Genomic DNA, 57,253 nt, shown 5'->3' on the forward strand with positions numbered 1-57,253 from the left:
GCATAGATCTTTACCTAGGCATCTATGATGACTGCTCTTGAATAATATGGCTGGAAATAACCGATGTCTGTGACGACCAAAATTCATGGAATCAAAAATTGCGATACCTGTCGCAAGGCGATCAAGATTTTTGCCGGGAAAGCTATACCGCACAGTTATCACGATTTTCGCGCTGATGGATTATCCGAACAACAGCTTGATCGTTGGTTACAGGCTGTTGGTTGGGAAAAGTTGCTGAATCGCCGGGGGACAAGCTGGCGCGCCCTTCCGGATGATGTGAAAGAACGCATTGATGCTGATCAGGCAAAGTCTCTGATGCTGGAAAATCCAACCCTGATCAAACGCCCGGTATTCGAGGTCGGAGATGCTGTTGTCGTTGGGTTCTCAAAAATTGAACAAGAAATATTAGGACTTTAGGAAACGCGCATGGCTGACAGATCTGATCCCAAAAAAAGCGGTAAAGTCCCAAGTGGGCCGGAAAAGCAGCAAGCGCGAAAAGAACGCTTTCTGACCAAGAAAGGTTCAGGCGGAGGCCAATCTGCCTCGGGAAAACCCGCTGATCGTTCTTATGCTGATCGTTCTGGAGAGCGCTCTGGGGGACGTTCTGCTGGCACGGCCTCGGATCGCCCGTATAATCGTTCACGTGATCAAAAATCTGGCGGCAGTAAAACAGGATCCTATACCAAGAGAGTTGAAACTCAAGGAGACGAAAAGAGAACGTCTCCTGCTCTGGAGACCAGAGCTGCAGCCTTGAGAACAGAAGAAGAGCGTCCAAAAAGTGGTGCGCGACCCGGGCGAGATTTTCAGCGGGTTGATCTTCCGTTGGGCCGATTGCTGTTCCATATCCATCAAATTCTGGAAAATGCCTCGGCAACCAATAGCCCGATTGACCGGGAGCTGGCATCCCATTTTGCCAACATAAAGGGTCGTTTGACCGACCGGGATCACAGCCGCATCCGCGATATGGTCTGGGGGGTGATTCGGCGCTATCGTCGGTTGCTCTGGTGGCTTGAGATCAAGGGGCAGACAAAACAGCTGCGCAAACTTTTGCTGGCGGATCTGGCGCTGACTTATAACAAGTCTGTGGCTGATATCACGGCACTTTGTCGTGGCGGTGGCGGATATCTTGCCCGTCTGACAGATTCCGAGGCGCGGGTTTTAAGCTCGATGGAAGGAAAAAGTCTGGCAGAGGAAACCATGCCGGAAGGGGCGATGAACGAATGTCCGCCCTGGGCAGAAAGCGGCATGCGTGCCGTCTTCGGAGAGCGATTTGGCGAAGAAGCCGCGGCACTCAATGGGCCAGCCCCGCTTGATCTGCGGGTTAATCCTTTCAAGGGAAACCGTGAGGATCTGCTGCCGCGTCTGGAAAAAGCCGGGTGCAAGGCTGAAGCTATCGACTGGCTGCCAAATGGTATCCGTGTTCTGGATGACCCGAAGAAAGTACATCTTCCCTTCTATGAACGGGGGGAAATCGAGATCCAGGACGCTGGTTCCCAGGTCTTGTCTGTCCTGGTTGCGGTTGAACCCGGCCAGAGAGTGATCGACTTTTGCGCAGGGGCTGGCGGAAAGACGCTCGCGCTTGCCGCTGATATGGATAACAAAGGCCAGCTGATTGCTGCCGATGTTCATAGCAAACGTCTGGCACGTGCGGCGCAACGCCTCAAACGGGCGGGGGTGTTTAATGCCGAGCGTAAAATCCTTGAAAGCGAACGCGATCCCTGGGTCAAGAAAAACAAGGGCAAGTTCGACCGGGTTTTGATTGATGCACCCTGTAGCGGTACCGGTGCTTGGCGGCGATCACCTGATTCAAAATGGCGGCGTGATGAAGAGGACCTGGCAGAGCTGGTGGCTTTGCAGGAGAGTATTCTGACATCTGCAGCCCGTCTGGTGAAACCCGGGGGGCGTCTGGTCTATGCCACCTGTTCGCTGCTTCCTGCCGAGAATGAAGAGCAGGTAGAAAAGTTTCTTCGCTCCCGGCCCGATTTCAAACTTATGCCTGTAGCCGAAATCTGGGAAGAGCGTATGCCCAAGAAAATGCCGGAACACATCGGCGAAATGCTGCGTCTGAGCCCGGCACGCGACGCAACAGACGGTTTTTTTGCGGCAGTGCTGGTGCGAGAGGATGTTGTTCCAGCCGCTGTTTCGGCTCAGGAAGAAGATTAGGCCACAGACTTTATCGTCGACTGTTCAGGGAAGAAGCTTCTGTCCTTTGAGATCCTCCAGGGCTTCTTCTTCTGACACCTCTTCGATTGTCAAATAGGTTCTGACCACCGAGGTGGTGCCGAAGGCCCGTATATAATAGGTTTCTCCCGGATTCAGAGTCAGTGGCAGTATTTTTTTCATGTGAGAGGAGATCTGGATCTCATAGTTTCCAGGGTGTGCATCGCGAAAAAAAGCTTGGTTGAGCACAGCACTTCCCACCGCTTTGCCGTTGACCAGAAATTCAGGTTGTAGAGCGGCAAGAAAGGGAACTTTCGAGCGATAAAAATAAATTCGGGCTTGTTCGGCTGATGCCTGGGGAAGACTGCCGGTGATTGGGCGGGCGTTTTTATCCGCACCACAGGCCACAAGCAATGTAAGGGCGAGAAAGCCCAGGGTTGTCTTTAGAGTTCGATAGAGCATCACTGTTCCAAGCTGGATTGATGCCTCATTGTAAGACGTGGACCCACCAAAGAACAACCAGAGTTTATGCACATCCATTGTTGCTGTCGGATGCTTTTGCTGCAGTGCAAAAATAACTTGTTTTGCTCTCTTTGAAAAGTTAGCGTGAGACAGTAAATTACAGTTATCGGCTTTGTCGCGAAACAAAACACTAATTTGGAAAACAATGATTTTGGGCGGGTACTGGCTTAACAGGGGAATGATATGCAGGGTTATTATCTTGAAGATCTAAGCGCAGGGATGGAAGCATCTTTTGCCAAAACAGTGACAGAAGCTGACATTGTGCTGTTTTCCGGCATCTCCGGTGATACCAACCCGGTACATATCAACGAAGAGTTGGCCCGGACGAGTGTATTTGAAGGTCGCATCGCCCACGGAATGCTGACAGCTTCTTTTCTCTCGGCAGTTTTAGGCACTAAACTGCCCGGACCTGGCAGTATTTATCTTTCGCAGTCTTTGAAGTTCAAGGCGCCGGTACGTATTGGCGATACCGTGACGGCTACAGCGCGGGTAAAAGAGGTTATTGTCGAGAAGAAACGTGTTGTTCTCGAGACATTTTGTCAGGTGGCCGGGAAGACGGTTCTTGAAGGTGAAGCCGTGATCATGGTTTCTTCACGCCCCTGATCAGCGCTGCGTTCAGGGATGGTCCCGATCTGACTGGAACTATCAGGGTATTTATCTGGTTGCTCAACACAGCTATCAAGGCGTTTCTCGGCTATTCTTTTGTAAAAAGGCTACTCGCCTGTTTTCAAGCGCCTGCTGAGCTAGTATTCATAGGCGCTTGAAGCGAGTCCCCGAATTAACGGGGCTCGGGTAGCTATCTCTTCGAAACACGTTGGGCGCAACAAACAGAACAAGCTTGCGACTGGTTTTGTCGAGGAAATGTACGGGATGAGCAGGGCCAGATCTGAACATGGCAGTTTTTCATAATTTCTCCAATTTACCCGCTGAAGCCAGGGGCGCTGTTGTTGCGATTGGCAACTTTGACGGGGTGCACCTTGGTCATCAGGCTGTTATCGGACAGGCGGCGGAGATCGCAAAGAAGCTTGGCTTGCCACTGGCCGTGCTGACTTTTGAGCCACACCCTCGATCCCTGTTCCAGCCTAACCAACCCTGTTTCCGGCTGACGCCGATGATTGCCAAAGCACATGCTTTGCATAAAGCGGGTGTCGATCATGTTTTTGTTCAGGATTTCACCAGGGAATTCTCGCAACAGTCGGCCGAGGTTTTTGTGCTGGACACACTGGTCCGGGATCTGGGTGCCAAGCAACTGGTGATCGGATGGGATTTCTGCTTTGGCAAAAATCGTCAGGGTAATGCCCAGCTGCTTGAGAAGATGGGGGCCGAGCATGGCTTTTCTGTCCATGCCGCAAAAGCTGTGACAGACCACAGTGACGTGGCCCTTTCCTCATCGCGAGTTCGTGATTATCTGCAGCAGGGAAAGCCTGTTGCCGCGGCAAAAATCCTTGGGCGTTATTGGGAAATTGATGGCCCGGTGCTACACGGGTTTCAGCGAGGCAGGACCATCGGTTTCCCGACGGCCAATCTGTCGATGGATAACTATCTTGTTCCGGCTCTGGGTGTTTACGCCGTACGCATTGCCAAGGCCGGGGTAGAAGGTTTGGGGCGAACCCACTGGTATCACGGTGTTGCCAATATTGGCACACGCCCGACCCTGGATGGAGATTCAGTTAATCTTGAAGTCTTTATCTTTGACTTTGATGAAGATATTTATGGTATGGACCTGCGGGTGCAAATCGTGGATTATCTTCGCCCCGAGAAGAAATTTGACGGGCTGACAGCCCTGAAAGAACAGATCGACAAAGACAGCAAACAGGCCAGAGAGCTTTTGATGTCCTTAAGAGATCACCCTCTAGAGTTTGTTGTTCCGACAGCAAGCATAGAATAAGCCAATAATCACCAAAAATTGCCAAAAATAGTAGGCCAAAACGTAGACGGAAGAGTGGCTCCATGAGCACGGATTATAAAGATACAGTTTTTCTCCCCAAGACCGATTTCCCCATGCGCGCAGGACTGCCGGCTAAAGAGCCGGAAATTCTGAAGCACTGGATTGATATTGGTCTGTTTGAAAAGCTGCGTGCGACGAGCAAGGATCGTGAAAAATTCATACTTCACGATGGTCCTCCCTATGCGAACGGCCACCTGCACATGGGGCATGCCCTGAACAAAGTACTGAAAGACGTGATCAACCGCTCGCAGCAGATGATGGGCAAGAATGCTCATTACGTCCCGGGATGGGATTGTCACGGTCTGCCGATCGAGTGGAAAATTGAAGAGGGTTATCGCGCGCGCGGACAGGACAAGGACGAGGTGCCTGTGATCGAGTTCCGCAAGGAGTGCCGCGAGTTTGCAGACAAATGGATTGCGACCCAGATCGAGGAATTCAAGCGTCTCGGGATTGAGGCTGACTGGGACAGACCATACAAGACGATGGATTTTGCCTCGGAAGCTCTGATTGTAAAAGAAATGGGCAAGTTCCTGATGAACAAGGGGCTATACATGGGCACCAAGGCGGTGCTCTGGTCTGTTGTGGAGAAAACGGCCCTGGCTGATGCCGAGGTCGAATACCATGAACACAAATCCCCGACCATCTGGGTTCGTTTCCCGATTGCCAGCAGCAAAGATCCCTTACTTGATGGTGCTTCGGTTGTCATCTGGACAACGACGCCCTGGACCATTCCTGCCAACCGGGCTGTTGCCTGTGGGGCCGAGTTTGAGTATGTGGTCTATGAGGTCGAGGAACTTGGCGAAGGCAGTTTGGCCCGGGTTGGCGAACGCCTGGTCCTCAATCGGGAACTGTCCGAGCAGGTACGGCTTGATGCCCGGATCGAAAAGTGGCGGGAAGCGGGTGTCGTATCCGATTTGACTGAAGTGCGTGTCCAGCATCCGTTGCGTGGTCTCGAAGGTGCGGATGGCGGATACGACTATGACGTGCCTCTGCTGCAGGCAGATTTTGTGACTAATGAAGCCGGTACCGGCTTTGTGCATGTTGCCCCAAGCCATGGTGCCGACGATAACGAACTGGGGCGCAAACACGGCCTTGAAGTGCCGATGATGCTGGACGAAGCCGGGATCTATTACGATCACGTTCCCTTCTTTTCTGGTGCTTGTGTCTATACCCAGGAAGGCAAGCCGGGCGATGCTAATGGCAAGGCGATCAAGGCCCTGATCGAAACCGGCGGGTTGCTGGCCAAAGGCTCCATGCGCCACAGCTATCCGCATTCCTGGCGCTCCAAAGCGCCATTGATTTTCCGGAGTACGCCGCAATGGTTTATCTCTATGGAGACAAACGGCCTTCGGGAAAAAGCACTCAAGGCAATTGATGATACCCGCTTTGTCCCGGAGCAGGGCAGCAACAGACTCTATAAAATGGTTGAGGGTCGCCCGGATTGGTGTGTCTCGCGTCAGCGCGTCTGGGGTGTGCCTTTGCCGATTTTCATGGAAAAGAAAACCGGCGAACCTTTGCGGGATCAGAAAGTTCTCGACCGGATTGTCGAGGCTTTCCACGCAGAAGGTGGGGATGCCTGGTTTAACAGTTCCCCGGCACGGTTCCTGGGCAATGAATATAATCCGGATGATTTTGAACAGATCATGGATGTGATCGAGGTCTGGTTTGATTCCGGCTCTACCCACAGTTTTGTGCTCGAGGCCCGTCCCGAGCTGAAATGGCCCGCGGATCTCTATCTTGAAGGATCAGACCAGCATCGTGGCTGGTTCCACACTTCCCTTCTGGAATCTGCAGGAACAAGAAACCGTGCCCCTTATGATGCGGTTCTGACCCACGGTTTTGTGCTGGATGACAAGGGCCGAAAGATGTCCAAGTCTCTGGGTAATATTATTGCTCCGGCAGAAATCATCGCCAAATATGGTGCGGATATTCTGCGTCTCTGGGTGGTGGCTTCCGATTATTCCCAGGACTTGCGGGTTGGGGATGAAATCCTCAAGTATCAGGCCGATGCCTACCGTCGTCTGCGCAACACCCTGCGCTTTTTGTTGGGGAGCCTGGACGGCTTCACCGATGAGGAGCGCTTGCCAGTCGAGCAGATGCCCGAACTTGAAAAGTGGGTTCTGCATCGCTTGACCGAGCTTGATGTGATTGTGCGCAAAAGCTGTGATGACTATGACTATCACGCCATGTTCCAGGCCCTGCACAATTTCTGCGCTGTAGATCTGTCGGCTTTCTATCTCGATCTGCGCAAGGATGCGCTTTATTGCGATGCACCTGACAGCACTGTTCGCCGTGCGGCCCGTACGGTTATTGATATTCTCTTTGACAGTCTGACGGCCTGGCTGGCACCAATCCTCTGTTTCACAACCGAGGAAGCCTGGCTGGCCCGGGGCAAGAAGGGGGCTGAAGAGTCCGTACATCTTCGCACCTTTGCCGAAATTCCGGCGAGTTGGAAGAACGAAGAACTGGCAAGCCGTTGGGATAAAATCCGTGAAGTGCGCCGGGTTGTTACCGGAGCAATTGAAGTTCTGCGGGCAGAAAAGAAAATCGGATCCAGCCTTCAGGCGCGCCCTGCGGTTTATATTGCCCGTAACGAGCTGATGGAGGCCATTGGTGATCTTGATATGGCTGACATCTGTATCACGTCCCAGATCGAGCTGGTTCGTGCAGATGCACCAGAGGAAGCCTACAGGCTTCAGGATGTTGAAGGTGTGGGGGTTGTTGTAGATATTGCAGAAGGTGACAAGTGTCAGCGTTGCTGGAAGGTTCTGCCTGACGTGGGAAGCCATCCGCATGCCGAAGATACCTGCAGCCGCTGTGCAGATGTTCTGGTGAAGTCATAAAAATGAGCCGGGTGTCAACAAATGGTTCCGCGATGTTGCTCAGGGCTCTGTTCCTGGCGACCCTGATTGTCGGGCTGGACCAGGCAAGCAAATGGTTCATCCTGATCGAAGTGATGAACCCGCCCCGGGTTATCGAGGTTACGGGCTTTTTTGATCTGGTTCTTGCCTATAATACGGGGGTGAGTTTTGGTCTCTTTGGCAGCGATTCCCCCTGGCGCCCCTTCATTCTTGCAGGAGCCGCCGTGGCAATCGTTATCGGGATGTTTGTCTGGTTGCACAGGGAACCCTCCCGCCGACTGGCACTGTCGGTCGGTCTGATTTGTGGAGGAGCGATTGGTAATGTGATTGACCGTATTCTCCATATTGGTGTGGTGGATTTTCTCAGTTTCACCCTCTCATGGCTTCCCTGGCAGATCTTCAATCCCTGGCCCGCATTTAATCTGGCAGACAGTACGATTTTCATCGGAGTGGTGATTTTACTCTGTGATGGCTTGTTCTTGACGCAATCTAAGGGTAATAAATAGGGACCTTGTAAAGGGACGCAGGTTGAACGGATGAAAAGTTTGAAGATTTTGGGAGTCCTCGGGATCTCCCTCGCAGTTGCCGGATGCGGTGATACCCTGAAAGAACAGATCGGTTTGGGTAAACGCTCCCCCGACGAGTTCAAAGTTGTATCGCGTGCTCCTTTGAGCTTGCCACCTGATTATAATCTTGCTCCGCCTCGCCCGGGTGCCTTGCGTCCGCAGGAAGGCTCTCCTCAAGGTAAAGCACGGCGGGCTGTATTCAATCTGGACGGCAGTGCCGGGCCGGCTGAAGACTTTGCTCTGTCCCAGGGCAACCGCAGTGAAGGTGAGATGTCTTTACTGAAATCGGCTGGTGCTGATGAGGCACCAAGTGATATCCGCCTGCTGGTTGATCGTGAAACCCGCCAGTTGAACTCAGAGAGCGAACAGGTGGTTGATACACTGATCTTCTGGAAAGACCAGCCAACTCCAAACTCTGTCGTTGATCCGGTCAAGGAAGCCAAACGTCTGCAGGAGAATGCAGCTCTTGGAACCAGAGGGCAGGGTGAGACCCCAACGATTGTTCGCAATCGCGAAGCGCCTCTTGAAGGTGTTCTGGACGGTATCTTCTAGAGATACAGGATCGCCTGAATCTAAAAGCTCCGGTTTGCCGGAGCTTTTTTGCGTTGGAACTGTTTTACAGGTTATGAAATTCGATACTGATTTCGCTCCTGTTCAGAACGGCGCAGAGCGTGAATAATGCCGGTTTCCGGTAGATATATTTTTCTACGGCCCTTGTGTCGGGATTGAACCGGATCTACTTATTTTCCTAGCATCAGGGGAAGTTCTCCCCTGGGATAAAGGGCGAACCGATCTGCTCATGAATAGTGTTATATTTTCCAAATTGAAGTGCCTTTCCACTGCGATTACCGGACTTTGTTTTCTTGTCGCGGTCAGTCCTGTTCAGGCTGAAATCTTCAAACCAGAGACCTTCACCCTCGATAACGGGTTACAGGTGGTGGTGATCTCTAACCATCGTGCACCGATCGTGACGCAGATGCTGTGGTACAAGGTTGGTGCTGCGGATGAAGTGGCGGGGGAATCCGGGAATGCTCATTTCCTTGAACATCTGATGTTCAAGGGAACCGAACGTTTTAAGAACGGCGATTTTTCATCCCTCGTGGCAAAAAATGGTGGTGAGGAAAATGCCTTCACTTCCTGGGACTACACCGCCTACCATCAGACCGTTGCCAAGGATCGTCTGGCACTGGTGATGGAGCTTGAAGCGGACAGGATGACAGGGCTGGTACTGACCGATGATATCGTCCTGCCTGAACGCGAAGTGGTGCGGGAAGAACGCCGGAGCCGGGTTGATAACAACCCTTCTGCCCAACTTGGAGAAGTTATGCAGGCGAGCCAGTACCTCAATCATCCCTACCGGATACCGATCATTGGGTGGGATCATGAAATCGAGGAGCTCAATACCGAAACCGCCTTGAGATTCTATCACAAATGGTACGCTCCGAATAATGCTGTGCTGGTTGTCGCGGGAGATACCACGGCTGAGGAAGTCCGTCCTCTGGCGGAGAAATTCTATGGTGTGATTCCGGCGCGGGATGTTCCTGAACGAAACCGGATATCCGAACCACCCCAGAATGCGGCCCGACGGGTGGAACTGGAAAGCAAGCTGGTTAGCAGTCCCACGCTTTCAATCCGCTATCTTGCACCGAGTTACCGCACGGCGGAAGGTAACGTTCCTTACGCCTTACAGATCCTAGACGAAATTATTGGCAGTGGGGCGACCAGCAAGCTCTACAAGACCTTGGCTGTCGAAGAGGGAACAGCGGCCTCTGTTGGGACTTCCTATAATCCAGGAGCTTATGATCTGGGCAGCTTTATTTTTTATATTTCTCCCCGCCCCGACATCCCTCTTGAACAGGCAGAAGAACGTCTGCATGAGGAGATCCAGAAGATCATGGAAACTGGTGTGACGGAGGAAGAGGTCCGTAAAGCGCAGAGCCGGATGGCGGATGCTGCGGTGTTTGCCCGCGATCCTCTTTCGGCTGCTCCCAATATATTCGGGCGCGCCCTGACAACAGGACGTACGGTTGCTGATGTCGAGAACTGGCCTGCGCGGATTGCAGAAGTAACGGCTGAGGATGTCAATCGAGCTATGAAGCAGATTGTTATTACCAACCAATCCGTGACCGGCGTGCTGTTACCAGAAGGGCTGACCGAGGAAATTACAGAATGAGTGTTTTGTTAAAGAGAAACAGCTCTTTTGCGGGAAAAATTATCAAGTCAGGCTGTGCGTATTTTTATCTGTTCCTGCTTTCATCTCTCCTGATAACAATTCGCCCGGAATTGTCATTGGCAGTAGAGGTCAAACAGGTGGTGTCTCCGGGTGGGATCAAGGCCTGGCTGGTTGAAAACCACAGAAACCCGATTGTTGCGATCAATTTTTCTTTTGGTGGCGGATCTTCGGTTGATCCCTATGGTAAAGAAGGCCTGGCCAACTTTGTTGCGGCGACAATTGACGAAGGTTCCGGCGATCTCGATTCCCAAGCCTTCCAGGGGAAACTAAATGACCTCTCTATCTCGCTTCGTTTTGATGCGGGTCGCGACCAGCTGAATGGCAGCCTTTTTACATTGAAAAAAAATCAGGCTACGGCAATCGGTCTTTTACGTTCATCTTTGACTGAGCCTCGGTTTGATCCAGAACCAGTAGAAAGAATTCGCTCGCAAATCAAGCTGACGTTGGAACGCCGTCAGGAAGACCCCAGTTACAAGACACAGGACAGGCTCAGACAGCTGTTCTATCCAGGACATGTTTTTGGACGGCCAAATGATGGCACACCTGAAAGCCTCTCGTCGGTTACGGTAGAGGACATGCGTCATTATATGAGTAATTTTATCGGACAGGATAATCTTACTGTTGCGGCTGTTGGGGATATTTCTGCCGAGGAACTCGGGGTCATACTTGATCAAGCTTTTTCCGGAGTTTCCGAAAAATCCAGATCCAGCGAGATTGTCGATGTTTCCCCTGCCGTGACGGGGGGAACCATCGTGATTGAAGAAGATATCCCTCAAAGCGAAGTTTTGTTGGCCCAGGGTGGTATTGCTCGTGATGATCCTGATTACTATGCAGCGGTGATCGTGAACCATATCCTGGGAGGTGGTAGTTTTTCATCGCGCCTTTATCAGGAGGTTCGGGAAAAGAGAGGCTTGGCCTATTCCGTCGGTAGTTTTCTCTCTGCACAAGAGCAGGCACCTTTACTTATTGCAACAGTTGCAACCCAAAATGACCGGGTTGCGGAATCGATTCAGATTATTCGGGATCAGTGGCGCTTGATGGCAAATAAGGGACCGAGCCAGCAGGAGCTATCGGATGCCGTGACCTATCTGACAGGATCATTCCCGCTGAACTTTACCAGTACGGAACAGGTTTCGGATATTCTTCTGGCGATGCAGCTTAACAAATTGGGCATCGATTATCTGGACAAGCGTAATAGCTATCTGGAGGCTGTAACGCTGGAGGATGCCCGGCGGGTTGCCCGCAGAATGTATGATGCGGATAACCTGACTGTTATTGTCGCGGGGGCTCCTGTGGGTTTGAAAGAGGAAAATCCGGTGCCAAGACGCTGATCAAGCTGGTTTCATGGAAACCAAGGGGTGTTTGTGCTTTTGGTCCAAACACCAGTTTGTTACGGTTCAGTTTCAGCGCGTCGGCTGTTGCCGATAGCAAATAACCTGTGGATGCGATGTCTTATACTCACGATATTAATTTTTGCCTTGAGGAATTCCTCGGTGAAGGTGGTCTTAAACGCCAGATATTTGAAGAGCAGCTTGCCAGCTGCACACAGAGTCTGGTGCGCTTGAAAGAGGACAAGGAAAGCGGGCGTCTGCCGTTTCTTTCCATCCCCGAAGAGCGTGAAGATCTTGCGGCTTGTCAGTCGCTGGTTTCCTCCTACCGGGATAACTGTAGCGATGTAATTGTTCTGGGGACGGGTGGCTCTTCCCTGGGAGGCAGAACACTCTACGGTTTGGCGAACAGCCCTTTTGGACCAGTAAACGGTGGTCCACGGCTGCATTTTGTCGATAATATTGACCCCTACAGCTTTGCTGTTCTGCTCAAGCGGCTGGACATTTCGACCACGGGTCTGATCACCCTGTCGAAATCGGGATCAACAGCGGAAACCGTCGCCCAGTTCATGGCGCTACTTCCGGCCTTTCAAAAGGCCTATGGCCCGGACAAACTGGCCGAGCGGGTGACCATTATTACAGAGCCCAGACCAAATCCCCTGAGAAAACTCGCGCGTGAACTAGGGCTGGAGTGTCTGGATCAAAATCCGCTGATCGGCGGGCGCTTCTGTCTTTTGACCATTGTCGGGCTGTTGCCCGCAATGATTGCAGGTCTGGATGTCAACGCCTTGCGCGAAGCTGCTGCCAAAGTGGTTCATCAGGCGCTGAACACAAAGGATATGGAAGAGATTGCCCCGGTCGTCGGCGCGTCTGTTGCCACGGGTCTGCTGCGTCAGCGCAATATTTCGCAGACAGTGATCATGCCCTATGAAGACCGTTTGGCGGATCTGGGGCTCTGGTATAACCAACTCTGGGCTGAAAGTCTGGGCAAGGAAGGCAAGGGCACCACCCCGATCCGCGCCTTGGGAACGGTTGACCAGCATAGCCAGTTGCAGCTCTACCTTGATGGTCCCCAGGACAAAATGTTCACCATGATCTATCACGATGCCCGTGGTGAAGGTCTGCCGGTGGATTCCGCCCTGCCGGATGGTGAGGACACACTGAGCTATCTGCGTGGACGGACATTGGGGGATCTGCTTACAGTATCAGCCGAAGCGACAGCGCAGACCCTGGCAAAGAACGGTCGTCCGGTGCGCAAGATCACCTTGCAGCAGATTGACGAGCAGGCGCTTGGGGCGCTGACCATGCATTATATGCTTGAAACGGTGATCGCCGCAGATCTTCTGGGTGTGAACCCCTATGATCAACCCGCAGTGGAGCAGGGCAAGGTTCTTGCTCGTCGTTTCCTGCGGGACCTTAATACAGAAAACGCCACGTAAGCTGACTGTCAAAGCCGATTGGTTCTGAAGGGAAATTTGTAGTGTCTATCCGTCGTTTGCCGGAAACCCTGGTCAACCAGATTGCTGCAGGAGAAGTTCTTGAACGCCCGGCTGCGGCGGTCAAGGAGCTGGTGGAAAATGCGCTGGATGCCGGGGCGACGCATATTGATGTGCAGATGCGCGACGGCGGGCGCAGCTATATTGCGGTGAGCGATGATGGCTGCGGGATGAGCAAAGAGGGGCTTGCTCTCTGTATTGAGCGGCATGCAACTTCCAAGCTTCCGAGTGATGATCTGGTCCATATTGAAACGCTGGGGTTTCGGGGGGAGGCCTTGCCGTCTATTGGTGCGGTGGCTCGCCTGCAGATTACCAGCCGCGAGAAACAGGCTGAGGATGCCTGGTCGATCCGGGTCGAGGGCGGCACAGTATCGTCTGTCCAGCCTGCAGCCTGTAATCCGGGCACAAGGGTAGAGATCAGGGATCTGTTTTTTGCCACGCCAGCGCGACTGAAATTTCTCAAGGTCGCCCGGACAGAACTTAGTCATGCTGAAGATGTGATGAAACGTCTGGCGATGGCACATCCTGAGGTTGGCTTTTCGCTCTCTGATGAGAAGCGTACCCTGCTGCGCCTGCCTGCCAATAGCGGTGATCTTTTTGAAGCCCGGCTCAAGCGCCTGTCGTCTGTTATGGCGCGCGAGTTTGGAGAAAATGCCCTCAGGGTCGATGCAGAGCGGGAATATCTTTCTCTGTCCGGCTACATTGGCCTGCCGACCCTGAACCGGGGCAATGCCCAGCACCAGTATCTTTTTGTCAATGGTCGTCCGGTTAAGGATCGTCTGTTACAGGGAGCGGTACGGGGGGCTTATCAGGATTTTCTGGCCCGTGATCGTCATCCGCTGTTGGCGCTGTTTCTGGAAATGCCGCCCGAGATGGTGGATGTCAACGTGCATCCCGCCAAAACCGAGGTCCGCTTCCGCGATGCTGCCCTGGTGCGGGGACTGATTGTCGGGGCCTGCAAACATGCGCTGGCCGAAGCGGGGCACCGGGCGTCCACGTCAGTTGCCAACTCGGCCCTTGGCATGCTTGAAGCGGCAAGAAATCGTCAGGAACAGGACGGGTCAGAGGGGCGTTCTGGTCACGCCTATAACTGGCAAGCAAGGCCTTCAGTGAGTTATCCTTCCGGTCGCCTGTCTGAAACCATCTTTTCGTCCCAGGCTCCTCTTGGCGGCAACCAGTCGACCTTGCCCGGCGCAGAGAGCTTTGCCCCTCATGCCCGCGGGGGAGAGGCGACAAGCGGGTTGGCGGAAACCGGCAGCAGCTGGAATCCACAAACAGAAGCTCGTGAAGCTGAACACTTTGACCATGCTGCGCATCCCCTTGGCGCGGCGCGGGCGCAGTATCATGAAAATTATATTATTGCCCAGACAGAAACAGGCATTGTTATTGTTGATCAGCATGCTGCCCATGAACGGTTGGTGCTGGAAAAAATGAAAGAGCAGATGGCAGCGCAGGGGATGAAATCCCAAATGCTGTTGCTGCCGGAGGTGGTCGAGCTGGAAGAAGATGCAGCACGCCGCCTGGTCAAGCGGGCGGATGAACTGTCGGAACTTGGTCTGGTATTGGAAGCTTTCGGCCCGGGGGCTGTGGTGGTTCGGGAGGTTCCGGCTATTCTCGGGGAGCGGGCCAATGCTGCAGCACTGGTCATGGATCTTGCGGATGAACTGGCTGAACTGGGTGAAACGCTGGCTCTGAAAGAGCGGGTGGAGCGGGTGCTGGGGACCATGGCCTGTCATGGATCGGTGCGGTCAGGACGACGGTTGAACAGTGAAGAGATGAACGCCCTGTTACGACAGATGGAAGTGACACCTCATTCCGGGCAGTGCAATCACGGCAGACCCACCTATATAGAATTGAAGCTTACAGATATTGAAAAACTTTTTTCAAGAAGATGAGAGCTCTTGTTCCGTTATACGGCCCTGCAGATTTATGATTTTTTTGTGAGTTGATCGTAAATCAGGCGCCAATGCTGTATAATACAAAGAAATGTAAGGAAGCTTATTTAATCTGAAATCTTGCATGCCATCCTGTTTTTGAAACTATTCACCTGTTTTGAAACTATTCAAGGGAGGATAAAAGTGATTGATCTGGAAAAAGCAATGCTTGATCCCACAGCTGTATTCGATATTCCTGCGGAAGTTCTTGATACGGACGAATTGAACCGTGCTCAGAAAGTCGAGATCTTGCGCCGTTGGGAATACGATGCCCGGGAACTGGAAGTCGCCGAAGAGGAAGCGGGGATGGCTGTTCGTCGACCTGAAATGTTTGGTCTGGTGCTCAAGGCTCTGAAGGATCTTGGGGCAACACATGATACAGAACACAGTCCCCCGACAAAATAGCAGCATGAAGTTGTGTCGTATCTGGCCCGCAAAAATCCGGAGAAGCCCCTTGTCTGATTTTCTGTTGCTTCGCATACCAGACGGCAAAACATGAACAACTGCAGGTTCAGGTTGTTGAAAGAGCAAAAATATTTCCTATTTTCTTGCGGGAGCCGTTATGGGGTTTGATTTTTTGCAGCTCTTTCCGGCCAGGCAGTTTTCTGATGCTTTTTCCAAGGACTTCTACTATCCGGTACCGGATGACTGGTGGGTTGTGACCACCGACGTTGTTCATTCCACGAGGGCTATCCAGGCCGGACGTTATAAAGATATCAATATGCTTGGGGCAGCGGGGATCACGGCGGTGTTCAACCTGCTCGGCGGGGCAAAGATTCCCTTTGTCTTTGGCGGAGATGGTGCGAGTTTTCTCTGTTCAAATGGACAACAGCCTGCTCTGGTGGACGAGCTACTGGCGGTGCAACACTTCGGGCGTGATTTTTTTGATCTGGAACTCCGGGTTGGTGCAGTGCCGTTAAGCCAGATCAGAAAACAGGGAAAAGACGTCCTGGTTGCTCGTCTGGAACTCTCCCCGGGGAATAACCTCGCTCTGTTCAGCGGGGGCGGGCTTGTCCTTGCGGATCAACTGATCAAAGCAGACAGCACAGGCGAGTACTGCAAACAGCAAAGCTCTGACAGATTACCAAATCTGGAAGGTCTGAGCTGTCGTTGGCAACCTTTAAAACCCCGGAACGGAACGATCCTGACGTTGTTGATCCAGGCTAATGAAGAGACTGATTATCAGCGTGTTGTCGAGGATGTGCAGGGGATGATCGAGCGCGACGTCGAAGATATCAATCCGGTCAAAATCGCGGACTTGAAGATCAGAAAGTTTTTTGAAGATTTTACCCTGGAAAATTTTACTCTCAGTGCCGGGCGGGGAGGTTTTTTTAGGCCTTTTTTCCTGCAAATCCTAACGAAGGTGTGGCACCGGGTGGCTCATTGGATTAACGCCCAACACGGGCCCTACAAACCGGAAGTCTATCTGAAAGAGCTGCGGAGCAACTCGGACTTCAGGAAGTTTGACGATATGGTGCGGATGGTCGTTGACTGTCGGCCTGAATCTGTTCCCGATTTGAGGGCCTATCTGGAACAAAAACGGGCCGAAGGTATTATCCGTTACGGTCTTCACCTGTCTCCTGAAGCTCTTATGACCTGCCTGGTACTGGATTTCGCCTGTTCCCAGCACCTGCACTTTATCGACGGCGCCGATGGCGGCTATGCTATGGCAGCTAAAGAGTTAAAAGCGCAGTACTGACTTGACCTAAACCGCTTCTTGCCTGAGGAAAAAGAAAATCCGTGCCTTGCCGTATTTGCGGTTGTCGACCAGTTCAAATCCTTCGGGGGCGGTCAGGGTTTCTTTGGCCTCGGCCTCAACGGCGATCAGGGCGGTGGGGGAAATCCATCCGGCACGGTCAAGGGCAGCCAGTGCGGGGCTGCTCAGGTTCTGGTTATAGGGGGCGTCCATCAGGATCAGGCTGCAGGCTTCGGACGCTTTTGGCGGCGCGAGGACGTCAGCGGCAATCACCTGGGTGGTGCTCTGCTCCCGCAGGGTACTGATATTTTCCCGGAGGGCGGCAAGGCTCTCCGGGGCTTTTTCGATAAAGGTTACTTTTTGCGCTCCCCGGGAGAGGGCTTCCAGTCCCAAAGCACCGGTTCCGGCAAAAACATCAAGGATGTGCTGGCCGACAAGAAGCCGTGCTGTGCCGGAAGGAAGCTGTCCTTTGCTGACGTCCCCTTGCAGCAGGATGTTGAAAAGGGATTCCCTTGTCCGGTCCTGTGTCGGGCGGGCGATGTCTCCTGCTGGACAGCTAAGCGGGCGCCCACGATGTCGGCCTCCAACAATGCGCATATCAGGAACGTTTGCCTTTAAGGGTCAGCTTCCCCCGGGCCTTGGCAGCAGGTTTCGCTGACTTGTTGTTTCTGGGGCGTTCACTGTCCTCGTTGTTGCGTGTGTCACGGCGAGGGCTGCTCTTCCCGGTCGATGCTTTGGCGGCCCCTGGCTTCTTGAAATCAGAACGGCCCGGTTTTCCTGATGCGGGGCGTCGGCTCTGGGGTGGTTTTTTTCCGCCTTTAGCCGAAGTTTCTTCCGGAATCGTGTCGGCTTCATCCCCTTGCAGACCCAGCTGGTCTTTCAACAGACGCGGAGGAATCTCGATAATCTCGCCGGGGGGCAGATCGCTGAGCTGGAAGGGGCCGTAGGAAATGCGGATCAGGCGGTTGACGATCAGTCCGAGATGCTCGCAGACACGCCGGATTTCACGGTTCTTTCCTTCGCGCAGGGACATCAGCATCCAGGCGTTGGTTTGGGCTTGATGGGCAATCGTCGCCTCAATTGGGCCATACTGGATACCATCGATGTTCAGGCCATCAGCCAGGGCCTTGATGTGGTGTTCTTCTACCTGGCCGTGGACGCGAACCCGGTAGCGACGTTTCCAGCCTGTGGAAGGCAGTTCAAGGCGTCTTTTGATCTCGCCATCGTTGGTAAAAAGCAACAGGCCTTCCGAATTAAAGTCAAGCCGGCCTACAGGTTGAAGCCGGGGCAGATCCTTGGGCAGATTGTCAAAGACGGTCGGGCGGCCTTCTGGGTCGCGAACCGCTGTGATCAATCCCTTTGGCTTATGAAACTTCCACAGGCGGGCACGTTCTGCCTGGGGCAGCGCGACACCATCAACCTTGATCTGGCTTTTGGGGCCAACAACCACAGCCGGGCTGTCGAGCAGTTTGCCGTCAAGCTGTACCCGACCTTCGGCAATCCAGCGCTCGGCATCACGGCGGGAGCAGAGGCCAGCCCGGGCGATAACCTTGGCGATACGCTCTTCCTTGTTCGAGGCGGGAGCTGCGACAAAATCCGACCCGACAGAGGCAGTGCCTGCCCCATCCCTGCCCTCTCTATTGGGACGCGTGAAGGGTGCTTTTCCTTTACGCATTGCTGGTGCTCTGCTGTCAGCAGCCTTGCCTCTGGCAGGCCGCGCGCCGGATGATTTTCGCTCAGGAGATCTATCATCAATAGATCTGTCGTCAAAAGCTCTTCCTTTCCCGGCAGGGCGGGCTTGGGAACGGCTTGAACGGGGAGATCCGGATTTTGTGGTTCTGGGTTTTGCTGGTTTTGTCATGGCGGGGAATGTATGCCTGAGAAGGTCTGCTGTCTACTGTGAATAGAACAAAAGACCTATGCGTTTATTTAAGTTCCGCCTTGAGAGGATCCGTTACCTGATCACCCTCTTGACCAAGGGCGTATTTGCAAGGAAAGTCGACGGCATGAAAAGTGATCAGCAGAGAGTTTATTGCAAGAAGCCCGGAGAAGCCATGGCAATCGCTCTGGACGAGGCAGAGCTTGCTGCGCAAGCGGGGGAAGTTCCTGTCGGTGCTGTGATTGTCGAGAGCGCAACGGGGCTCGTTTTGGCCCGGGCACATAACAGGGTGGAGCGGGATAATGATCCCACAGCTCATGCCGAGGTTCTGGTCATCCGGGCGGCCTGTCAGATCCAGGGAAGCCCCCGATTGGCAGAATGTGATCTCTATGTGACACTGGAACCCTGTCCTCTTTGTGCCACGGCAATATCCTTCGCCCGCTTACGCCGGGTCTATTATGGTGCCTATGATCCCAAAGGTGGCGGAGTGGATCATGGTCCCCGGATATATGAACAGTCGACCTGCCACCACAAGCCGGAGGTCTATGGTGGCTTGAGCGAAGAGGCCTCTGCCCTGCTGCTCAGAGGATTTTTTCAGGCCCGGCGGAGCGAAGCCGACTAGAAATCAGCGGTTGAGTTCACGCCAGCCGATATCCCTGCGGCAGAAACCTTCCGGCCAGGAAAGCTGATCAACTGCCTGATACGCAGCTTTTTGAGCGGCCCGAATATCCGAGCCCAAAGCTGTAACACCAAGCACACGTCCGCCAGTAGCAAGCAGATCTCCGTTGTCGTCGCGCGCGGTTCCTGCATGAAAAACCGTGACGCCAGCTGTTGCATTGGCCTGCTCCAGCCCGTCAATCCGGGTGTTTTTATCGTAGCTACCGGGATAACCCCTGGCGGCCATGACCACGAGAAGCGCGGTTTCGTCGTGCCAGTCGAGAGTGACCTGATCGAGGTTACCTTTTGCTGTCGCCATCAAAGCAGGCAGGAGGTCTGATTTGAGACGCAGGCAGAGGGTCTGGCATTCGGGGTCGCCAAAACGCACATTGTATTCGATCAGTTTCGGCCCTGTATCGGTTAGCATCAGGCCGGCAAACAGAACACCTTTATAGGGGTGGCCCTCTGCTTTCATGCCTTCGATGGTTGGCCTGATCAACTGTTCGATTGCCTGTTGCTCAAGGGCGGGCGTTAGAACAGGCGCTGGAGAATAGGCACCCATGCCGCCTGTGTTTGGGCCGGTGTCACCTTCGCCGACACGCTTGTGGTCCTGGGCGGAGGCAAGCGGCAGGTAGTTTTCACCGTCTGTCAGGACAAAGAAGCTGACTTCTTCACCTTGCATGAACTCTTCAATAACGACCTCGGTTCCGGCGTCACCAAAAGCCCGGCCAGAGAGCGCTTCTTCCAGAGCCTGGCGGGCTTCTTCCATGGTCATGGCAACTGTAACGCCTTTGCCTGCGGCCAGGCCGTCGGTCTTGATGACGATTGGGGCGCCCTGTTCTTCGAGATAAGTCTGGGCCTTGGCCAGGTTGGTGAAGCGGGCATAAGCTGCCGTCGGAATGTTGTACCTGGCGCAGAAGTCTTTCATGTAGCCTTTTGAGCCTTCGAGCTGGGCTGCGGCAGCAGAAGGGCCAAAGGCCGGGACGCCGATGGCCTCTAGTCTGTCAACCAGCCCGGCAACCAGCTGGGCCTCGGCACCGACAATGACAAAGCCGATGTCGTTTTCCTGAACAAAAGTGACTAGCCCGTCGATATCTTCCGCCTTGATCGGCAGGCATTCTGCCACTTCGGCCATGCCTGCATTCCCCGGTGCACAGTAGAGTTTCTCGCAAAGAGGAGACTTGGCGACAGACCAGCTGAGGGCATGTTCGCGGCCACCAGATCCAACGACGAGAATGTTCATTTCAGGCTCCCGGTTTTGACAGGTCGATATTTCAGGTTGGTAATTCTGGCAAGCTTATGCCCTATTCCGCCACTGAAGACCAGACTTTGGCCTGTTATTGAGGGAGAAAAATTTCTGCTCAGGAGACTGAATCACAGCTTTGCTCTGTCGACTTTCCCAACGGGGCTGTTTAGGATGCGGGCATGAACGATCTTTTTACGCCTCCTCCTTCTGCTCCGGCCGCTTCGGGAACCACTGAACGCGGAAATAATGCCCCTGCGCTCAGCGTTTCAGAGATTTCCAACTCGATCAAACGCGAGCTTGAAACCCGCTTTGACCGCGTGCGGGTGCGGGGGGAAATTTCCGGCTTCAAACAGGCTGCTTCAGGGCATATGTATATGTCTCTGAAAGACGATAATGCGGTGCTTAGCGTTATCTGCTGGCGCGGTGTTGCAAGCAAACTTTCGATCCGCCCCCAAGATGGTCTCGAGGTCATCGTCACGGGACGGATTACCAGTTATCCGGGGCGTTCGAACTACCAGATCGTGATCGAGAGCATGGAACTGGCCGGGGAAGGTGCGCTGCTCAAGTTACTGGAAGAGCGCAAGCGCATGCTGGCCGGAGAGGGGCTCTTTGCCGAGGAACGCAAACACCGCATTCCTTTCCTGCCGGAAGTAATCGGTGTGGTGACGTCGCCAACGGGGGCAGTCATCCGGGATATCATGCACCGGCTTTCAGATCGTTTCCCGCGTCGCGTTCTGGTCTGGCCTGTTCTGGTGCAGGGCGATGGGGCGGCAGAACAGATTGCCAGGGCAATTGAAGGTTTTAACAAGCTTCCCCTGACAGGCCCTGTGCCACGTCCGGATGTTCTGATTGTTGCCCGTGGCGGCGGCAGTCTGGAAGATCTCTGGGCCTTTAACGAGGAAGTCGTGGTCCGTGCCGCGGCTAATTCTGCAATTCCGTTGATTTCGGCTGTCGGGCACGAGACTGATACCACCCTGATCGATTTTGCCTCGGATCGCCGGGCACCAACCCCGACAGCAGCCGCCGAAATGGCGGTGCCGGTTCGGGCCGACCTGATTGGTGAAAATCAGGAAATCGGACGGCGGATCTATGCCGGGGCAAACCGTTTGCTCGGTGAGCGCAAGATGCAACTTGAAGCCCTTGCAAGAGGCCTTCCAGACCCGAGGCGCCTGATTGAAGAGAAGACCCAGCGGCTGGATGATCGGGCAGAGCGGATGCGCAATGCAGTGCGGGGTTATCTGCGTAACCAGACGGCACAGCTTTCTGAAATTTCGGCGCGACTGCCCCACCCGAAACAGCAGATCTTGCTGGCAAGCCACCAGCTCGACAGTCTGAAAGAGCGGATGACTGTTTCCCTGGGGCAGATTCTCCCCAAACGGCAACAGGAATTTGATCGGCTTGATGCCGCGCGACGGATGCAGGCGGCGACAGGACTGCGGCTTGAACGGAGTGTGACTGCCCTGCAGTCTCTGGATCGTGTACTTGAGAGTGTGTCCTATAAAAATGTACTGAAACGCGGATTTTCTGTTGTGCGGGGCGACGATGGCGCGGTGCTTGCAGCAGACCAGATATCAGACGGTATGCATCTGAATATTGAGTTTGCCAATGATCGTTCTGTCGCGGCCGTTGCCGGGAGTGACAAAGGCCCTCTGGTTCCCCCTGGCGGCGCTTCTGGCAAGTCCGGTTCCAAGCCGAAAAAGAAGCCGGGCGCTTCTGGTGAGGCCGCGCAGGGGAGCCTTTTGTAATGCGCTTGATTTCACTTATGTTCGTGCTGTTGCTGCAAGCAACTGTGGCCAGGGGAGAAGAAGCTGTTTCGTTAAAAGGCCAGCTCATCCAGGGGGGAATCATTACTGGTAAAACGGCGCCGGGTTCACAAATTTTGCTGGATGGGCAGGCCTTGAGAGTCTCGGCAGTCGGGGATTTTGTCTTCGGCTTTGATCGCGACGCAGAACCACAGGCTCTCTTAACGGTTATCGCACCGGGTCAAGCGCCACTTATCCAGAAACTGGAGATCGCCCGCCGGGATTACGATATTCAGAAGATTGAAGGTGTTGAACAGAAGTATGTTTCTCCGCCAAAAGAGGTGACAGAGCGGATCAGCAGGGATGCCCAGTTGGTTGCCGCAGCCCGTAAGGATGATATCGACAAGCCGATGTTTGTTTCTGGTTTTGTCTGGCCTGCACAGGGGCGAATATCCGGGGTTTATGGCAGCCAGAGAGTTTTTAACGGCGTGCCCAAACGACCGCACTATGGTGTCGATGTTGCTGCGCCCGTGGGGACGCCTGTTCTGGCTCCGGCGGAGGGAATTGTGACCCTGGCCGAGGCGGATCTCTATTATTCGGGCGGGACGGTTATTCTGGATCATGGGCACGGCCTGTCCTCGAGTTTTCTGCATATGGATAGTGTCACGGCTAAAGTCGGTGACCATCTGACGCAGGGAGATCAACTGGGAACTCTTGGGGCGACAGGACGTGTTACTGGACCGCATCTGGACTGGCGGATGAACTGGTTTGAACAGAGAGTTGATCCGCAAACACTGGTTGGGGCTATGCCGCAGTAAATATGCGACCAGACCGGAAAGAACAGGGTTTATTCGCTTTTTTCTTTCAGCTTTTTGTAAGCTGCTTTGGGCCAGCGTCGGTGAAGCCAGAGCCACTGTCCGGGGGTTTCCCGAATCCAGCTTTCGAAAACCCGGTTTAATTCGCTCATACCTTCCAGGCTGTCCTGATCCCGCTTGCCACTGCTGGGAAACGCGAGCGCATCGTGGCAGGTCAGGTGAAAAGAGGCCGGGCCGGTGCGTTTGCATTGAATGGGGAACACTGCAACGTCAGCTTTTGCTCCAAGGATCGCTGGAGCAGCAGGGCTCATGGCCGGGATACCAAAGAAAGGAACTTCGATCCCGTCGTTCATCTTCTGATCGGCGAGTAAACCAACAGCTTCCCCATTGCGAATTGCCTTTAAGGAAGCTCTGGCTCCCTCAACGCCCTTGGAGGCCGAGCGGTTTCCGGTTGAGGTGCGGATATCGTCAATTATCTTGGCAACCAGCGGGTTGTTCGGCTGGCGGACAAGAATGGTCTGGGGATAGCCGAGCAGTGCCGCAGTCATGGGCAAAATTTCCCAATTGCCAATATGGGCGCCGATAAAAAGAAGTGCTTTACCTTCCCGGTGGGGCTGTTCGAATTTCTCTAGCCCGCTGACCGTGATGTATTTTTTGTGGTTCTGGACGATCTCTCTCAAGTGGGGGTATTCGAAGATTACCCGGCCCAGGTTATCCCACATGTCCCGGATTATCTGTTTGCGTTGCGATACGGAAAGCTCGGGCAGGGCCAGTTTGAGGTTCAGATCAGCTTTGCGGGTAATGCCCAAAGAAGGGCCGATGTTCCGCCCGAGAAAACCGCCAAAGTTTGAACAGCCTTTTACAGGGAAAAGGCGAACCAGGCGCAGAAGGGCGCGCAAACCGAGAGCTTCAAACCTGTGGCGGTAGGTGGGGGCAGAGTTCATGGTCTAGTTGCCTGTGGCTTTCGAGAGCAAATCCTTGATGATCCCGGGATTATCCCAAACAGCGCGAATGGGCAAGCTGATGATTTCAGGAGCACCTGCAGGAGGTGTCAGGCGGCTCAGCTTAACCGCATCTTTTTCTGTGGTCAGGATTAGCTCGGCCCCCTTGTGTTGAGCTTCTTTGACGATCTGTTCTATATCGGCGTTGCAGTAGGGATGATGGTCGGGGAAGTTCCGATTGCCAACCAGCTTCACACCGAGCTGTTCCAGTGTGGTATAGAATTTTGCCGGATAGCCAATACCTGCAAAGGCGAAGACAGCCTTGTGGTTTAAGTCAGCTGTAGCGCCTTCTGCGGGTCGCGGAGCAGGCTCTATATGGGCCTGTATGGCGGGAAGTCCCCGAAGGGTGGTACAAACTTCTTGATTTATCACTGTCTTGGCCGATGGCTTGAGCAGAACCACAGCGTCGGCACGGGAGAGCCCGGTTTTTACAGGCTCACGTAGAGGACCTGCAGGGAGAACCCGCCCGTTGGAGAAACCCCGTATGGCATCGACAACGATGAGTGAAAGATCCTTGTAAAGACCGGGGTTCTGAAAGCCGTCATCCAGTAGAAGCACATCAGCCCCGGCAGCGATGGCTGCCTCGGCTCCCGCAACACGGTCTTTGCTGACCCAGACGGGAAAATCCCGGGCAAGAAGCAGGGGTTCGTCTCCGACCTCGGCCGGGGTGTGACGTCCCGTTTGGACCTGCAGGGGGCCTGTTGTAGTTCCACCGTAACCGCGGGAAATAATATGCGGGTTCTTGCCCTCTTCCCGCAGCAACTGGGCCAGTGAGGCTGTAACGGGGGTCTTGCCGCTGCCTCCTGCAGTCAGGTTTCCGATGCAAATCACGGGTACGGATACCTGTTTCGGTCGGGCCAGACGCTGGTGCAGATTGCCGCCAAGGCTGTAAAGCAGAGCGGCGGGCAGGAGGAGAGTGCTGATAAAATTCCGCTCTTGCCAGAAATCAGGGGCGCGCATCAGCTACCCCCGTTTTGGCAGGTGTTTCAGTATTGTCGGTTCTGGCAGGAGAAACAGGAACGTGACCGAAACAGAGATCAGCTTTGCCCGTTAGCTCGTTCAACTGCTTTTCCAGTTCAATACGGTAGCCTTCCAGTTCTTCTTTGCTTGCATCACGGGGAACAGCAATTGGTGTGCCCCAATGAATGATTCCACGGCCAAAAGGCAGGGGCAGGCAGAAGCGATCCCAGGAATTAAAAATCTTTCGCGAGGAAACGTTGCCAGAGATGGCAATGACGGGACGGCCGGTCATTTGTGCGGCTTTGATCGCCCCGTTTTTGGCACGCATCCGGGGGCCTTTCGGGCCATCAGGTGTAATACCGATCGCCCCCCCTTTATCAAGGGTGCGTTTTAAGGTGACCAGTGCAGAAGCACCGCCGCGGCGGCTTGAACCTTCGACTGTTCTGAAACCGAGGTTTTCAATCGCCCTGGCAATCACCCGGCCATCGCGGTGGGCAGAGATCAGCATATGAAAGCGGCTGCGGTCGCTGTGCTTCCAGGCATGAAACATCATGACCATTCTTGAGTGCCAGAAACAGCCAATGATATTGGATTCCTGATCGAGGAATCGGCGTGTCTCATCGGGCATCACTTCCTGCCAGCGGGTGGTCGCCCGAACCAGAACAATATAGCTCGACATAATCCGGGCTATGAAGTTCTGGATAGGTACTGAACGGAGGAGCCGCTTGCTAAGTTTCATTATACCCTTATCCGGAGAGGCCGATCTTGTCTTTTGCTATCAGGTTGGCCTCTGTCAGTTGTGAGGGTGACCCAGTATCTATCTGGGCTTCTTCCGCAAACTGCAGGCTGTAAAGCCGGGCATAGGCGCCGTCTTTTTCCAGCAATTCACTATGAGATCCCTGTTCGATAATTTTCCCGCGATCCATTACATAGATAATATCAGCGTCAATAACAGTGGAAAGACGGTGGGCGATCACCAGTGTTGTTCGACCTTCCATAAGGATCTTCAGAGCATCCTGAACGTGCCGTTCTGATTCCGTATCGAGGGCTGAAGTGGCTTCATCAAGCAGAAGGATCGGTGCATTTTTGATCATGGCCCGGGCGATGGCAACTCTCTGGCGCTGTCCACCGGAAAGACGTGAACCCCGTGGACCAACCAGCGTGTCATAACCTTCAGGCAGGCTGCTGATAAAGTCATGGGCATGGGCATTGCGCGCGGCTGTGATGATCTCTTCTTCACTGGCAGCGGTATTGCCGTAGGCGATGTTAGCGCGGATGCTGTCATCAAAAAGCTGAATTTCCTGGCTGACCAGGGCGATTGACTGACGCAGACTTTCCAGCGTGGCACCACGGACATCTTGCCCGTCAAGCGTGATACTGCCTTCGCTTACGTCATAAAAACGGGGAATCAGATTGAGGATTGATGTTTTTCCTGCTCCTGAGGCACCCACCAGAGCAATGGTTTTATTGGCGGGGGCATGAAGATTAATGTGTTGAAGAGCCGGGGCTTCGTCACTGTATTTAAAGGTGACGTTGTTAAAGAGGACCTCTCCCTTTTTGATCGTCAGTGGCTTCGCGTTCGGGGCATCCTGGATGTCAGGTTGGCTGTCCAGGACGGCATAAACCCTGTGTGCAGAAGCCAGTCCGGCCTGCATGCTGGCATTAAGTTTTGACAGTTTTTTGATCGGCTCATAAGCAAGCAGCAAAGCGGTTATGAAAGCAAAAAAAGACCCGGGGTCTTTGGTGCCCTGTATTACTTCATTTCCACCATAAAGAATAACGACAGCAATCGCGATGCCACCCAGCGTTTCCATAATGGGAGACAGCAGGGAACTTGTCCTTGCTGATTTTATGTTCAGGTTCAAAACCTTGTGAATTACAGCTGAAACCCGCCGGGTTTCATGCTCTTCCATGTTATAGGCTTTGACATGGCGGATCCCCTGAAAGGCTTCATCCAGCCGGGTGGTCAAGAGGCCAAGGCTTTCCTGCGTGTTATTTGAAACTTTGCGGATACGACGGCCGGTTTTGGCAATAGGAAGAATTGCAGTCGGAAATGCTGCAAAGGCAACGGAAGCAAGAATCCAGTCCTGATAAAACATCATTCCAATCAGGCCTGCTGCGGTCAGTGTATCTTTACCGATAGAGGTCAGTGTGTTTGATACTACGCCTTTGAGCATGTTCGCGTCGTTGAGAAAGCGGGAAACCAGATTTCCAGGGGATTCCTCATGGAAATAGGCCAAATCTGCACGCATCAACTTTCTGAACAGCTGCTCCTGGATGGTGGCAATGATTTCCAGGCCGACACGTTGCATCAACATGGTCTGGGCGTAAGTCGCAACACCTTTTACGACAAAGATGGCGACAACCCCCAGAGAGATCGGGACGAGCAAATCGGCCTGTTTGTTCAGAAATATATCGTTGATAATCGGTTCCATCTGCTTGGCCAGCATGACGGTACAGGCCGAGACCAGCGCCATCGCCAGAAGCGAGAGCCCGATTTTACCAAGTTGTCCGGTGACGTAGTCCTTGAACAGACGCTTGAGAAGAAAGCGGGTCGAAGGGTCGCCCAGTTTCATCTTGTTGTTTCTATCATTCGACATCTTGTTCGTTTCTGTTTATCGCAGCCATTTCGGCGGTTTGATTGTATATTTCACCAGACTTCATATCCGGGGGCGGCCTAGTTCCCGGCGACAGTCATGCCGTCAATTCTAACGGTTGGAGCATTACTCCCATAACGGAAAGTAAGATCATTTGCTGGTGTCAGGTTCAGGAACATCTCTTTGAGATTTCCAGCAATGGTTGCTTCTGAGACCGGATAGAGGATTTCTCCATTTTCAATCCAGTAGCCACCTGCACCGCGACTGTAATCACCCGTCAGTCCATTGACACTTGAGCCCATCATCTCCGTCACAAACAGCCCTTGCTTGATATCCCTGATCAGCTCTTCTGGCGGCAGATTTCCTGCTTCCATATAGAGATTTGTCGGGGAAGGCCCCGGGTTCCCCGAGGTTCCGCGGGAGGCGTGTGCCGTGCTTGTTAAACCAAGCTGGCGCGCAGAGCTCAGGCTGAGTAACCAGGTCAAGAGCTCGCCGTCTTCAACAATATTCTGTTTTCGATTGGGCAATCCTTCACCATCAAAGGGTTTGGATCGTAATCCCCGGGCGAGGTGGGGATCATCAACAATATTGATACCCCGGGAGAAAATCTGCTTGCCGAGAGAGTTTTTGAGAAAGCTGGTGCCCCGGGCAATGGCGGGGCCTGTGATCGCCCCGATCATATGCCCCATGATACTGGTGGACACACGGGGATCGAAAACAACAGAGATATTGTTGGTAGTCTTCGGTTTACGAGGATTTAACCGTCGCATAGCCTTGTTGCCAGCACTGAGTCCGATTTCCTGTGCAGACATCAGATCATTGCCATAAACGGCGCTGGAAAAGTCATAATCCCGTTCCATCCCGGCTTTTTCTCCGGCAAGAACCGAAACAGAAAGAGAATGGCCGGAAGAGTTGTAGGCTCCGGCAAAGCCGTTGGAAGCAGCCATGGCGATAGAGGCCTCGCCCCAACTGGCTTCAGCGCCACCAGAGTTGCTTACTCCTTCAACTGAAAGTGCCGCTTCTTCACAGTCCCGAGCCCGGGTAATCAGTTCTTCTGCTGCCGGTTCAACCGGGTCATAGATATCCAGTTCCGGGATTGTGCGGGCAATATCTTCAGGATCTGCTATTCCGGCATAAGGATCTTCGGGCACTGCGCGCGCCATGGCAACGACGCGTTCAACCAGCTGATCAAGTGCTTCCGGTGATGTGTCTGTGGAGGAAACAACCGCGTTGCGTTTTCCAATAAACACCCGCAGCCCAAGATCTTTACTTTCTTCGCGTTCGAGCTTTTCCATCTTCCCCATACGTTGGGCATGGGATACAGATACGGACCTGAACATCACGGCATCCGCCGAATCAGCTCCTGAGGACTTGGCTTTTTTTAAAAGGTCTTCAAGCAGATTCAGGGATTCGTTGGGTGCTGACATCGGGGATCCTCATGTAAAATATCTTTGAGCCTATATATAGGCCAGCTCGGCCTGACGATAAAGCAGCTGCTGCAGGTTTATTTCTGTATGACGGGAACTAGACGACATGGAATGAGTTCAGAAGTTCCGTTTTGTTTATGTCGTGTTGTTCGTACCAGATATCAAAAGTTGAAAGTTGTGCTGGTGATAGGGGGAATTCTCATCTAAACAAAACCCAATTATCCACCAAACGAAGTCTGGTCCAAAAGCGCTGACCGTATGTGACATCCGGTAAAGGACCCCAATGTGGGACAAAGCGACATAAATGCTGCCTGCCGATTGACCAAACGAATGCCCTAACTCTCAAAATGGCGCAACCAGATTTCTGTTCGGATATCGTCACGCGTTTGATAATTTTCGATGGCTTGCCCAAGGTCGCCAACTACGTCTGTCTCTTTGTCAGCTCCGATTTCCGTCAGCCGCATCGTATACCACGCCGTTATCCCGCCCTCCGGCGCATCTGAAAACCGTGGAAAGGCGGGCTCTGGCGTCTGGTCTTCCATCCAGAGATTGGGAAGGGTCGGTTCAAGAACGAGTGCACGGGCCAGGCCGACTATGTCAACTGCGCCGCTCGTGACCGCCACCTCTGCTTGCGACCGCGTTTTGAAGCCTCCGGTCAACATCAAAGGCTTGGATGTCACCGTTCGGGCGCGTTTGGCAAATGCTATGAAATATGGCCCACGTCCGGCGCTGTCAGAAGCAGATTTAGCGCCGGGGAAATACGTCCCACCGCTGATGTCGATTAAGTCGACTGATGATGTGTCCAGAGCGGCCACAACCTGAAGCGCATCATCTTCGCCAAGCCCGCCCTCAAGCTGGTCTGAAGAGTTAAGCTTCACCGCGATTGGAAAGTGAGGACCGACCGCCGCGCGTGTTGCCTCAATGGATTCAAGTAGAATTTTCATACGGTTGGCGATTGATCCACCATACCCATCGCGGCGCTTATTGAACAAAGGCGACAGAAACTGGCTGAGCAGAAAACCATGTGCTGCATGTATTTGCACGCCGCCGAAACCAGCCCGCTTTGCCAATATAGCTGTCTTGGCAAACTCTGCCGGAACCTGATGGATTTCATCTTGCGTCAGCGCCTCGCAGCGTAGGCCAGGTAAATCGAGAGCGCTTGGCCCCTTCGGATTGCTGATCGGCGCGTATGCAAGCGCCCCAGCATGACCGAGTTGTAACCACAACTGCGTGCTGTTTTGACTACCATGCACGGCAAGGTCCCGAAACTTGTTTAAGTCCGAAACTGCGTTGAGCACCAGATTTCCGGGCTTTTCGGCAAAGTGCGAAGTCGCTTGAACCTCGCCAATAATCGATACGGCCAGCCCGCCTTCCGCCCATCGCTGATACAGCCTGTTTTGTTCGGTCGTTGGGTGACCGGTGCCGTCGCCCAGAGAGTCCGACATTGCAGGTTTTGCAATCCGATTTTTCAAGACAACGCCACATGGCAATTCAAGCGCCTGAAACAGAACCTCATTTTGTTGCATCCGAACAGCTCCTGTCAAATCTCAGCAATTGATAACATATCTATGAATAGTCTTGGCGCGGCAACCCAATGTAGGTTTGGGCTCGAAGCCGCCGTTGATCTTATGGCCAGGTCAAACCCCATTCAAGCGTGCGGCGCATTTGCCGGCCAATCGCGCAGCAGAGAAGCCCTCTCATCTGTTCGACGACAGGTATTGGCTTCCACGTTGTTGTCGTAACTGTCTTTGCGCCTGATTTCGTCAGTTTCTGCCGGACCTTCACGGCTGGCTGACGATGGTTCCAACGCCACAGGATCTCGTCGAGGTATCGCTGAAGGTGCTTTCGTCCAAGGCGATGATATACCCCGACAAGGGCGCGCTGGACCTGAGAATTGACGGCTTCCACCGTATTGATGTGCGCCCCGAGACTGGGACGGGAATACTGTCGAGCACCGTGATTGACCGTATGATGTGCAGCAAATGTTTTGCCGATTTTGCGATAAGCCCTATTGCCATCCGTCATCAGAATAGACTGCGGTTCCATCCATTCTTTCATGATTGGCCCAAGTGTTGCGCCTTGGGCGTTCGGAACCAGGGTCGCCTTGGCTTGGCCATTGCGGTCAGCGGCAACCAGCACGATAGGCTTTTTGGTGCCGCGCCCCCGCTTGTTTTTGACCCCTTTCTTGAACTTGGGGGCACCTCCCACGAAGGATTCATCGACCTCGACTATGCCGCCCAACTGACTGGCGATCCCTTCTCTGTCGTCCATCAGTTCACGGATGGCGTGACCGAGTTTCCAGGCAGTTTTTTGGTTCACGCCCAGGATTCGTGACATGACGACCGAGGAGATCCCCTTGCTTGATGTCAGCACGAGAAAGATCGCGGCAATCCACAGTCGAAGATCCAGTTTGGTCGAGTGCATTGGCGTTCTTGTGGTGACGGTGAATTGACGACGACATTCGTGCTCCGAACATTGATACAGTCCGGCACGCGCAGATTGACAGCGAAGCGCCACAGACCGCACACTGCCGCAGTGTGGACAATACCGGCCGGTGGGCCAGATCATTTCTTCGAGGAAGACGCGCCCGTGATGTTCGCTCGGCATCTTCTTCCAGATGTCCCTGACGGATTTCAGTTCCGTGATCATGTCGGCTCTCCAATGACTGGGAGCCGACAATATTGGCCAACTACCTGTTTCCCGAAGGGAACAGTTTATTTCGCGCGAAATGGTGACAGGTCCGAGGTTTTTCTATGGTTTTCATAGCTATGGTTCAACCAACGCTTCTTTTCGTGGATAATGGGGAAACAAAAAATATCATTTTTTTGGGAGGTATTATGAGTTTTCTCGGAAACAGACAGTGTATTGGGCTTTCAGTTTTAGCGATTTCACTTGGACTTATGGGGTGCCAGACAACGGGATCAAGTATTCCTGGAGAAGGGAAAGTTTTAGCTGATTATCCGCTGGTTTTTTGTGCAAAGGATGGCTCTAAAACTCAACTGGTTGCCTATAAGAATTTGGACCACGCTCCGCGTACGAATTCAGTTTCTCCCTATTGCGATAAAGCAGCCTATGAAAAAGGAGAAATTTCCGGGTATCTTAAGGAAAACGGATACTTCTTTTCTGGCTTGAAGGGCGAATTTCATATCGTCTGTGCAGAAGGTTTCATTTCCCTTTCCGATCCGTTCGAAATTCCAGATTCATGTTCATTGCAATAATCTGGTTTGAGAAGGCTTCTGTAACTCTGCTTCGTTGCACAGGTAAGTAAAAAACAGCCGTGGGAAATTTATCCTACGGCTGTTTTTATGAATACTCTGTCGAAGGATAGATTATTTACCCAGAATCTGATTGGTCGCAGATACTATTGCCCGGATTGAGGCAACGGTGGTGTTCGAATCGATACCGATACCCCAGACAGTTTGGCCGTCATCGGTTTTCAGTTCGAGGTAGGCGACAGCCTTTGCGTCCGATCCGTGGGTCAGGGAGTGCTGGTGGTAGTCTTCCACTGTCAGGCGGACACCCAGGTTTTCAGCAACTGCGTTGATGAAGCCTGCGACAGGACCATTACCTTTACCGGTGATCTGGCGAGCTTCGTCGTTAAAGTTGATCTGAGCCGTGAGATGGCGGATTTCTGCAGCGTGTGTATCTGGCACTGTGGTGTGGTTTTTGAACTGCAAGGGGGTTGACCAGCGCAGGTAGGACTCGTCGAACGTCTCCCAGATTACTTCTGGTGTGATCTCCTTGCCTGTGGTTTCGGCAATGTTTTGAATCCGTTTTGAGAAATCAACCTGCAGGGCCTTGGGCAGCTCCATATGGTAGTCGTTCTGCATGATATAGGCGACCCCGCCTTTACCGGACTGGCTGTTGATCCTGATGATCGCTTCATAACTTCGGCCAATATCCTGCGGGTCAATCGGCAGATAGGGGACTTCCCAGAGATCTTCGTTACTTGCTTTCAGAGCCGTCATCCCCTTTTTGATCGCATCCTGATGGGAGCCGGAGAAGGCGGTATAGACCAGTTCTCCAACCCAGGGGTGGCGGGGATGAACAGGGAGCTGGTTGCAGTATTCCGCAGTCTCCTTGACCCGGTTGATGTCGGAAATATCCAGCCTGGGGTCAATACCCTGGGTCATCATGTTGACCGCCAGGGTGACCAGGTCGACGTTGCCTGTCCGTTCGCCATTGCCAAACAGTGTGCCCTCAACACGGTCAGCCCCTGCGAGCAAACCCAGTTCGGTTGCCGCAATTCCCGTGCCGCGATCATTGTGCGGGTGCAGGCTGATAATGACCGAATCCCGATTTTTAATGTTGCCACAGAACCATTCGATCTGGTCGGCGTGAACGTTCGGGGTGGACATCTCGACGGTGGCAGGCAGGTTCAGGATAACCTTGTTCTCGGGGCTGGCTTCCCAGACATCCATTACGGCTTCACAGATATCCCGGGCAAAAGGCAACTCCGTTCCGGTGAAGCTCTCTGGCGAGTACTGGTGGATGATTTTGGTGCCGGGAACTGTCGGGATCAGCTCTTTGATCAGCTGCGCGCCCTTAACGGCGATATCGATGATGCCCTGTTTGTCTTCACGGAAAACCACTCGGCGTTGCAATTCGGAGGTCGAATTGTAGAGGTGGACAATGGCGCTTTTGGCCCCCTGTATGCTTTCAAAGGTCCGCCGGATCAGATGCTCGCGCGCCTGGGTCAAGACCTGGATGGTGACATCATCAGGAATCATATCCTTTTCGATCAGCATGCGCAGGAAATCAAAGTCCGTTTGAGATGCGGAAGGAAAGCCAACCTCGATTTCCTTGAAACCCATTTCAACCAGCAGATTAAACATCTTTTTCTTGCGGGTGGTATCCATTGGTTCGATCAGGGCCTGATTGCCGTCGCGAAGATCTACGGAACACCAGATCGGGGCCCGGGTGATGGTTTTGTTCGGCCAAGAGCGGTTTTCCAGTTTCACCTGTTCAAAGGCACGGTATCTTTCAAATGGCATTTTCTGCATTTTATGCTCTCCAACGGTCCGGGGCGCTCTGGCGTTTGTGCTTTTGGCATCTGTGCTTTTTTTGCGCAACATCCGGCATGTCTAAACTTTTATCTGATATTTGGAAATAGCGGCAGTGCATAGGAAGCATCTTCTGTTCATATACATACGATCACCGGGGGCCGCTTACTGGCCCCGATGATCGTGGGTAAGTCGCAGGTTGTGCCAAGCCTGCTGCAAAACCAGGCGGTGTTCACCGACGCGAGCCGACTCTATAAAAAGATGAGCCGAGAAAATATGAGAAGTAATCATTACAGCGGTATTCCGTATAATTCCGAGTTGCAAACAAGCAGCACGACCGGCTCTCTCAGGAGGCCGGGGTGATAAGTCGCCCTAGAAGGCGCGCGCTCAGAATGGTTCCGCTTTTAATCATGCGCTAAAGATGCGGTGCAATACTGTCGGGGTCAAGACCTTAATCCCGCAATTCCTCGCAGGAGGGTATATTAAAAAGAGGTTAGCTGGAATATTTGATTGCAATCACTCTGACGAGTTTGAATTCATTGTGATTTAAGACGGAATAACATCCAGACAAAAAGCGCTGTGCCGAGAAGTGTAATCAGGGACCCGACCGCAACAGGGGCGTTGTTGCTGCTATCAAGCGCAACAACGATCTTCCCGAGAACCAGTACGATAGCGCCAAGCTGAAACATCCAGAATTGCAGCTTTGCCTGGGGGTGTTCTGCCAGACCAGAGAAATGTTTGAGTGTGAAGCCAAAAATCAGAGAAAGCAGGAAGCCAACAAGGTTGGTGTGGGCATGGGCATTGGAGAAATGAAAACTTTCGGTAATGCCCATCCAGATACCAAAAATCATGCCGATGAGCAGCCAGATAAAACCTGCTTTAATATAACGATCAGAGAGAGAAGCTTTGGTCACAATTATCCCCTTTGTTATTTTCGTGTGAAAATGAAACAAATTCAGAAACAATTTTTACCCGAAGCGTTTTAGTTGCTCTTTGTAATAAGGACTAAAAGAGACGAACGCTGCCAGGAGCATCACTGTTTGTTGGACAGGAAGTCTACACAGATAAATAACATATTTACCTTCACGCCGTCGATAGAGAGCGGGAGGATGATGTCCTCAATACTTTTGTGTGCCTTGTAGCGACCAACATAAGGCGGGGTGGCGATTACCGGGGCTTTATCTGTGACGGCCTTTTCCAGATAAGACCAGAGTTTGCTTGGCTTTTTCTGGTGTGGAATGCTTGACATCCACTGGCCTGTCGGGTTTGTTTCGAGATGCCTGACAATCTCGGACCCAATCAGACGATATCTAAAATCCAACGGTTCAAGCTGGACCTCGTGTATCAGGATATTCGGGAGTAAATCCCGCAGATCAGCAGGGTCCAGATCTGCTCTGGCTGGCATCAGGCGATCCCCCCGTTTTGAATCCCAGTACTGATACATTTCGAAATTTTTGATCGACTTGATCTGGGAGGGATCAAAACTCATCGGTTCTCTCACTAGGCTTAAGCTATGCCGGATATCACGCGGCAACAGTTTTTGTCGTTAAAACAGTTTTTCTGATACGTTGGAAATTATTTTTTCCAAATAGATTTCCCTGATCCAGGGAGGCCTAACTGGTTCCAGATGTCATCAATCTTTTCGACAACAGCGTTATCCATGCGAATCTCCTCGCCCCACTCCCGTTTGGTCTCGGGTTCCCACTTGTCTGTGGCATCAAGGCCGATTTTGGAGCCAAGACCACTTTCGGGGGAGGCAAAGTCGAGATAATCAATCGGAGTGCCTTCGATCACGGTAATATCCCGTGCGGGATCCATCTTGGTTGACACTGCCCACATGACATCTTTCCAGTCACGGGCATTGATGGTGTCATCCACCACGATCACCCACTTGGTATACATGAACTGGCGCAGATAGGACCAGACCCCCATCATCACTCTTTTGGCGTGGCCGGGATAGGCCTTTTTCATCGAAACGACTGCAATCCGATAACTGCAACCTTCCGGAGGAAGCCAGAAATCACTGATTTCTGGGAACTGCTGCTGTATCAGCGGGATAAATACCTCGTTCAGTGCCTCACCGAGCACAGAGGGCTCATCTGGCGGGCGACCGGTGAAGGTCGAAAGGTAGATCGGTTTTTTCCGCATGGTAATTGCGGTGATGGTGAAAACCGGGAAGGGTTCAACCGAGTTGTAATAGCCTGTGTGATCGCCGTAGGGACCTTCATCACCATATTCATCAAGGCTGACAAAACCTTCGAGAATGATTTCGGCATTGGCCGGAACCTTGAGCGGGACGGTTTTGCAGTCAACCAATTCGACTTTTTTACCGCGGAGCAGGCCTGCGAACTGGTACTCTGAAAGAGTATCCGGAACGGGAGTTACTGCGGCAATAATTGTCCCGGGGTCCGAGCCAAGGACCACGGCGGCGGGCAAGGGGTCCGGCTTTTGTTTTTTCCAGCGGGCATAGTGCTGGGCGCCACCGCGATGTTTTAGCCAGCGCATCAGGGTCTTGTTCTTGCCCAAAACCTGCATGCGATAGATACCCAGATTAAAAACGTCGGTTTTTTCACCGCCGGGCCCCTTGGTGACAACAAGAGGCCAGGTGATCAGAGGGGCAGGTTCGCCGGGCCAACAGGTCTGGATCGGCAGTTTGGCGAGGTCAATGTCATCGCCAGTCAAGACCACTTCCTGGCAAGGGGCTGAAGAAACACTTTTGGGTTTCATGGCCATGACTGTTTTCAGGATTGGAAGATTGTCCCAGGCCTCTTTCAAACTTCCCGGGGGCTCCGGTTGCCTCAGAAAAGCCAGAGTCTCTCCGACTTCACGCAGTTCTTCCGGACTGCGTTCCATCCCCCAAGCGACCCGCTCGACCGTGCCGAAAAGGTTGACCAGAACCGGCATGTCATAGGGGGTTCCATCTTCATGCACGACGTTTTCAAACAAGACAGCAGGGCCACCCTCAGCAAGTAGTCTTGTCTGGATTTCAGTCATTTCCAGCATCGGTGAAACGGGGTGCGTAACCCGGATCAGGCGGCCCTGGTCTTCAAGATGGGTAATGAAATCCCGCAAAGAGGAGTATGGCATAGGTTATAATGGTGCTTCTTCTGGTTCAACAATCAGGGCTGTGCCTTCTATGCTGGTTATACGCACCTTGCTCCCCTCGGGTAAATCCCCTCCCTTGATTTTCCAGATGACTCCGTCGATGGTTTCCCGACTGCCTCCCTGTGTCAGAGGTTTTTTCAGAGTCAGAGTTTGACCGACAAGATCCTGCCCCCGTTTGTTGAGTCCTGGGCGATCGGTGAGCGTTGGATGTTTTTTGGCATAGATGCGCCAGACAACAATTGAGACAACCGACAAAACGGCAAAGATGAGAATCTGGTGTTCCCAAGCCATGTCTGGAAATAAATAAAGCAACCCGCCGACGATTGCTGCGGCGATACCCATCCAGAGGGCAACGGCACCGGGGGCAAAGACCTCGACGGAAATGAGAAACAGGGCAAAAACCCACCAGTACCAGAATTCGATTTGTGTCAGAATAAACATGGTGTTTGAAAGTCCTTAGTTGTCGGGACTGTTTTGCTTGTCACCTTTCCAGGGGGAAGGTTTTTTCTTGGGTGGGGTGCTGTCGTCGCTAAGCATCGATTTGGCTATTTCAGCCACGCCAGCGATAGAACCGAGTATACCAGTCGCCTCCATCGGCAGGATCATAGTCTTCTGGTTTGGTGAATCCGCAAACCGCCCAAAGGCTGCAACGTATTTCTGCGCGATAAAGTAGTTGATGGCCTGAATATCACCCTCGGCAATTGCCTGGGATACCACGGTTGCAGCCTTGGCTTCGGCTTCGGCTTCTCTTTCACGGGCTTCTGCATCACGATAGGCTGATTCGCGCCGACCTTCTGCTTCGAGAATTGCAGATTGCTTCATACCTTCGGCCCGGAGTATCTGGGCCTGGCGCACACCTTCAGCCTCAAGAATACTGGCGCGTTTATCGCGCTCGGCTTTCATCTGTCTGCCCATGGACTGCACAAGATCTGCCGGAGGGGTAATATCCTTTATCTCAACTCTGGTAACCTTGACGCCCCAGGGCTCGGTGGCATCATCGACCACCCTGATCAGTTCAGCATTAATCTTGTCTCGTTGGGAGAGAAGCTCGTCCAGGTCCATTGAGCCCATAACGGTACGGATGTTGGTCATGGTCAGATTAAGGATCGCACGTTCAAGATCTCGAACTTCGTAAGCTGCTTTTGCGGCATCAAGGATTTGATAAAAAACCACACCATCAACCTGAACAACCGCGTTGTCTTTGGTGATCACCTCTTGCGAGGGAACATCCATAACAGTTTCCATCATGCTGAGGACCGCCCCGATTCTGTCTACGACAGGAATAATGAGGTGCAAGCCGGGAGGAAGTGTTCTGGTGTAGCGGCCAAAGCGTTCAATCGTATATTCGCTCCCCTGAGGAACAGATTTCACCCCCATCAGAATGAGAATAAAAGCCAGGACAACAGCGGCAATTGCAAAAATTGAAAAAGCAGACAGCATGGAAAATCCTTATGGATTAATAAATCTGATTCGATAAAGCATAAAACTTATCTATGACAGGATGAACAAAGCCAGCGCCACAGGAAAACGATTTTTTACTAAATGGCAGCATAGACATTTTATTTCGGTTGGTTCAGGTGGATTCGTAACTCCCTTACTAATAGTAATCTTTTTTTATTCTTATGTTGTTGGTTTTTTCCTATTCCTCAGGAAACAAGAAGCCTATAGTACCCTTAGTTTGTATGTGCCGAGACAATTTCGGGGTTAGATTATAGAGTGACTGGAATGACTCAATTTTTTGTGGTTGGCGGCGAATATGCAGATACATCTTTCTGCGAAGCTGTCGGGGGGGACGAAGAGTGGATTGGTCCATTTTCCAATTATGAATCGGCACAAAAGGAGTGGTCACGCAGAGCGTGGTTAACCGTCGATGATTGTACAACCCGGTTTCGTATTGAGCGGGTTGATGCGGATGCGCCCCCACCTTGTACAGACTAGATAAGGCTTCCTGATGCCCTGGGCACTACCCGGTGATCAGGAGACCCGGCTGAGGATTGCTAAAGGCTATCCTTTTGAGGCCCCTTCTTCCTCTTATCTTTTCGAAGATGGACAAGCTAGGCTCTTCTCTGAATTTCAGAACGGAGAGCTTGATTATTGGCGCGGCCAACTTCAACAAAGAACGGCGGTGATCGCGCATGGTTCCAATCGATCACCCGAACAGCTGGCCCGCAAGTTTGCGGGGCACCCTGCCGGGCGTGAGGTTATACCTGTTACGGCCATCTGGTTGGAAGATCACGAAGTGGTCTATTCGGCACATATGGCGCGCTATGGCTCTATTGCCGCTGAGCTGATTTATTGTCCGGGAACCGCGGTGCAAGTGTTTGTGACCTGGCTTGATCAAACGCAGCTGCTGCGCATGCATGAGAGCGAATTGCCTTCCGAAAACTATACCTACGGATGTCTGGGGTGTAATTGGTCTCTGGCGGCTCAAGAAGATGATGCTCTGGACATTTCCCCTCAATCAGTAAAGCTTATGGTTTATCGCAGCACCGCCGGAGCCTTGAATCACAAGGGCAAGGCTGTGGCTATTTCTGCTCTTCCTGCTCGGGGAAGATCCCTGCAGGCCTGGCAACAAAGCGAGGTATTGCAACATGTTCATGAGGTTCATGGCTTCAGGCAATGTGGTGAGCCGGAATCACTGGATCAGGCAATTCTCGAATCTATTGAGATTACCGACTATCGGCAGAGACTGGTGCAGAGTTTAAAAAAACAATCATTGGATGTTTCTCACCCTTCCTATACTATTTGCCCATAGTGAAGTTTATTTTTCTTGCAAATAAAAAGACAGTTCTTTAAAGAGCGCGCTTCAACGGGGCCATACTGGGGTTTGTAGCTGCAAAGTAACAGATCGCGATTGAGCCAAAGTCATCTACTGGTTGGGGAGGACGCAGAGTGTCTAAAGCACACGCCCTCTTCCAATTGGGGATGGACTTGAATCAAGGTTCAAGCACCACCCAAACGGAAGAAAACAAAACAGCTGTTCAGAACGTTGTCAAAACTACGGATAGCGGCACTTCGAACGTGGTCAATCTTGATGATGACCGGAAAGATTATTTTATCGAGCGCGACGGTGTCCGTTTTGCCGGGACACATCTGATTATTGATCTTCTCGGAGCATCACGACTCGACGACCTGGAATTCATACAGCAAACACTCATTGAATGTGTCGAGAAGTCCAAGGCGACTCTTTTACATATTCATCTGCATCACTTTACCCCGAATGGGGGTGTGTCAGGTGTTGCTGTCTTGGCTGAATCGCATATCTCCATTCATACCTGGCCTGAAAAAGGTTACGCGGCCCTGGATGTATTTATGTGCGGGGATGCAGAACCACATAATGCGATTGCTGTTCTGAAGGAAGCCTTCGGACCGGATAAAGTGGTTGTGGACGAATTCCGGCGTGGGAAGGAAGTGGGATGAGCAGGTGGGTTACGGAAGGTTTGCACGGGGACCTTCGTACCAGCTATGGCATCAAGAAAGTCCTCTTTGATAACCAGACAGAACACCAGAATCTTGTGATCTATGAGAACGAGATCTATGGCCGGATCATGGCGCTGGATGGTGTGACCCAGGTAACGGAACGCGACGAGTTTATCTATCACGAAATGCTCGCGCATGTGCCGATCCTGGCCCATGGTGAGGTGCAAAAGGTACTGATCATCGGGGGTGGTGATGGAGGTATGCTGGAAGAGGTTCTAAAGCACAGGTCTGTTGCAAAGGTTACAATGGTCGAAATTGACCGGACTGTGATTGACCTGAGCAAAGAGCACCTGCCGATGATCTGCGGGAATGCTTTTGAGGATCCCCGCCTTGATCTGGTTATTTCGGATGGCTGTCTGTTTGTCGAGAACTCTTCCGAGAAGTATGACGTGATTATTGTTGATTCCACTGACCCGATCGGACCGGGGGAAGTTCTCTTCACCAATGATTTTTACAGCAACTGCAAAGCCTGTCTCAGGGAAGGTGGTGTGCTGGTCACCCAGAATGGTGTGCCGTTTCATCAGGCTTCTGAGCTGAGGTCGACCTTGCGGCATTTCCGACCGATTTTTGCTGAGGCCACCTGTTATCTGGCCAGTGTTCCAACCTACGTTGGTGGTGCGATGGCCTTTGGCTGGGGCACGGATCAGCAGGGGCTGAAGGATGTTTCTCTGGAGGTTCTTGAAGCGCGTTTTCAAAATGCGCAGATTGATACAAGCTATTACACACCGGAAGTACACAGAGCCGCTTTTGCCTTGCCTGGCTATGTTCAAAGGCTGGTTGCCTGAAGCAATAGCCTGTTTTAATACGTTGAGTCAGAAGGCCTTTGGGCTTTCTGACAAGCGGATCAATCAGGGTGGATCAATCAGGGCGGCCTGATTGTTTAATTTGTCTGGCTGGCATAAGGTCCCGTACAGAATTACCAAAATATATTACGTCTGCTTTTTCGAGATCTTCTAGCGACAGTTTTTTCTCGGTCAGTTCTTTAAAATTTTCCCTGAACAGGCGGGTTCTCAAGGTGCCGTTAAGGACACCGCAGTCGAGGGCCGGTGTATATAGACGTCCCCCAATCTCAAGAAAAAGATTGGTCCGGGCTCCCTCGGTCAATTCACCTCTTTCATTGAGAAACAGGACTTCGTCACAGGCAGAGTCCTTTTGTCTTGCTGCCAACTCATCTTCGTAAAAATCACGTTTTGTAGTTTTGTGGTAAAAGAAGATATCACTGCTATCGACTTTTTTGTCTGAAACAACAAAGGTGATTTGCTGTTGCGGGTCCTGGATGGAGATCGGCATTGTCGTGAGACTGCTTGAACCATCTTTGTGGAGCAACAGCCGGACGCGCTGAGTACCTTCGAGAGAAAGCTTATCCAGTTTGCTTTCTATTACCGTCCTGTCAAAGGGATAGCCAAAGAAGCCAGCAGAGTTTTCAAGGCGCTGCAGATGTTCTTCTCTGAGGTGATACCCCAGATTTTCTTCCCAACGCAAAGTTTCCAGCAGGTCAAAACGTGGTTTGCTATATCCAGCAGTGTTGCCAGAGAGAAAACGTCCCTTGAGCAAACATTCCTGATATTCTGCAGCCGGTTCCGAGTCATAAACAATACCGCTGCCGATGCCCATTTCCCCTTTTCCATCACTGCCAATGGCAAGAGTACGTATGGCAACATTGAAACGGGTGTCGCCATTTGGAGCGATATGCCCGATGCTGCCAGTGTAAATTCCGCGCGGACGGGCTTCAAGTTCATGGATGATTTCCATGGTGCGCAGTTTTGGTGCCCCAGTGATCGAGCCGCAGGGGAAGAGCCGTTTGATCAGGTCGGTGGATGTAATTTCAGGCCTGAGTTCGCCTGTGATATTCGAGGTCATCTGGTGGAGTGAGCGGTAGGTCTCAACCGTGAAAAGCTCAGTGACCTTGATGCTGCCTGTGGTGCAAACCCGCCCCATGTCATTGCGGAGCAGGTCGACGATCATCAGGTTTTCAGCCCGGGATTTTTCGTCTCTTGTCAGCCAGATCTTGTTCTCAGCATCCACTGCTGGTGTATTGCCTCTTGGCGCCGTCCCCTTCATTGGACGGGTTCTGGCTTTGCGTCCCTCTGTGGAAAGGAAAATTTCGGGTGATAGGGACAGAAAGGTTTGGTCTTCTGTCCTGATAAAGGCGCCATTGGCAACATTCTGTCGCTGGCGCAGTTCCTGAAACAGGCCGACAGGGTCGCCGGATAATTTGAAATCGTGTTTAAAAGTATAGTTTACCTGATAGGTGTCGCCAGCAGCGATGTAGTCCCGGACTTTTTCAACTGCGCGGCAATAGTCGGCTTCTGTCATCGAGGGGGTGAGGTTATCCAGTTGATAATCCCCCCAGCGTTGCCGGGCAAGAAAACGATTGGTCTCATCCGGCGTCAGGAGCTGGGCTTGATCGAACACACCAAACCAGAGCAGGGGTGTGCCGAGGGGGTTGTCCTTTTTAGGGAGACCCTGCAGCCTGGGTTCAAAGAGATACCCGAGTTCATAGGACAGATAACCAGCAAGATGCTTTCCCGCGTGTTGTGCTTTTTCCATATCGGAGAAGCACATTTCGAGGGTGGCGACTTCATCGCACTGGATGACGGCTTCCGGTTTGACGAACAAAACAGACCCGGCACCGGAGAGAGTATCGTCCAGCAGCACAAAGGGGTCTGTCTGTTTTTCCAAATGCGCGTTCATCGGTCTGATATCGGTTCCATTTTGTGAAGAGCTTTAGCCTGCTCGGTGCCCGAGGTCCAGTTCTCTTTGATAACAGGATTTTCTTGTTCGGATATTTTAGCGGAACAACAAGGCAGGAACTGTCTGTTTACGTCCTTTCCTGATCACGAGCCCCCCTTTCCCTCCCTATTTCTGTGTGACCGGGAGCAGTTCCCACACCCCGGCATTGCGAACATCTGTGTCTTCCAGAGCCGAGGTGGTCCGGACAGAATAGGATATAAGGCGTTGTAACCCCTCTTTGGGAAAGTAGGTTCGACCGGGATCTCCAAGGAGGACCTGTGTCCCTGAAGTCACAAGTTTATGTAACCATGTCATGATCTCATCGGCCATGGGAGCATCGTAACAGACGTCTCCGGCGAGCACGAGATCCCAGTCTGGACTGGAACGCCCAACCAGGTTCTCCGAAGTGGTCATAAGACTGACATTGTTAAGCGCGGCATTCATTTTTGTGGCGGCAATAGCATAGGGATCTATATCTGCCGCGAGCACCTCTGTTGCCCCGGCTTTCATGGCAGCGATGCCTTGTAACCCTGACCCGCAGGCAAAGTCCAAAACACGTTTTCCTTGAACCAGAACAGGATTGTCGAGAATGTATTGAGCAAGAGCCTGCCCTCCGGCCCAAGCGAAAGCCCAAAAAGGAGGAGTAATATCCAGCTTGTCCAGTTCTCTTTCACCCGCCTGCCATAGGGGCAGATCTTCTGCTGCAAGATGTAGAGGGATGTTATTACCGAGAAGAGGTGTGCCTCCCGGGCGGGTATTGGCCAAGATGAATTCTTTCATCCTGATGAAGTCAGGATCAGAGACTCTGTTTTGACAGCTATGCAGGGACATCTCTGCCAGCCTTAACCGGGAAACAAGCTGGTTGCGACAATGCCGGCCAGAAAAATCCATCCAACAGTCCGGTTGGATTTGAAGAGATACAGGCAAGTAAGAGGATCATCGATATCCAGTCGCAGGATCTGCCAGCTGAAATGGACGACCATACTGGCAACGCCTAACCAGAAAGGCCAGGGCAAGCCGAGCAGCCAGCCGGAGAGGGCAAAACAAAGGCTGCAGATGCTGTAAAAAAGTATCAGCCAGGTTCTGGTTTTGCTACCGAGTTTGAGTGCTGTAGATTTTACGCCGACAAGCGCGTCGTCTTCTTTATCCTGATGAGCATAGATGGTGTCATAGCCGAGGGTCCAGGCCAGGCCGCCGATGTAGAGAAGAAGCGGCGCAAGCGAGAGATCGCCGCGTACAGCCGCCCAACCGACCAGAGCTCCCCAGTTGAAGGTGAGGCCAAGCCAGGCCTGGGGCCAGTAGGTAATCCGTTTCATAAAGGGGTAGAAAACGACGAGGAGAAGAGACGCGGTAGCGAGGAGAATTGTAAAGTTGTTGAACTGTAAAATAACCAGTAGTCCGAGAAACAGCTGTAGGGCAAGGAAGGCAATAGCCTGGCGCATGGAAAGTTCTCCGCTTGCCAGGGGGCGGGTTGCTGTGCGGGCAACCTTGCGGTCAAAATCCCGGTCGGCCATGTCGTTCAGTGTGCAACCGGCACCGCGCATGACAACGGCACCAATAGCAAAGAGCAGGGGCGTGTACCAAGGGCTGTAGGGGCTGCCGAATTGATATCCCGGAGCTGTTGAGGCAAGAGCCAGTGACCACCAGCAGGGGAATAGCAGCAGCCAGGTTCCGATAGGCCGGTCAAGGCGCGCCAGTCGCAGGTAAGGTCGCAAGCAAGCGGGTGAAAGACGAATAATCAAATGATCATTCACGATGTCGCTTGCACTATCGTTTCTTGCTGACAATGTGCTATCCATTTGTTTCATACATGATAAAAACACGCTGTTATCCGTGATAAATACACGGGACATCAGGCTTTGTGAAGGTGGGTTCTGAAGATGGAAAGGGTCAATACCAGACTCTACGTTGAAGACAAGCTCTTTGAAGGTGCAACGGTTGGCCTTGATTCGGCGGCGTCGCATTATCTGAGGTCGGTTCTCAGATTGGAACCGGGGGCGAGAGTCGGCTTGTTCAACGAGCGAGAAGGTGAGTGGCTGGGCATTGTCGACGGGCTTGGTAAAGGCTGGTGTTCGCTTCGGGTTGGGGAGTGCCGGCGCGAAGTCGAGGGCGAACGGGATATCTGGCTGGTCTTTGCCCCGATAAAACGTTCCCGAATTGACTTTCTCGCCGAGAAAGCAGGCGAGTTGGGCTGTTCGCGTATTTTGCCGGTTTTTACCCGCCATACAGATGTGAAGCGGGTAAATACTGAACGCCTTGCGGCCCATGCCAGGGAATCCGCAGAGCAGTGCGAGAGACTGTCGGTGACCCGGGTGGATGAGGCTGTTTCTCTTGAGAAGATGATCCAGAGCTGGCCTGCTGACCGGCGTCTGGTGGTCTGTGCCGAATTTGGTGAGGCAAGGCCGATTGCAGAGGTTTTTACAGAACTTCTGATCGATGAGCCCGATGCGGGATTAAAGCCCTGGGCTGTTTTGATTGGTCCAGAAGGTGGATTTTCAAAAGAAGAGCTTGAAGCGCTCTCCAGACTTTCTTATGTGACACCCGTTGGCCTCGGCCCCAGAGTACTGCGGGCTGATACCGCTGCTGTTGCTGCCCTGTCCTGCTGGCAGGCAATTTTAGGTGATGGGGGCATGCGCCCTCCAAAAGGAACAACGCCGGTTACGATTACTTGATACCAGCGGTATCTATTAATTATGTGATCTTTCGGCCTCAATGGAATTTGTACTATGTCCGACGCTACGTCCTCTGTTGCTGCGATAACTGAAAAATCCCAGCTAATTTCTTATTTTGAAAGCGGCAATAAGCCAAAGGATCAGTGGCGGATCGGCACTGAACACGAGAAGTTTGCCTTTTGTGACGAAAGCTTCAAGTCATTGAAGTATGACGGTACAAAGTCAATCAAGGCGATCCTGGAGGGACTGGCGGATCGCTTTGGCTGGATGCCGGTATACGAAGCAGGAAATATTATCGCCCTTATGGACAACGGGGCTTCTGTCACGCTTGAGCCTGGCGGCCAGTTGGAGCTGTCGGGTGCACCGCTGGAAACCCTGCATGATACTTGTCGGGAGGTGCATTCGCACCTGCATCAGGTCAAGGAAATCACGGAACCCCTCGGAATCCATATGTTGGGAATGGGGTTCAATCCCAAGTGGGGTAAAGAGGGTGTGAACTGGATGCCCAAAGGGCGTTACCGGATCATGCGGGACTACATGCCCAAAAGAGGCAAGCTGGGGGTCGACATGATGACTCTCAGTTGTACGGTACAGGTTAATCTGGATTTTTCCAGTGAAGCCGACATGATTCACAAGTTCCGGACCAGTCTGGCATTGCAGCCATTGGCCACAGCGCTTTTCGCGAACTCGCCTTTCCGCGAAGGTAAACCCAACGGATATCTGAGCTATCGCAGTCATCTCTGGACCGATACAGATCCGGATCGTTGCGGCATGCTGTCCTTCGTATTCGAAGAGGGTATGGGGTTTGAGCGTTATGTTGATTACATGCTTGATGTGCCTATGTATTTTGTCTATCGCGATGGGAAATACATTGATGTCAGCGGCGAGTCTTTCCGGGACTTCATGCAAGGGAAACTGAAGGCGCTTCCGGGGGAATTGCCAACCATCAAAGACTGGGATGATCACATCACCACAGCCTTCCCTGAAGTTCGGATGAAGAAATTCCTTGAAATGCGCGGTGCCGACGGCGGGCCGTGGAAATCCCTTTGTGCCTTGCCTGCTTTCTGGGTTGGTCTTCTCTATGACCAGTCGGCCCTGGATGCGGCCTGGGATCTGGTCAAGGACTGGAGCGATGATGAACGGCAGTTGCTCCGTTCTGAAGTTCCCGCAAAAGGCCTTTCCGCGACCATCCGTGGAACCAAGCTTCAGGAAATTGCTCGTGAGATCGTTGAAATTGCTCGTGGCGGACTTGAGAACCGGGGGCGGATTGATGGGCAGGGGCAAGATGAAACCCATTTCCTCAATACTCTTTCGGAAATTGCGGAAAGCGGTATTACGCCAGCAGAGGAAAAGCTCGAGGCTTACTACTCTCGTTGGGGCGAAAAAGTCGATCCCGCTTTCGTGGAATATGCTTACTAATAATTAACCTGTACTTGCATACAATAGTATGTGAATCTACTCCTTCAATTGCTCTTTACTTAAAATGAGCGTGAGGGTGTGTGCTTGGAACAGGTATGGATTTCGGGCCTTTCCGGGGAAGAGACAACAATTAGTCTATTTCCCCGGGGGCGTGATATCATGCCCTGATTGTGGAGATCAGGCCTGATGAAAAGAATATTTCTTGTGCTTCTGGTTGTGCTTCTGGTGGCTGTTGGCCTTTCGGCTCTCTACCCGTGGCTCGACGGGGGGAACGAAGACATTGATGGGGCACCTGGGGGTGGTCTTGCGCCACTTGCTGCACCCAAGGGAAAAGTTATCTTAACGATCTCAGGTAATATCCAGGTTTATAATCAGGGGAACAAGGCTCTATTCGATCTGGAGATGTTATCGGATATTGGCGAGAGTACTATCGACACCCGTTTGAGAAGCCGAGAAGGCGTTTACAGTTTCACGGGTGTAGAGGTCGGTGCGCTTCTGAAGCGTCTGGGAGCAGAGGGACGCAGTGTGCGGTTGCTGGCACTTGATAACTATACGGTTGTGATCGAACCGGAAGACTATCTTAAATATCACCCTGTGATTGCTTCTCGAATTAACGGTGAGGAAATTGAGGTCCGGGACAAGGGGCCTCTCCGCCTGATTTTTCCCTGGGGTTCCTATCCAGAAGAGCTGGCTGGGGATGAATATTATGACAAGGCGATCTGGCAGCTGACTGAAGTCGTCGTCCAGTAGTATGAAAAAAAGCCCTGACGTATAAATCAGGGATTTTGGGGGTACCAAAGGGATAGAAGGCCATGATCTTGGCGCACCCCTTGCTTGTCAGGCTGTTAATTAACCCTCGTCAATTTACCACAAGTTAGGCGGTTCCACCGACTGTAATCCCATTGATTAACAGACTCGGTTGACCAACGCCAACAGGGACACCCTGACCATTTTTGCCACAGGTTCCAACCCCTTCATCCATTTCCATATCGTTGCCGATCATGGAAATTTTCTGCATAACATCAGGGCCGTTCCCGATCAGGGTGGCACCCTTGACGGCCTGGCCGATGATGCCGTCTTTTACCTGATAGGCCTCGGTACAGGAGAAAACAAACTTTCCTGATGTAATGTCAACCTGACCACCGCCAAAGTTGACAGCATAGATACCATTCTTGACAGCTTTCAGCATCTCGGCAGGGTCGTGTGCCCCGTTATACATCACGGTATTGGTCATGCGTGGCATAGGCAGATGGGCATAACTTTGGCGGCGGCCATTTCCGGTCGGGTTTTGTCCCATCAACCGGGCGTTCTGCCGATCCTGCATATAACCAACCAGAATGCCGTCTTCAATCAGGGGCGTGCATTGCGACGGTGTTCCTTCGTCATCTACGGAAATGGAGCCGCGCCGATCAACCAGAGTTCCATCATCGACAACAGTGACACCAGGCGAGGCGACGCGTTCACCAATACGATNACTGAAAGTGGAGGTTTTCTTGCGGTTAAAGTCCCCTTCAAGGCCATGGCCCACAGCTTCGTGAAGCAGAATTCCAGGCCAGCCAGGGCCGAGAATAACTTGCATTTCACCTGCGGGTGCGGGAATGGCGCTCAGATTGACGAGGGCTCTGCGGATGGCTTCGTCGGTGCCGCTCTGCCAATAAGAGGGGTCCAGCAGGCTGTCGTAGACGAAACGTCCGCCGCCGCCGTAAGAACCGCTTTCCATCTTGTCCCCATCGGCCACGGTGACAGAAATGTTGAGGCGAACCAGGGGGCGTATATCAGCAACACGATGACCTTCTGCGCGAAGAATTTGTACCGCCTGCCACTCACCTGAAAGCGAGGCGCTTACCTGGACAACACGAGGATCTTTGGCCCTGGCGTAAGAATCGATCTCGCTGAGCAATTTGATTTTGGTCTCAAAGGCCGTTGAGGACAGGGGGTTGTCATCGGTATAAAGTGCCCGGTTTGTTCCCAGCGGGGAAAGGGCCATGGTGCCTTCATGACCAGCGTGAACGGCCTGTACTGTACTTACCGCCCGGACAATGGCAGCTTCACTCAGGTCGCTTGCATGGGCATAACCGGCACTTTCGCCGGAAATAGCCCGTAAGCCAAAGCCTTGTGTCGTGTCAAAGCTGGCGTTCTTCAGTCGGCCATCGTCAAAGACCATGCCTTCAGACTGGCGATATTCAAGATAGAGTTCTCCATCGTCTGCTCCTTTCAGAGCGCCGTTGATGATGCCTTCCAACCGTCTCTGGTCGAGGTCCGTTCGGTTGAAAAAAAGATCGTCGGTGGTGGCAAGATAACTCATCAACAAATTCCCAAAACAAGATCACAAAAAATAATGCTCACCATAATATAAGGGCAGTGGGGCTTCAGGCCAATGATCTTGGCTTCCCTATCTGTGAAAATGTTGCAACACTGCGGCAACTGTAACTGGGAATAGCTTCAGCATTGATCAAGAGCGGACAGAAAACCGCCGAAAAGGTCGGTAGCGATCAGAAATCGCCCGACAAAAGGTAAATATAGAAGGAAGTTAAATGCTGCGCGACCACCCGCTCCGAGTAGAGCTCTGTAATGAACTGCATGCCCGCCCCTTTACTCAGCTGTCCGGGCCGGAAACCATTACACACATCGGTATTGTTACTGGCGAGGGCAAGGCTGAAGAAGAACGCAGACATGTTGGTCAGCTTTGCGGACGTTATAATGTTGCGCCTCCCCTACCTGGAACCAAACATTTTATGGCAGATTTCGGGCGGTTCTTCCTGGTGTGGGAACGGCACACTGAGTTTTCAACCTATACCTTTTTTCGAAATCGCCGGGATCCGGAACGAAAGCTGTCTGATATCGATCCTGCTCATATCGATCAGGCAGGAGATCAGCCGTACATGCCTTTTTCCAGAACGGCTATAGCTCTGGTACCAGGGGATTGGCTTGAGGGTCTTTCGGGAGATCGGCTTGTTGGGGTTCATCTTGAGCTTGAGGGACCCGATGCGTTGGAGCGGACAATGCAGGAGCAGGTCGCATTCTTCCCGACAGGCAATCTGGCCGCCAGCACATTGCGGGCTGGTCTGGCCGCGGTCTGGATGGATTTCAGTATTAACGAAGACGGTTATGGCCGGATTCTATTGAAGGATTATGGCCTGAAGCCCCGACAGATCGGACGGGCGGTGCAGCGTTTGCTGGAGATCGAAACCTATCGCATGATGGCGTTGCTGTCCCTGCCGCTGGCGCAGAGCTATGGTGCTCGCCTGGCCAAAGCAGGAAAGAAACTAACGGATATCACCTCACGCATGACAGGGGCGCGCGCCGTCACAAGTGAAAAGGTGCTGCTGCGGGAGTTGACCGAACTTTCTGCCGAGATAGAGCAGGCGGCTGCAGAAACCAATTATCGGTTCAGTGCCTCGAAAGCGTATCACGAGCTTGTCAAACAACGTACCCGCAAGCTCAGAGAGGGCAATATGGACGGGTTTCAGCGGATAGAAAGTTTTCTTGATCGCCGACTGACCCCGGCAATGCGCACCTGTGAAGCGACAGCGCTTCGGCTTGATACCCTTTCAAAAAGGGTGGCCAGGGCAGGGCAGTTGCTTCGTACCAGAGTGGATATCCAGCTGGAAGAACAAAATTCGGCCCTGCTCAAGTCCATGGATCGACGGGCAAGTCTGCAGTTGAGGTTGCAGGAAACGGTTGAAGGACTGTCTGTTGCGGCGATCAGTTATTACGTTGTCAGTCTGATTTACTATCTGGCAAAAGGGGCGAATGACTTTGGATTCGATATAAAAGCTTCCCTGGTTGCAGCCCTTTCCATTCCGCTTGTCGTCATTGGCCTCTGGCTTGGCGTTCGGCGGGTTCGACGTATCGTAACGCGGGATGAAGGCGAATAACTCTGCTTTGTTTTTGATTTTACTGATTTTTTGCGAGCTGCGTCATAAAGTCGCAGAATGTTCGCCTTGTGTAACAAAAGCTGTATAATCCATAGCCAAGTAAATTCGTGATGCAATAAACCATTCAATATACGAACTTCTTAAGCGACTGGGGCTTGTACTCGCTGCTTTCAATAGGGTAGGTTGCGCCAGAATAACAGTTTTATTGAGTCCGGCCTGAATTCACAAATCTACCCATTGTGAATATTAGTCCTGGAATCGGGATAAAGACTTTGATCTTGATCAACTCAAGGCAAAGTCGGCAAAAAAAACAGGATGTTGAGTACATGACGTTTCTGAAACGGATTGCCCATCTTCTCGGTGCATCTGCGCTGATGGGGGGACTGGCTACAGTGGCACAAGCTGCGCAGCCAACAGAATGGTCACTTGGTTTGCAGGAAGCTGCGACACCGGTGATGGAACAGATCGCAGAGTTCCATACCTTGCTGATGTATATCATTACAGGTGTGACTCTCCTGGTTTTGTTCCTGTTGCTTTATGTGATGTTCCGATTTTCTGAAAAGCGGAACCCTAATCCTTCCACCACCAGCCACAATACCCTGATCGAGATTATCTGGACGGCGGTACCGGTGATTATTCTGGTGATTATTGCCATTCCGTCATTCAAGCTGCTCTATGCTGCAGATCGTAACCCCGATACCGAAATGACCATTAAAGCCATTGGGAAACAGTGGTACTGGTCATATGAATATCAGGATCATGGGGATTTCACTTTTGATGCCTATATGAAGGCCGAAGACGAGCTGGAGCCCGGTGAACCTCGCCTGCTGGCGACGGACAATGCCGTTGTGGTGCCGATTGACACCAAAATCCGTCTTCTGGTTGCCGGCGATGATGTGATCCACAGTTTTGCGATGCCTGCTTTTGGTCTGAAGCTGGATGCTGTACCCGGCCGTATTAATGAAACCTGGTTCGAAGCAACCAAGACCGGGACTTATTATGGTCAGTGCTCTGAAATCTGTGGAACAGGCCATTCCTATATGCCGATCATGATCAAGGTGGTTTCCAAGGAAGAGTTCAACGTCTGGGTTGAAGCTGCCAAGGAAGAATTTGCCGCGATCAAAAGCGATCATTCCATCCAGCTGGCTCAGCTAGACTGAGACGTTGTATCAGATTTCATCGCGCCAAAAAGAAGCGCTGAAGAAAACGAAGTGAGGATTTAGAGATATGGGTGCTGCTACTGAAGCCCATCACGATCATGATCACAAGCCGGGCTTCTTTGTCCGTTGGTTCTGTTCGACCAACCACAAAGATATCGGAATCTTGTATCTGGTCTTTGCCATTATTGCCGGTCTGATCGGCGGGGCATTTTCTGTCTATATGCGTCTGGAGCTTCAGGAGCCAGGCGTTCAGTATTTCCTTTCCGGTGACGGAGAGCCAAACGGCCAGTGGTGGAACGTCGTCGTTACCGCCCACGGCGTGATTATGGTTTTCTTCGTGGTTATGCCCGCTGTGATTGGCGGATTTGGTAACTACTTCGTTCCTCTGATGATCGGGGCGCCGGATATGGCCTTCCCGCGGATGAACAATATTTCCTTCTGGTTTATTGTTCCTGCGTTCCTGCTGCTGCTGGGATCATCTCTTGTTGGCGAAGGTGCCGGGACGGGCTGGACAATTTATCCGCCGCTCTCCTCGTTTGGCCATTCGGGACCTTCGGTGGATATGGCGATCTTTGCCCTCCATCTGGCAGGTGCATCGTCGATCCTTGGTGCGGTGAACTTTATCACGACGATCTTCAACATGCGCGCCCCTGGCATGACTCTGCACAAGATGCCTTTGTTCGTCTGGGCGATGCTGGTAACGGCATTCCTGTTGCTGTTGGCTGTTCCCGTTCTTGGTGGCGCGATCACCATGTTGCTGACAGACCGTAACTTCGGCACGACCTTCTTTGATCCTGCTGGTGGCGGTGACCCGATCCTGTTCCAGCATCTTTTCTGGTTCTTCGGTCACCCGGAAGTTTACATCATGATCCTGCCGGGATTTGGTATCATTTCCCACATCGTGTCGACCTTCAGCCGCAAGCCGATTTTCGGTTATCTCGGGATGGCTTATGCGATGGTTGCGATTGGGGTTGTGGGCTTCGTGGTCTGGGCGCATCACATGTACACCGTTGGGCTTGACGTTGATACACGCGCGTACTTCACCACAGCGACCCTGGTGATTGCGGTGCCAACCGGTATCAAAATCTTCTCCTGGATTGCGACGATGTGGGGCGGATCACTCCGCTTTACCGTTCCCATGGTCTGGGCTCTGGGCTTCATCTTCCTCTTCACCGTTGGTGGTGTGACGGGTGTTGTTCTGGCCAACTCCGGTATGGATCTGCCTTTGCATGATACCTATTATGTTGTGGCTCACTTCCATTACGTGCTCAGCCTTGGTGCCGTTTTCTCGATCTTTGCCGGTATGTATTACTGGATGGGCAAGATGTCTGGCCGGGATTACCCTGAGTGGGCCGGTTACCTGCACTTCTTCCTGACATTTATCGGCGTGAACATGGTGTTTTTCCCGCAGCACTTCCTTGGTCTGCAGGGCATGCCGCGCCGATATGTTGATTATCCTGACGCCTATGCCGGGTTTAACGCGATCTCTTCCTATGGGGCTTACATCACCTTTGCCGCCACGATCTTCTTCGTCATCATGACGATCTATACGATCAAGGCCGGACGTCGTGTTTCTGACAGCCCATGGGGCGAAAGTGCAACAACGCTGGAGTGGACTGTTTCTTCTCCACCGCCATACCACTGCTTCAACGAGCTGCCAAAAATCAAATAACAGCCCGTATGTTAACCGGCCACTGCTTCGGCAGTGGCCGGATACGATCAGGAGTTTTATTCGTGTCAGATACATCCATGAACAATATTATCAGCACTGCAGAAACGACCTCTTCCGGCAGTGTCGCGCAGGTTGCTGATTTCTGGGCTCTGTTGAAGCCTGGTGTTATGTATCTTGTCGTTTTCACAGGATTTTCTGGTCTGATGATTGCTCCAGGCACAATTCATCCTTTCCTCGGGTGTGTTGCGCTCTTGTGTATTGCCATTGCCTCTGGTGGGGCAGGTGCGATCAATATGTGGTATGACCGCGATATCGACGCGATCATGACACGGACGAAAAAACGTCCCATTCCCGCCGGGCGGATGGCCCCGGACGTTGCCCTGAGCTTTGGAGTAATTCTCAGTATCTTTTCTGTGATGCTGATGGGGCTGGCTGTGAACTGGACAGCGGCCATTCTTCTGGCTTTGGCCAACGGGTTTTATGTTTTTGTCTACACCATGTTCCTCAAGCGCAGGACGCCCCAGAATATCGTTATCGGTGGTGCGGCCGGTGCTTTCCCGCCGATGGTCGGCTGGGCTGCGGTGACTGGAACTGTAAGTGTTGAATCAATTGTTCTTTTCCTGATTATTTTTATGTGGACCCCGCCGCATTTCTGGGCTTTGGCGCTCTATAAGGATGGCGACTACGCTGCTGCCAAAATCCCGATGCTGCCTGTGGTTGCCGGGCGTAAAAACACCAAGTGGCAGATGCTGGTTTACACAGTAATCTTGCTGCCGCTGGTTCTGGCGCCGGTATATTGGGGTGTTGCAGGAATGCTTTATGGTGGCGTGGCTTTGGCTGCCAGCCTGTATTTCCTCTATCTCAATATTTGTGTTCTGCGTTCTGAGGAAGACAAAGTTGCCAAGAAAATGTTCTTCTTTTCAATTTTCTATCTCTTCTTGCTCTTTGCCATGCTGATTATTGACCGGGCACCGGGCATTATGAGCCTGATCGGAGGAGAGGCCTAATGGATACAAACAAGACGAATCAGAAAGTTGCCCATAATGAAGGGACAACCGTCACAATGACTGAAGAGGGACAGCGATTACAGAAGCGCCGGAATTGGGCGATTCTTGGTGTTCTTGTTGCATTTATTGTCCTGTTTTATGTGATTACGATTGTCAAAATGGGGCTGAACTGAAAATGACGACTACAGTGGCTAAAAATACCAGAGTTGCTCTAATCCTCGGCAGTGTTGTCTGTGGAATGGTCGCACTCGCGTTTGCTTCTGTACCTCTTTATCGTCTTTTCTGTCAGGTCACCGGTTTCGGGGGAACGACGCAGGTCGCAGAAGCGGGAGCCGAAAATAATCTGGTTCTTGGTAGCCGCGAAATGACAATCCGCTTTGATTCATCTGTAAACGGTGATCTGCCCTGGACTTTCAAGCCTGTGCAGCGGGCGGTAAGCCTGACTGCAGGTGAATCAGGGATCGCCTTTTATCAGGCAAAAAATACTTCAGCTGAAACCGTGCGCGGTGTTGCAACTTTTAATGTGACACCGCTCAAGGCTGGTCAGTATTTTGTTAAAATAGACTGTTTCTGTTTTTCGGAACAGACTCTTCTGCCGGGGCAGGAAGTTGATATGCCTGTGACTTTTTATGTCGATCCGGAAATAGAGAACGATCCGAATCTCAGCGAAGTAAAAACGATTACTCTTTCCTACACCTTTTTCAGAGATGATGAAGTTGTATCACAGGAAGTGAGTGGTTTGGGGAACAACGCCGGACAAAAACCGGCCATAGAGATCAATTAACAAAACGCGTAGCGTCTGGTTAAGAGGGACATCATGAGTGCAGGGCACGACGAAGTAAAACATCCGTATCATTTGGTAGATCCAAGTGCATGGCCTCTGCTAACAGCTTTTGCTGCAGGGCTTATGGCGACTGGCCTGGTTTTGATGATGCATGACTATACCAACTATGTACTTTATGCCGGGGTTGCCTCGGTATTGGTATGTGCCTTTATGTGGTGGCGTGATGTAGTTAACGAAGCTGTTGTCCGTCATCTGCATACCCCGGTTGTACGCATTGGTTTGCGCTACGGCATGGTTCTGTTCATTGCATCGGAAGTTATGTTCTTTGTGGCTTTCTTCTGGGCTTATTTCTCTGCGGCTTTTTATCCCAGTGAAGTGATTGGTGGTGTCTGGCCTCCGGCTGATGTGGTGACTTTTGACGCCTTTGATCTGCCGTTTCTGAACACGCTGATTCTTCTGCTCTCTGGTTGTACCGTAACCTGGGCGCATCACGCGGTTCTCAAGCAAGAACAAAAGCAGGCAGTACAGGCGCTGACCATCACAGTGGCACTCGGCGTTCTCTTTACCGCGCTTCAGGCTTACGAGTACAGCCATGCTGCTTTTGGTTTCAAAGACGGGATCTATTCCTCGACTTTCTATATGGCGACCGGATTTCATGGGTTCCATGTGATCATCGGCACCATCTTCCTGTTTGTCTGCCTGATCCGGACCAAAAAGGGTCACTTTACACCTGAAGCCCATGTCGGCTTTGAAGCCGCTGCCTGGTACTGGCATTTTGTGGATGTGGTTTGGCTCTTCCTGTTTGTTGCTGTTTACTGGTGGGGAGGCAACTAAGTCACCTGCCTGACGGTTCTCACCGGAACCGTTCAAACGAGTATGGAGAAGGCCGTGCCTGACGACGAGTTGGTTTTGAAAATCTCGCCCGTCAAGGCCGGCCTTCTTTGTAAATGCCCAAGATGTGGGCAAGGCTCTCTTTTCAAGAGTTTGCTCCAAATCGCTGACCGCTGTTCTGTTTGTCAATTTGATCTCGCCAAATCGGACAGCGGTGATGGCCCAGCTGTATTTATCATTTTTATTCTGGGTTTTCTCATCATTCCATTGGCACTTTGGCTTGAAGCCTCATTTGAGCCACCGCTCTGGGTACACGCCCTTCTCTGGCCCATCATTATAATCGGGGGCTCAATCGCTTTGCTCCGGCCTTTGAAAGGGCTTATGGTGGCGCTGCAATATCACCACAAAGCAAGCGATTCAGGATCTGTTGACTATGATTAA

Annotated in this window: 55 protein-coding genes (1 of these 55 running past the window's edge); 34 read left to right on the forward strand and 21 right to left on the reverse strand. The window is 52.4% G+C overall.

Annotated elements, in window-relative coordinates:
* The first annotated feature begins 63 nt into the window (after nt 1-63).
* Nucleotides 64-417 (forward strand): arsenate reductase, encoded by a 354-nt coding sequence (locus tag B152_RS0103365; RefSeq protein ID WP_020590971.1) that lies wholly within the window; start codon nt 64-66, stop codon nt 415-417.
* A 9-nt stretch (nt 418-426) separates the two neighbouring features.
* Complete coding sequence (locus B152_RS22310; RefSeq protein WP_020590972.1) at nt 427-2,163, forward strand: RsmB/NOP family class I SAM-dependent RNA methyltransferase; 1,737 nt, start codon at nt 427-429, stop codon at nt 2,161-2,163.
* A gap of 24 nt (nt 2,164-2,187) precedes the next feature.
* On the opposite strand, the gene B152_RS24915 is transcribed toward B152_RS22310, so the two are convergent.
* Nucleotides 2,188-2,700 carry a DUF2846 domain-containing protein gene (locus B152_RS24915; RefSeq protein WP_020590973.1) on the reverse strand — a complete coding sequence of 171 codons (513 nt, stop codon included), beginning with the start codon at nt 2,698-2,700 and terminating at the stop codon, nt 2,188-2,190.
* A gap of 165 nt (nt 2,701-2,865) precedes the next feature.
* Between B152_RS24915 and B152_RS0103380 the strand changes: the two genes are divergently transcribed.
* The 11 genes from B152_RS0103380 to B152_RS22325 all read left to right on the forward strand — a co-directional run bounded on the left by B152_RS0103380 (nt 2,866) and on the right by B152_RS22325 (nt 16,747).
* Nucleotides 2,866-3,285 carry a MaoC family dehydratase gene (locus B152_RS0103380; protein ID WP_020590974.1) on the forward strand — a complete coding sequence of 140 codons (420 nt, stop codon included), beginning with the start codon at nt 2,866-2,868 and terminating at the stop codon, nt 3,283-3,285.
* 289 nt (nt 3,286-3,574) lie between these two features.
* Entirely contained in the window at nt 3,575-4,570 is a 996-nt protein-coding gene (locus B152_RS22320) for a bifunctional riboflavin kinase/FAD synthetase (protein WP_020590975.1), read from the forward strand.
* Between the two features lie 62 nt (nt 4,571-4,632).
* Nucleotides 4,633-7,473, forward strand: a complete 2,841-nt coding sequence (gene ileS, locus B152_RS0103390; protein WP_020590976.1) for an isoleucine--tRNA ligase — start codon at nt 4,633-4,635, stop codon at nt 7,471-7,473.
* 2 nt (nt 7,474-7,475) lie between these two features.
* The gene (gene lspA, locus B152_RS0103395; RefSeq protein WP_020590977.1) at nt 7,476-7,997 is read left to right on the forward strand and encodes a signal peptidase II; all 522 of its coding nucleotides are present in this window, start codon (nt 7,476-7,478) and stop codon (nt 7,995-7,997) included.
* 30 nt (nt 7,998-8,027) lie between these two features.
* Nucleotides 8,028-8,609: a DUF3035 domain-containing protein gene (locus tag B152_RS0103400; protein WP_020590978.1), complete on the forward strand. Its 582-nt coding sequence runs from the start codon at nt 8,028-8,030 to the stop codon at nt 8,607-8,609.
* Nucleotides 8,610-8,856: 247 nt separating this feature from the next.
* Nucleotides 8,857-10,230: a M16 family metallopeptidase gene (locus B152_RS0103405; protein ID WP_020590979.1), complete on the forward strand. Its 1,374-nt coding sequence runs from the start codon at nt 8,857-8,859 to the stop codon at nt 10,228-10,230.
* Nucleotides 10,227-11,621 (forward strand): M16 family metallopeptidase, encoded by a 1,395-nt coding sequence (locus B152_RS0103410; RefSeq protein WP_020590980.1) that lies wholly within the window; start codon nt 10,227-10,229, stop codon nt 11,619-11,621. Before B152_RS0103405 ends, B152_RS0103410 begins: the two co-directional genes overlap by 4 nt.
* A gap of 116 nt (nt 11,622-11,737) precedes the next feature.
* Complete coding sequence (locus B152_RS0103415; RefSeq protein ID WP_020590981.1) at nt 11,738-13,057, forward strand: hypothetical protein; 1,320 nt, start codon at nt 11,738-11,740, stop codon at nt 13,055-13,057.
* A gap of 41 nt (nt 13,058-13,098) precedes the next feature.
* Entirely contained in the window at nt 13,099-15,009 is a 1,911-nt protein-coding gene (gene mutL, locus B152_RS0103420) for a DNA mismatch repair endonuclease MutL (RefSeq protein ID WP_020590982.1), read from the forward strand.
* A gap of 183 nt (nt 15,010-15,192) precedes the next feature.
* Nucleotides 15,193-15,453 carry a hypothetical protein gene (locus tag B152_RS0103425; protein WP_020590983.1) on the forward strand — a complete coding sequence of 87 codons (261 nt, stop codon included), beginning with the start codon at nt 15,193-15,195 and terminating at the stop codon, nt 15,451-15,453.
* 157 nt (nt 15,454-15,610) lie between these two features.
* Complete coding sequence (locus tag B152_RS22325) at nt 15,611-16,747, forward strand: DUF3095 domain-containing protein (protein ID WP_020590984.1); 1,137 nt, start codon at nt 15,611-15,613, stop codon at nt 16,745-16,747.
* Nucleotides 16,748-16,753: 6 nt separating this feature from the next.
* Here the strand turns inward: B152_RS22325 and rsmD are convergent, their stop codons facing one another.
* Both rsmD and B152_RS22330 read right to left on the reverse strand, forming a co-directional pair.
* The gene (gene rsmD / locus B152_RS0103435) at nt 16,754-17,341 is read right to left on the reverse strand and encodes a 16S rRNA (guanine(966)-N(2))-methyltransferase RsmD (RefSeq protein WP_020590985.1); all 588 of its coding nucleotides are present in this window, start codon (nt 17,339-17,341) and stop codon (nt 16,754-16,756) included.
* A 1-nt stretch (nt 17,342) separates the two neighbouring features.
* A complete protein-coding gene (locus B152_RS22330) occupies nt 17,343-18,419 on the reverse strand; it encodes a pseudouridine synthase (protein WP_211212103.1) in 1,077 nt (358 codons plus the stop codon).
* On the opposite strand from B152_RS22330, the gene B152_RS26190 reads away from it, so the two are divergent.
* Both B152_RS26190 and B152_RS0103445 read left to right on the forward strand, forming a co-directional pair.
* The gene (locus tag B152_RS26190) at nt 18,394-18,651 is read left to right on the forward strand and encodes a hypothetical protein (protein WP_211212104.1); all 258 of its coding nucleotides are present in this window, start codon (nt 18,394-18,396) and stop codon (nt 18,649-18,651) included. The genes B152_RS22330 and B152_RS26190 overlap by 26 nt on opposite strands.
* Nucleotides 18,652-18,798: 147 nt before the next feature.
* A complete protein-coding gene (locus B152_RS0103445) occupies nt 18,799-19,245 on the forward strand; it encodes a nucleoside deaminase (protein ID WP_026261245.1) in 447 nt (148 codons plus the stop codon).
* 3 nt (nt 19,246-19,248) lie between these two features.
* Here B152_RS0103445 and purD read toward each other — a convergent pair whose 3' ends face one another.
* Entirely contained in the window at nt 19,249-20,523 is a 1,275-nt protein-coding gene (gene purD, locus B152_RS0103450; protein ID WP_020590988.1) for a phosphoribosylamine--glycine ligase, read from the reverse strand.
* 182 nt (nt 20,524-20,705) lie between these two features.
* On the opposite strand from purD, the gene xseA reads away from it, so the two are divergent.
* Nucleotides 20,706-22,271 carry an exodeoxyribonuclease VII large subunit gene (gene xseA / locus B152_RS0103455; RefSeq protein WP_020590989.1) on the forward strand — a complete coding sequence of 522 codons (1,566 nt, stop codon included), beginning with the start codon at nt 20,706-20,708 and terminating at the stop codon, nt 22,269-22,271.
* Nucleotides 22,271-23,086, forward strand: coding sequence for a M23 family metallopeptidase (locus B152_RS0103460; RefSeq protein WP_020590990.1), 816 nt, complete (start codon nt 22,271-22,273; stop codon nt 23,084-23,086). Before xseA ends, B152_RS0103460 begins: the two co-directional genes overlap by 1 nt.
* A gap of 29 nt (nt 23,087-23,115) precedes the next feature.
* On the opposite strand, the gene B152_RS0103465 is transcribed toward B152_RS0103460, so the two are convergent.
* The 7 genes from B152_RS0103465 to B152_RS0103495 all read right to left on the reverse strand — a co-directional run bounded on the left by B152_RS0103465 (nt 23,116) and on the right by B152_RS0103495 (nt 31,717).
* Entirely contained in the window at nt 23,116-24,027 is a 912-nt protein-coding gene (locus B152_RS0103465; RefSeq protein WP_020590991.1) for a lysophospholipid acyltransferase family protein, read from the reverse strand.
* Between the two features lie 3 nt (nt 24,028-24,030).
* Entirely contained in the window at nt 24,031-25,044 is a 1,014-nt protein-coding gene (gene lpxK, locus B152_RS0103470) for a tetraacyldisaccharide 4'-kinase (protein ID WP_020590992.1), read from the reverse strand.
* Nucleotides 25,031-25,783, reverse strand: coding sequence for a lysophospholipid acyltransferase family protein (locus B152_RS22335; protein WP_083921786.1), 753 nt, complete (start codon nt 25,781-25,783; stop codon nt 25,031-25,033). The genes lpxK and B152_RS22335 overlap by 14 nt, the downstream gene beginning before the upstream one ends.
* Before the next feature lie 7 nt (nt 25,784-25,790).
* A complete protein-coding gene (locus B152_RS0103480; protein ID WP_020590994.1) occupies nt 25,791-27,644 on the reverse strand; it encodes an ABC transporter ATP-binding protein in 1,854 nt (617 codons plus the stop codon).
* Between the two features lie 77 nt (nt 27,645-27,721).
* Nucleotides 27,722-29,068 carry a TldD/PmbA family protein gene (locus B152_RS0103485; protein ID WP_020590995.1) on the reverse strand — a complete coding sequence of 449 codons (1,347 nt, stop codon included), beginning with the start codon at nt 29,066-29,068 and terminating at the stop codon, nt 27,722-27,724.
* 335 nt (nt 29,069-29,403) lie between these two features.
* Nucleotides 29,404-30,594 carry an NADH:flavin oxidoreductase/NADH oxidase family protein gene (locus tag B152_RS0103490; RefSeq protein WP_020590996.1) on the reverse strand — a complete coding sequence of 397 codons (1,191 nt, stop codon included), beginning with the start codon at nt 30,592-30,594 and terminating at the stop codon, nt 29,404-29,406.
* Nucleotides 30,595-30,694: 100 nt separating this feature from the next.
* Complete coding sequence (locus tag B152_RS0103495; protein WP_083921787.1) at nt 30,695-31,717, reverse strand: IS1595 family transposase; 1,023 nt, start codon at nt 31,715-31,717, stop codon at nt 30,695-30,697.
* A gap of 104 nt (nt 31,718-31,821) precedes the next feature.
* On the opposite strand from B152_RS0103495, the gene B152_RS0103500 reads away from it, so the two are divergent.
* Entirely contained in the window at nt 31,822-32,286 is a 465-nt protein-coding gene (locus tag B152_RS0103500; protein WP_026261246.1) for a hypothetical protein, read from the forward strand.
* 111 nt (nt 32,287-32,397) lie between these two features.
* On the opposite strand, the gene leuA is transcribed toward B152_RS0103500, so the two are convergent.
* The 6 genes from leuA to B152_RS0103530 all read right to left on the reverse strand — a co-directional run bounded on the left by leuA (nt 32,398) and on the right by B152_RS0103530 (nt 38,616).
* Nucleotides 32,398-34,071 carry a 2-isopropylmalate synthase gene (gene leuA / locus B152_RS0103505; RefSeq protein ID WP_026261247.1) on the reverse strand — a complete coding sequence of 558 codons (1,674 nt, stop codon included), beginning with the start codon at nt 34,069-34,071 and terminating at the stop codon, nt 32,398-32,400.
* Between the two features lie 536 nt (nt 34,072-34,607).
* Nucleotides 34,608-34,985, reverse strand: a complete 378-nt coding sequence (locus B152_RS0103510; RefSeq protein WP_020591000.1) for a hypothetical protein — start codon at nt 34,983-34,985, stop codon at nt 34,608-34,610.
* A gap of 119 nt (nt 34,986-35,104) precedes the next feature.
* The gene (locus B152_RS0103515) at nt 35,105-35,560 is read right to left on the reverse strand and encodes a PAS domain-containing protein (RefSeq protein ID WP_020591001.1); all 456 of its coding nucleotides are present in this window, start codon (nt 35,558-35,560) and stop codon (nt 35,105-35,107) included.
* Between the two features lie 86 nt (nt 35,561-35,646).
* Nucleotides 35,647-37,158: a UbiD family decarboxylase gene (locus B152_RS0103520; protein ID WP_020591002.1), complete on the reverse strand. Its 1,512-nt coding sequence runs from the start codon at nt 37,156-37,158 to the stop codon at nt 35,647-35,649.
* A 3-nt stretch (nt 37,159-37,161) separates the two neighbouring features.
* Complete coding sequence (locus B152_RS0103525; RefSeq protein WP_020591003.1) at nt 37,162-37,617, reverse strand: NfeD family protein; 456 nt, start codon at nt 37,615-37,617, stop codon at nt 37,162-37,164.
* A 15-nt stretch (nt 37,618-37,632) separates the two neighbouring features.
* Complete coding sequence (locus tag B152_RS0103530; RefSeq protein ID WP_020591004.1) at nt 37,633-38,616, reverse strand: SPFH domain-containing protein; 984 nt, start codon at nt 38,614-38,616, stop codon at nt 37,633-37,635.
* Nucleotides 38,617-38,901: 285 nt separating this feature from the next.
* Between B152_RS0103530 and B152_RS25755 the strand changes: the two genes are divergently transcribed.
* The 4 genes from B152_RS25755 (at nt 38,902) to speE (ending at nt 41,441) form a co-directional block, all read left to right on the forward strand.
* A complete protein-coding gene (locus B152_RS25755) occupies nt 38,902-39,114 on the forward strand; it encodes a DUF4170 domain-containing protein (protein ID WP_083921788.1) in 213 nt (70 codons plus the stop codon).
* A 13-nt stretch (nt 39,115-39,127) separates the two neighbouring features.
* Nucleotides 39,128-39,931: a hypothetical protein gene (locus B152_RS24920; protein WP_020591005.1), complete on the forward strand. Its 804-nt coding sequence runs from the start codon at nt 39,128-39,130 to the stop codon at nt 39,929-39,931.
* Nucleotides 39,932-40,068: 137 nt separating this feature from the next.
* Nucleotides 40,069-40,596 (forward strand): adenosylmethionine decarboxylase, encoded by a 528-nt coding sequence (gene speD, locus B152_RS22345; RefSeq protein ID WP_026261249.1) that lies wholly within the window; start codon nt 40,069-40,071, stop codon nt 40,594-40,596.
* Nucleotides 40,593-41,441, forward strand: a complete 849-nt coding sequence (gene speE / locus B152_RS0103545) for a polyamine aminopropyltransferase (RefSeq protein WP_020591007.1) — start codon at nt 40,593-40,595, stop codon at nt 41,439-41,441. Before speD ends, speE begins: the two co-directional genes overlap by 4 nt.
* A 73-nt stretch (nt 41,442-41,514) precedes the next feature.
* On the opposite strand, the gene pabB is transcribed toward speE, so the two are convergent.
* The 3 genes from pabB to ubiA all read right to left on the reverse strand — a co-directional run bounded on the left by pabB (nt 41,515) and on the right by ubiA (nt 45,188).
* On the reverse strand, nt 41,515-43,350 hold the full coding sequence (pabB, locus tag B152_RS0103550) for an aminodeoxychorismate synthase component I (RefSeq protein ID WP_020591008.1): 1,836 nt from the start codon (nt 43,348-43,350) through the stop codon (nt 41,515-41,517).
* Nucleotides 43,351-43,515: 165 nt separating this feature from the next.
* Nucleotides 43,516-44,154, reverse strand: a complete 639-nt coding sequence (locus B152_RS0103555; protein ID WP_211212106.1) for a class I SAM-dependent methyltransferase — start codon at nt 44,152-44,154, stop codon at nt 43,516-43,518.
* A gap of 77 nt (nt 44,155-44,231) precedes the next feature.
* On the reverse strand, nt 44,232-45,188 hold the full coding sequence (gene ubiA / locus B152_RS0103560; RefSeq protein WP_051082927.1) for a 4-hydroxybenzoate octaprenyltransferase: 957 nt from the start codon (nt 45,186-45,188) through the stop codon (nt 44,232-44,234).
* 81 nt (nt 45,189-45,269) lie between these two features.
* On the opposite strand from ubiA, the gene B152_RS0103565 reads away from it, so the two are divergent.
* From B152_RS0103565 to B152_RS0103575, 3 genes are all read left to right on the forward strand, one after another.
* Nucleotides 45,270-46,061, forward strand: a complete 792-nt coding sequence (locus B152_RS0103565) for a 16S rRNA (uracil(1498)-N(3))-methyltransferase (RefSeq protein ID WP_020591011.1) — start codon at nt 45,270-45,272, stop codon at nt 46,059-46,061.
* A 54-nt stretch (nt 46,062-46,115) separates the two neighbouring features.
* Complete coding sequence (locus B152_RS0103570) at nt 46,116-47,480, forward strand: glutamate--cysteine ligase (RefSeq protein ID WP_020591012.1); 1,365 nt, start codon at nt 46,116-46,118, stop codon at nt 47,478-47,480.
* A 186-nt stretch (nt 47,481-47,666) separates the two neighbouring features.
* Nucleotides 47,667-48,230: a putative pterin-binding protein gene (locus B152_RS0103575; protein WP_020591013.1), complete on the forward strand. Its 564-nt coding sequence runs from the start codon at nt 47,667-47,669 to the stop codon at nt 48,228-48,230.
* Between the two features lie 124 nt (nt 48,231-48,354).
* On the opposite strand, the gene tldD is transcribed toward B152_RS0103575, so the two are convergent.
* Nucleotides 48,355-49,785, reverse strand: a complete 1,431-nt coding sequence (tldD, locus tag B152_RS0103580) for a metalloprotease TldD (RefSeq protein WP_020591014.1) — start codon at nt 49,783-49,785, stop codon at nt 48,355-48,357.
* A 229-nt stretch (nt 49,786-50,014) separates the two neighbouring features.
* Between tldD and B152_RS0103585 the strand changes: the two genes are divergently transcribed.
* Nucleotides 50,015-51,358 carry a DUF3422 family protein gene (locus tag B152_RS0103585; protein ID WP_020591015.1) on the forward strand — a complete coding sequence of 448 codons (1,344 nt, stop codon included), beginning with the start codon at nt 50,015-50,017 and terminating at the stop codon, nt 51,356-51,358.
* Nucleotides 51,359-51,684: 326 nt separating this feature from the next.
* On the forward strand, nt 51,685-52,518 hold the full coding sequence (coxB, locus tag B152_RS0103590) for a cytochrome c oxidase subunit II (RefSeq protein ID WP_020591016.1): 834 nt from the start codon (nt 51,685-51,687) through the stop codon (nt 52,516-52,518).
* 67 nt (nt 52,519-52,585) lie between these two features.
* Nucleotides 52,586-54,190, forward strand: a complete 1,605-nt coding sequence (ctaD, locus tag B152_RS0103595; RefSeq protein ID WP_020591017.1) for a cytochrome c oxidase subunit I — start codon at nt 52,586-52,588, stop codon at nt 54,188-54,190.
* A 77-nt stretch (nt 54,191-54,267) separates the two neighbouring features.
* The gene (gene cyoE / locus B152_RS22350; protein ID WP_020591018.1) at nt 54,268-55,197 is read left to right on the forward strand and encodes a heme o synthase; all 930 of its coding nucleotides are present in this window, start codon (nt 54,268-54,270) and stop codon (nt 55,195-55,197) included.
* Nucleotides 55,197-55,370, forward strand: a complete 174-nt coding sequence (locus tag B152_RS26100; RefSeq protein ID WP_020591019.1) for a hypothetical protein — start codon at nt 55,197-55,199, stop codon at nt 55,368-55,370. Before cyoE ends, B152_RS26100 begins: the two co-directional genes overlap by 1 nt.
* 2 nt (nt 55,371-55,372) lie before the next feature.
* Entirely contained in the window at nt 55,373-55,981 is a 609-nt protein-coding gene (locus tag B152_RS22355) for a cytochrome c oxidase assembly protein (protein ID WP_033405419.1), read from the forward strand.
* A gap of 33 nt (nt 55,982-56,014) precedes the next feature.
* On the forward strand, nt 56,015-56,815 hold the full coding sequence (locus B152_RS0103615; RefSeq protein ID WP_020591021.1) for a cytochrome c oxidase subunit 3: 801 nt from the start codon (nt 56,015-56,017) through the stop codon (nt 56,813-56,815).
* 42 nt (nt 56,816-56,857) lie between these two features.
* Nucleotides 56,858-57,253, forward strand: a complete 396-nt coding sequence (locus B152_RS0103620; RefSeq protein WP_020591022.1) for a DUF983 domain-containing protein — start codon at nt 56,858-56,860, stop codon at nt 57,251-57,253.
* Nucleotides 57,246-57,253, forward strand: the 5' end (the start) of a protein-coding gene (locus B152_RS22360; RefSeq protein ID WP_020591023.1) for an SURF1 family protein. The gene runs 748 nt beyond the window's last position; only the first 8 of its 756 coding nucleotides appear in the window; its start codon is at nt 57,246-57,248; its stop codon lies beyond the right edge, outside the window. Before B152_RS0103620 ends, B152_RS22360 begins: the two co-directional genes overlap by 8 nt.

The organism is Kiloniella laminariae DSM 19542 (genome assembly GCF_000374005.1).
In the GTDB taxonomy this organism is placed as follows: Bacteria; Pseudomonadota; Alphaproteobacteria; order Kiloniellales; family Kiloniellaceae; genus Kiloniella; species Kiloniella laminariae.

What these genes read in the sequence shown, in the direction of transcription:
- B152_RS0103365 (WP_020590971.1), top strand. Translation starts at nt 64, where the DNA reads ATGTCTGTGACGACCAAAATTCATGGAATCAAAAATTGCGATACCTGT.
- B152_RS22310 (WP_020590972.1), top strand. Translation starts at nt 427, where the DNA reads ATGGCTGACAGATCTGATCCCAAAAAAAGCGGTAAAGTCCCAAGTGGG.
- B152_RS24915 (WP_020590973.1), bottom strand. Translation starts at nt 2,700, where the DNA reads ATGGATGTGCATAAACTCTGGTTGTTCTTTGGTGGGTCCACGTCTTAC.
- B152_RS0103380 (WP_020590974.1), top strand. Translation starts at nt 2,866, where the DNA reads ATGCAGGGTTATTATCTTGAAGATCTAAGCGCAGGGATGGAAGCATCT.
- B152_RS22320 (WP_020590975.1), top strand. Translation starts at nt 3,575, where the DNA reads ATGGCAGTTTTTCATAATTTCTCCAATTTACCCGCTGAAGCCAGGGGC.
- ileS (WP_020590976.1), top strand. Translation starts at nt 4,633, where the DNA reads ATGAGCACGGATTATAAAGATACAGTTTTTCTCCCCAAGACCGATTTC.
- lspA (WP_020590977.1), top strand. Translation starts at nt 7,476, where the DNA reads ATGAGCCGGGTGTCAACAAATGGTTCCGCGATGTTGCTCAGGGCTCTG.
- B152_RS0103400 (WP_020590978.1), top strand. Translation starts at nt 8,028, where the DNA reads ATGAAAAGTTTGAAGATTTTGGGAGTCCTCGGGATCTCCCTCGCAGTT.
- B152_RS0103405 (WP_020590979.1), top strand. Translation starts at nt 8,857, where the DNA reads ATGAATAGTGTTATATTTTCCAAATTGAAGTGCCTTTCCACTGCGATT.
- B152_RS0103410 (WP_020590980.1), top strand. Translation starts at nt 10,227, where the DNA reads ATGAGTGTTTTGTTAAAGAGAAACAGCTCTTTTGCGGGAAAAATTATC.
- B152_RS0103415 (WP_020590981.1), top strand. Translation starts at nt 11,738, where the DNA reads ATGTCTTATACTCACGATATTAATTTTTGCCTTGAGGAATTCCTCGGT.
- B152_RS22325 (WP_020590984.1), top strand. Translation starts at nt 15,611, where the DNA reads ATGGGGTTTGATTTTTTGCAGCTCTTTCCGGCCAGGCAGTTTTCTGAT.
- rsmD (WP_020590985.1), bottom strand. Translation starts at nt 17,341, where the DNA reads ATGCGCATTGTTGGAGGCCGACATCGTGGGCGCCCGCTTAGCTGTCCA.
- B152_RS22330 (WP_211212103.1), bottom strand. Translation starts at nt 18,419, where the DNA reads ATGCGTAAAGGAAAAGCACCCTTCACGCGTCCCAATAGAGAGGGCAGG.
- B152_RS0103445 (WP_026261245.1), top strand. Translation starts at nt 18,799, where the DNA reads ATGGCAATCGCTCTGGACGAGGCAGAGCTTGCTGCGCAAGCGGGGGAA.
- purD (WP_020590988.1), bottom strand. Translation starts at nt 20,523, where the DNA reads ATGAACATTCTCGTCGTTGGATCTGGTGGCCGCGAACATGCCCTCAGC.
- xseA (WP_020590989.1), top strand. Translation starts at nt 20,706, where the DNA reads ATGAACGATCTTTTTACGCCTCCTCCTTCTGCTCCGGCCGCTTCGGGA.
- B152_RS0103460 (WP_020590990.1), top strand. Translation starts at nt 22,271, where the DNA reads ATGCGCTTGATTTCACTTATGTTCGTGCTGTTGCTGCAAGCAACTGTG.
- B152_RS0103465 (WP_020590991.1), bottom strand. Translation starts at nt 24,027, where the DNA reads ATGAACTCTGCCCCCACCTACCGCCACAGGTTTGAAGCTCTCGGTTTG.
- lpxK (WP_020590992.1), bottom strand. Translation starts at nt 25,044, where the DNA reads ATGCGCGCCCCTGATTTCTGGCAAGAGCGGAATTTTATCAGCACTCTC.
- B152_RS22335 (WP_083921786.1), bottom strand. Translation starts at nt 25,783, where the DNA reads ATGAAACTTAGCAAGCGGCTCCTCCGTTCAGTACCTATCCAGAACTTC.
- B152_RS0103480 (WP_020590994.1), bottom strand. Translation starts at nt 27,644, where the DNA reads ATGTCGAATGATAGAAACAACAAGATGAAACTGGGCGACCCTTCGACC.
- B152_RS0103485 (WP_020590995.1), bottom strand. Translation starts at nt 29,068, where the DNA reads ATGTCAGCACCCAACGAATCCCTGAATCTGCTTGAAGACCTTTTAAAA.
- B152_RS0103490 (WP_020590996.1), bottom strand. Translation starts at nt 30,594, where the DNA reads ATGCAACAAAATGAGGTTCTGTTTCAGGCGCTTGAATTGCCATGTGGC.
- B152_RS0103495 (WP_083921787.1), bottom strand. Translation starts at nt 31,717, where the DNA reads ATGATCACGGAACTGAAATCCGTCAGGGACATCTGGAAGAAGATGCCG.
- B152_RS0103500 (WP_026261246.1), top strand. Translation starts at nt 31,822, where the DNA reads ATGGTTTTCATAGCTATGGTTCAACCAACGCTTCTTTTCGTGGATAAT.
- leuA (WP_026261247.1), bottom strand. Translation starts at nt 34,071, where the DNA reads ATGCAGAAAATGCCATTTGAAAGATACCGTGCCTTTGAACAGGTGAAA.
- B152_RS0103515 (WP_020591001.1), bottom strand. Translation starts at nt 35,560, where the DNA reads ATGAGTTTTGATCCCTCCCAGATCAAGTCGATCAAAAATTTCGAAATG.
- B152_RS0103520 (WP_020591002.1), bottom strand. Translation starts at nt 37,158, where the DNA reads ATGCCATACTCCTCTTTGCGGGATTTCATTACCCATCTTGAAGACCAG.
- B152_RS0103525 (WP_020591003.1), bottom strand. Translation starts at nt 37,617, where the DNA reads ATGTTTATTCTGACACAAATCGAATTCTGGTACTGGTGGGTTTTTGCC.
- B152_RS0103530 (WP_020591004.1), bottom strand. Translation starts at nt 38,616, where the DNA reads ATGCTGTCTGCTTTTTCAATTTTTGCAATTGCCGCTGTTGTCCTGGCT.
- B152_RS25755 (WP_083921788.1), top strand. Translation starts at nt 38,902, where the DNA reads ATGACTCAATTTTTTGTGGTTGGCGGCGAATATGCAGATACATCTTTC.
- B152_RS24920 (WP_020591005.1), top strand. Translation starts at nt 39,128, where the DNA reads ATGCCCTGGGCACTACCCGGTGATCAGGAGACCCGGCTGAGGATTGCT.
- speE (WP_020591007.1), top strand. Translation starts at nt 40,593, where the DNA reads ATGAGCAGGTGGGTTACGGAAGGTTTGCACGGGGACCTTCGTACCAGC.
- pabB (WP_020591008.1), bottom strand. Translation starts at nt 43,350, where the DNA reads ATGAACGCGCATTTGGAAAAACAGACAGACCCCTTTGTGCTGCTGGAC.
- ubiA (WP_051082927.1), bottom strand. Translation starts at nt 45,188, where the DNA reads ATGGATAGCACATTGTCAGCAAGAAACGATAGTGCAAGCGACATCGTG.
- B152_RS0103565 (WP_020591011.1), top strand. Translation starts at nt 45,270, where the DNA reads ATGGAAAGGGTCAATACCAGACTCTACGTTGAAGACAAGCTCTTTGAA.
- B152_RS0103570 (WP_020591012.1), top strand. Translation starts at nt 46,116, where the DNA reads ATGTCCGACGCTACGTCCTCTGTTGCTGCGATAACTGAAAAATCCCAG.
- B152_RS0103575 (WP_020591013.1), top strand. Translation starts at nt 47,667, where the DNA reads ATGAAAAGAATATTTCTTGTGCTTCTGGTTGTGCTTCTGGTGGCTGTT.
- B152_RS0103585 (WP_020591015.1), top strand. Translation starts at nt 50,015, where the DNA reads ATGCTGCGCGACCACCCGCTCCGAGTAGAGCTCTGTAATGAACTGCAT.
- coxB (WP_020591016.1), top strand. Translation starts at nt 51,685, where the DNA reads ATGACGTTTCTGAAACGGATTGCCCATCTTCTCGGTGCATCTGCGCTG.
- ctaD (WP_020591017.1), top strand. Translation starts at nt 52,586, where the DNA reads ATGGGTGCTGCTACTGAAGCCCATCACGATCATGATCACAAGCCGGGC.
- cyoE (WP_020591018.1), top strand. Translation starts at nt 54,268, where the DNA reads ATGAACAATATTATCAGCACTGCAGAAACGACCTCTTCCGGCAGTGTC.
- B152_RS26100 (WP_020591019.1), top strand. Translation starts at nt 55,197, where the DNA reads ATGGATACAAACAAGACGAATCAGAAAGTTGCCCATAATGAAGGGACA.
- B152_RS22355 (WP_033405419.1), top strand. Translation starts at nt 55,373, where the DNA reads ATGACGACTACAGTGGCTAAAAATACCAGAGTTGCTCTAATCCTCGGC.
- B152_RS0103615 (WP_020591021.1), top strand. Translation starts at nt 56,015, where the DNA reads ATGAGTGCAGGGCACGACGAAGTAAAACATCCGTATCATTTGGTAGAT.
- B152_RS0103620 (WP_020591022.1), top strand. Translation starts at nt 56,858, where the DNA reads ATGGAGAAGGCCGTGCCTGACGACGAGTTGGTTTTGAAAATCTCGCCC.